53 protein-coding genes and 1 tRNA gene (2 of these 54 only partly in view) are annotated in these 56,811 nt (G+C 64.3%); 22 read left to right on the top strand and 32 right to left on the bottom strand.

Annotated features, from left to right (window positions below):
• The 7 genes from FJ424_RS17485 to FJ424_RS17455 all read right to left on the bottom strand — a co-directional run.
• Positions 1-495 carry the beginning of an aspartate aminotransferase family protein gene (locus FJ424_RS17485; RefSeq protein ID WP_181182031.1) on the bottom strand. 972 nt of this gene lie to the left of the window's left edge, so the window shows 495 of its 1,467 coding nt (coding positions 1-495); the start codon lies at positions 493-495; its stop codon lies beyond the left edge, outside the window.
• 33 nt (positions 496-528) lie between these two features.
• Positions 529-1,536 carry an NAD(P)-dependent oxidoreductase gene (locus tag FJ424_RS17480; protein ID WP_140653552.1) on the bottom strand — a complete coding sequence of 336 codons (1,008 nt, stop codon included), beginning with the start codon at positions 1,534-1,536 and terminating at the stop codon, positions 529-531.
• Entirely contained in the window at positions 1,533-1,967 is a 435-nt protein-coding gene (locus FJ424_RS17475) for an EamA family transporter (RefSeq protein ID WP_140653553.1), read from the bottom strand. The genes FJ424_RS17480 and FJ424_RS17475 overlap by 4 nt, the downstream gene beginning before the upstream one ends.
• Before the next feature lie 123 nt (positions 1,968-2,090).
• On the bottom strand, positions 2,091-3,443 hold the full coding sequence (locus FJ424_RS17470) for an FAD-binding oxidoreductase (RefSeq protein WP_140653555.1): 1,353 nt from the start codon (positions 3,441-3,443) through the stop codon (positions 2,091-2,093).
• Positions 3,443-4,876 (bottom strand): UbiA family prenyltransferase, encoded by a 1,434-nt coding sequence (locus FJ424_RS17465; protein WP_140653557.1) that lies wholly within the window; start codon positions 4,874-4,876, stop codon positions 3,443-3,445. Before FJ424_RS17465 ends, FJ424_RS17470 begins: the two co-directional genes overlap by 1 nt.
• A 246-nt stretch (positions 4,877-5,122) precedes the next feature.
• A complete protein-coding gene (locus FJ424_RS17460) occupies positions 5,123-5,386 on the bottom strand; it encodes a hypothetical protein (RefSeq protein ID WP_027167119.1) in 264 nt (87 codons plus the stop codon).
• A 186-nt stretch (positions 5,387-5,572) separates the two neighbouring features.
• Entirely contained in the window at positions 5,573-8,065 is a 2,493-nt protein-coding gene (locus FJ424_RS17455; RefSeq protein ID WP_140653559.1) for a mechanosensitive ion channel family protein, read from the bottom strand.
• 192 nt (positions 8,066-8,257) lie between these two features.
• On the opposite strand from FJ424_RS17455, the gene FJ424_RS17450 reads away from it, so the two are divergent.
• The 5 genes from FJ424_RS17450 (at position 8,258) to FJ424_RS17430 (ending at position 15,013) form a co-directional block, all read left to right on the top strand.
• Positions 8,258-9,517, top strand: a complete 1,260-nt coding sequence (locus tag FJ424_RS17450; protein WP_140646632.1) for a sarcosine oxidase subunit beta — start codon at positions 8,258-8,260, stop codon at positions 9,515-9,517.
• Positions 9,518-9,531: 14 nt separating this feature from the next.
• Positions 9,532-9,810, top strand: a complete 279-nt coding sequence (locus tag FJ424_RS17445) for a sarcosine oxidase subunit delta (RefSeq protein ID WP_140646633.1) — start codon at positions 9,532-9,534, stop codon at positions 9,808-9,810.
• The gene (locus FJ424_RS17440; protein ID WP_140653560.1) at positions 9,807-12,815 is read left to right on the top strand and encodes a sarcosine oxidase subunit alpha; all 3,009 of its coding nucleotides are present in this window, start codon (positions 9,807-9,809) and stop codon (positions 12,813-12,815) included. Before FJ424_RS17445 ends, FJ424_RS17440 begins: the two co-directional genes overlap by 4 nt.
• A 7-nt stretch (positions 12,816-12,822) precedes the next feature.
• A complete protein-coding gene (locus FJ424_RS17435; protein ID WP_140653658.1) occupies positions 12,823-13,410 on the top strand; it encodes a sarcosine oxidase subunit gamma in 588 nt (195 codons plus the stop codon).
• 160 nt (positions 13,411-13,570) lie between these two features.
• Positions 13,571-15,013 carry an MFS transporter gene (locus FJ424_RS17430; protein WP_140653562.1) on the top strand — a complete coding sequence of 481 codons (1,443 nt, stop codon included), beginning with the start codon at positions 13,571-13,573 and terminating at the stop codon, positions 15,011-15,013.
• Between the two features lie 22 nt (positions 15,014-15,035).
• Here the strand turns inward: FJ424_RS17430 and FJ424_RS17425 are convergent, their stop codons facing one another.
• Complete coding sequence (locus FJ424_RS17425) at positions 15,036-15,740, bottom strand: nitroreductase (protein WP_140653564.1); 705 nt, start codon at positions 15,738-15,740, stop codon at positions 15,036-15,038.
• A gap of 236 nt (positions 15,741-15,976) precedes the next feature.
• Between FJ424_RS17425 and FJ424_RS17420 the strand changes: the two genes are divergently transcribed.
• From FJ424_RS17420 to FJ424_RS17400, 5 genes are all read left to right on the top strand, one after another.
• Positions 15,977-16,564: an XRE family transcriptional regulator gene (locus FJ424_RS17420; RefSeq protein ID WP_246677274.1), complete on the top strand. Its 588-nt coding sequence runs from the start codon at positions 15,977-15,979 to the stop codon at positions 16,562-16,564.
• 101 nt (positions 16,565-16,665) lie between these two features.
• Positions 16,666-19,116 (top strand): FAD-dependent oxidoreductase, encoded by a 2,451-nt coding sequence (locus tag FJ424_RS17415; RefSeq protein ID WP_140653566.1) that lies wholly within the window; start codon positions 16,666-16,668, stop codon positions 19,114-19,116.
• Positions 19,113-20,012 carry a homocysteine S-methyltransferase family protein gene (locus FJ424_RS17410; RefSeq protein WP_140653568.1) on the top strand — a complete coding sequence of 300 codons (900 nt, stop codon included), beginning with the start codon at positions 19,113-19,115 and terminating at the stop codon, positions 20,010-20,012. Before FJ424_RS17415 ends, FJ424_RS17410 begins: the two co-directional genes overlap by 4 nt.
• Positions 20,012-21,193, top strand: a complete 1,182-nt coding sequence (locus FJ424_RS17405) for a pyridoxal phosphate-dependent aminotransferase (RefSeq protein WP_140653570.1) — start codon at positions 20,012-20,014, stop codon at positions 21,191-21,193. Before FJ424_RS17410 ends, FJ424_RS17405 begins: the two co-directional genes overlap by 1 nt.
• Entirely contained in the window at positions 21,190-23,637 is a 2,448-nt protein-coding gene (locus FJ424_RS17400) for an FAD-dependent oxidoreductase (protein ID WP_140653572.1), read from the top strand. Before FJ424_RS17405 ends, FJ424_RS17400 begins: the two co-directional genes overlap by 4 nt.
• Positions 23,638-23,782: 145 nt before the next feature.
• Here FJ424_RS17400 and FJ424_RS17395 read toward each other — a convergent pair whose 3' ends face one another.
• The 7 genes from FJ424_RS17395 to FJ424_RS17360 all read right to left on the bottom strand — a co-directional run bounded on the left by FJ424_RS17395 (position 23,783) and on the right by FJ424_RS17360 (position 30,568).
• Positions 23,783-24,370, bottom strand: coding sequence for an NAD(P)H-dependent oxidoreductase (locus tag FJ424_RS17395; RefSeq protein WP_140653574.1), 588 nt, complete (start codon positions 24,368-24,370; stop codon positions 23,783-23,785).
• The gene (locus FJ424_RS17390; protein ID WP_140653576.1) at positions 24,370-24,951 is read right to left on the bottom strand and encodes an NAD(P)H-dependent oxidoreductase; all 582 of its coding nucleotides are present in this window, start codon (positions 24,949-24,951) and stop codon (positions 24,370-24,372) included. The genes FJ424_RS17395 and FJ424_RS17390 overlap by 1 nt, the downstream gene beginning before the upstream one ends.
• A gap of 205 nt (positions 24,952-25,156) precedes the next feature.
• The gene (locus FJ424_RS17380) at positions 25,157-26,554 is read right to left on the bottom strand and encodes an FAD-binding oxidoreductase (protein WP_140653662.1); all 1,398 of its coding nucleotides are present in this window, start codon (positions 26,552-26,554) and stop codon (positions 25,157-25,159) included.
• Positions 26,554-27,855, bottom strand: a complete 1,302-nt coding sequence (locus tag FJ424_RS17375) for a cytosine deaminase (RefSeq protein ID WP_140653578.1) — start codon at positions 27,853-27,855, stop codon at positions 26,554-26,556. The genes FJ424_RS17380 and FJ424_RS17375 overlap by 1 nt, the downstream gene beginning before the upstream one ends.
• A gap of 33 nt (positions 27,856-27,888) precedes the next feature.
• Positions 27,889-28,740, bottom strand: a complete 852-nt coding sequence (locus FJ424_RS17370) for an ABC transporter permease (RefSeq protein ID WP_140653580.1) — start codon at positions 28,738-28,740, stop codon at positions 27,889-27,891.
• On the bottom strand, positions 28,727-29,548 hold the full coding sequence (locus FJ424_RS17365; RefSeq protein ID WP_140653582.1) for an ABC transporter ATP-binding protein: 822 nt from the start codon (positions 29,546-29,548) through the stop codon (positions 28,727-28,729). The genes FJ424_RS17370 and FJ424_RS17365 overlap by 14 nt, the downstream gene beginning before the upstream one ends.
• 15 nt (positions 29,549-29,563) lie before the next feature.
• Positions 29,564-30,568 (bottom strand): ABC transporter substrate-binding protein, encoded by a 1,005-nt coding sequence (locus FJ424_RS17360; protein ID WP_140653584.1) that lies wholly within the window; start codon positions 30,566-30,568, stop codon positions 29,564-29,566.
• 253 nt (positions 30,569-30,821) lie between these two features.
• On the opposite strand from FJ424_RS17360, the gene FJ424_RS17355 reads away from it, so the two are divergent.
• Both FJ424_RS17355 and FJ424_RS17350 read left to right on the top strand, forming a co-directional pair.
• Positions 30,822-31,205: a RidA family protein gene (locus FJ424_RS17355; RefSeq protein ID WP_140653585.1), complete on the top strand. Its 384-nt coding sequence runs from the start codon at positions 30,822-30,824 to the stop codon at positions 31,203-31,205.
• A gap of 61 nt (positions 31,206-31,266) precedes the next feature.
• Positions 31,267-32,064 (top strand): creatininase family protein, encoded by a 798-nt coding sequence (locus FJ424_RS17350; protein ID WP_140653587.1) that lies wholly within the window; start codon positions 31,267-31,269, stop codon positions 32,062-32,064.
• A gap of 13 nt (positions 32,065-32,077) precedes the next feature.
• Here FJ424_RS17350 and FJ424_RS17345 read toward each other — a convergent pair whose 3' ends face one another.
• Both FJ424_RS17345 and cobD read right to left on the bottom strand, forming a co-directional pair.
• Positions 32,078-32,587 carry a tyrosine phosphatase family protein gene (locus FJ424_RS17345; RefSeq protein ID WP_140653589.1) on the bottom strand — a complete coding sequence of 170 codons (510 nt, stop codon included), beginning with the start codon at positions 32,585-32,587 and terminating at the stop codon, positions 32,078-32,080.
• A complete protein-coding gene (gene cobD, locus FJ424_RS17340) occupies positions 32,584-33,639 on the bottom strand; it encodes a threonine-phosphate decarboxylase CobD (protein WP_140653591.1) in 1,056 nt (351 codons plus the stop codon). Before cobD ends, FJ424_RS17345 begins: the two co-directional genes overlap by 4 nt.
• Here cobD and cbiB point away from each other — a divergent pair.
• Positions 33,638-34,645, top strand: a complete 1,008-nt coding sequence (cbiB, locus tag FJ424_RS17335) for an adenosylcobinamide-phosphate synthase CbiB (RefSeq protein WP_140653592.1) — start codon at positions 33,638-33,640, stop codon at positions 34,643-34,645. The two genes, cobD and cbiB, sit on opposite strands and share 2 nt — an antisense overlap.
• On the opposite strand, the gene cobO is transcribed toward cbiB, so the two are convergent.
• The 3 genes from cobO to FJ424_RS17320 form a co-directional block, all read right to left on the bottom strand.
• Entirely contained in the window at positions 34,642-35,271 is a 630-nt protein-coding gene (cobO, locus tag FJ424_RS17330; RefSeq protein ID WP_140653594.1) for a cob(I)yrinic acid a,c-diamide adenosyltransferase, read from the bottom strand. The two genes, cbiB and cobO, sit on opposite strands and share 4 nt — an antisense overlap.
• Position 35,272: 1 nt before the next feature.
• Complete coding sequence (gene cobU / locus FJ424_RS17325) at positions 35,273-35,812, bottom strand: bifunctional adenosylcobinamide kinase/adenosylcobinamide-phosphate guanylyltransferase (protein ID WP_140653596.1); 540 nt, start codon at positions 35,810-35,812, stop codon at positions 35,273-35,275.
• Between the two features lie 131 nt (positions 35,813-35,943).
• The gene (locus FJ424_RS17320) at positions 35,944-36,714 is read right to left on the bottom strand and encodes a gamma-glutamylcyclotransferase (protein ID WP_246677273.1); all 771 of its coding nucleotides are present in this window, start codon (positions 36,712-36,714) and stop codon (positions 35,944-35,946) included.
• Positions 36,715-36,824: 110 nt separating this feature from the next.
• Between FJ424_RS17320 and FJ424_RS17315 the strand changes: the two genes are divergently transcribed.
• The gene (locus FJ424_RS17315; RefSeq protein ID WP_140653598.1) at positions 36,825-38,015 is read left to right on the top strand and encodes an aromatic ring-hydroxylating dioxygenase subunit alpha; all 1,191 of its coding nucleotides are present in this window, start codon (positions 36,825-36,827) and stop codon (positions 38,013-38,015) included.
• Here the strand turns inward: FJ424_RS17315 and FJ424_RS17310 are convergent.
• On the bottom strand, positions 37,984-39,183 hold the full coding sequence (locus FJ424_RS17310; RefSeq protein ID WP_140653599.1) for an MFS transporter: 1,200 nt from the start codon (positions 39,181-39,183) through the stop codon (positions 37,984-37,986). The two genes, FJ424_RS17315 and FJ424_RS17310, sit on opposite strands and share 32 nt — an antisense overlap.
• 26 nt (positions 39,184-39,209) lie before the next feature.
• Positions 39,210-39,413, bottom strand: a complete 204-nt coding sequence (locus FJ424_RS17305; RefSeq protein WP_140786367.1) for a hypothetical protein — start codon at positions 39,411-39,413, stop codon at positions 39,210-39,212.
• Here FJ424_RS17305 and FJ424_RS17300 point away from each other — a divergent pair.
• Both FJ424_RS17300 and FJ424_RS17295 read left to right on the top strand, forming a co-directional pair.
• The gene (locus FJ424_RS17300; protein WP_140653601.1) at positions 39,413-40,414 is read left to right on the top strand and encodes a DUF1624 domain-containing protein; all 1,002 of its coding nucleotides are present in this window, start codon (positions 39,413-39,415) and stop codon (positions 40,412-40,414) included. The two genes, FJ424_RS17305 and FJ424_RS17300, sit on opposite strands and share 1 nt — an antisense overlap.
• Positions 40,411-40,890, top strand: a complete 480-nt coding sequence (locus FJ424_RS17295) for an isoprenylcysteine carboxylmethyltransferase family protein (RefSeq protein WP_140646664.1) — start codon at positions 40,411-40,413, stop codon at positions 40,888-40,890. The genes FJ424_RS17300 and FJ424_RS17295 overlap by 4 nt, the downstream gene beginning before the upstream one ends.
• 326 nt (positions 40,891-41,216) lie before the next feature.
• On the opposite strand, the gene FJ424_RS17290 is transcribed toward FJ424_RS17295, so the two are convergent.
• Together FJ424_RS17290 and mgtE are read right to left on the bottom strand one after the other, a co-directional pair.
• Complete coding sequence (locus tag FJ424_RS17290) at positions 41,217-41,603, bottom strand: MerR family DNA-binding transcriptional regulator (protein WP_027168973.1); 387 nt, start codon at positions 41,601-41,603, stop codon at positions 41,217-41,219.
• Positions 41,604-41,746: 143 nt separating this feature from the next.
• The gene (gene mgtE, locus FJ424_RS17285; RefSeq protein ID WP_140646666.1) at positions 41,747-43,165 is read right to left on the bottom strand and encodes a magnesium transporter; all 1,419 of its coding nucleotides are present in this window, start codon (positions 43,163-43,165) and stop codon (positions 41,747-41,749) included.
• Positions 43,166-43,526: 361 nt separating this feature from the next.
• Between mgtE and FJ424_RS17280 the strand changes: the two genes are divergently transcribed.
• The 5 genes from FJ424_RS17280 (at position 43,527) to sucD (ending at position 48,619) form a co-directional block, all read left to right on the top strand.
• Positions 43,527-44,198, top strand: a complete 672-nt coding sequence (locus FJ424_RS17280; protein ID WP_281405437.1) for a response regulator transcription factor — start codon at positions 43,527-43,529, stop codon at positions 44,196-44,198.
• A gap of 135 nt (positions 44,199-44,333) precedes the next feature.
• Entirely contained in the window at positions 44,334-45,524 is a 1,191-nt protein-coding gene (locus tag FJ424_RS17275; RefSeq protein WP_140653603.1) for an aminotransferase class V-fold PLP-dependent enzyme, read from the top strand.
• A gap of 10 nt (positions 45,525-45,534) precedes the next feature.
• Positions 45,535-46,497, top strand: a complete 963-nt coding sequence (locus FJ424_RS17270; protein ID WP_140653605.1) for a CoA ester lyase — start codon at positions 45,535-45,537, stop codon at positions 46,495-46,497.
• A gap of 21 nt (positions 46,498-46,518) precedes the next feature.
• The gene (locus tag FJ424_RS17265; protein ID WP_140653607.1) at positions 46,519-47,706 is read left to right on the top strand and encodes a malate--CoA ligase subunit beta; all 1,188 of its coding nucleotides are present in this window, start codon (positions 46,519-46,521) and stop codon (positions 47,704-47,706) included.
• A 13-nt stretch (positions 47,707-47,719) separates the two neighbouring features.
• Positions 47,720-48,619 carry a succinate--CoA ligase subunit alpha gene (sucD, locus tag FJ424_RS17260; RefSeq protein ID WP_140653609.1) on the top strand — a complete coding sequence of 300 codons (900 nt, stop codon included), beginning with the start codon at positions 47,720-47,722 and terminating at the stop codon, positions 48,617-48,619.
• Positions 48,620-48,773: 154 nt separating this feature from the next.
• Here sucD and FJ424_RS17255 read toward each other — a convergent pair.
• Positions 48,774-48,858, bottom strand: a tRNA-Leu gene (locus FJ424_RS17255).
• Positions 48,859-49,085: 227 nt separating this feature from the next.
• On the opposite strand from FJ424_RS17255, the gene lipB reads away from it, so the two are divergent.
• Positions 49,086-49,829 carry a lipoyl(octanoyl) transferase LipB gene (gene lipB, locus FJ424_RS17250; RefSeq protein ID WP_140653611.1) on the top strand — a complete coding sequence of 248 codons (744 nt, stop codon included), beginning with the start codon at positions 49,086-49,088 and terminating at the stop codon, positions 49,827-49,829.
• A gap of 155 nt (positions 49,830-49,984) precedes the next feature.
• Here the strand turns inward: lipB and FJ424_RS17245 are convergent, their stop codons facing one another.
• From FJ424_RS17245 to FJ424_RS17215, 7 genes are all read right to left on the bottom strand, one after another.
• Complete coding sequence (locus FJ424_RS17245) at positions 49,985-51,235, bottom strand: SRPBCC family protein (RefSeq protein WP_140653612.1); 1,251 nt, start codon at positions 51,233-51,235, stop codon at positions 49,985-49,987.
• 558 nt (positions 51,236-51,793) lie between these two features.
• Positions 51,794-52,474, bottom strand: coding sequence for an ABC transporter ATP-binding protein (locus FJ424_RS17240; RefSeq protein ID WP_140646673.1), 681 nt, complete (start codon positions 52,472-52,474; stop codon positions 51,794-51,796).
• On the bottom strand, positions 52,474-53,760 hold the full coding sequence (locus FJ424_RS17235) for a lipoprotein-releasing ABC transporter permease subunit (RefSeq protein WP_140653614.1): 1,287 nt from the start codon (positions 53,758-53,760) through the stop codon (positions 52,474-52,476). Before FJ424_RS17235 ends, FJ424_RS17240 begins: the two co-directional genes overlap by 1 nt.
• Positions 53,757-55,085, bottom strand: coding sequence for a proline--tRNA ligase (gene proS, locus FJ424_RS17230; protein WP_140653616.1), 1,329 nt, complete (start codon positions 55,083-55,085; stop codon positions 53,757-53,759). Before proS ends, FJ424_RS17235 begins: the two co-directional genes overlap by 4 nt.
• Before the next feature lie 573 nt (positions 55,086-55,658).
• Entirely contained in the window at positions 55,659-55,943 is a 285-nt protein-coding gene (locus tag FJ424_RS17225; protein WP_140646676.1) for a DUF1467 family protein, read from the bottom strand.
• Positions 55,940-56,344 (bottom strand): methylmalonyl-CoA epimerase, encoded by a 405-nt coding sequence (gene mce / locus FJ424_RS17220; protein WP_140646677.1) that lies wholly within the window; start codon positions 56,342-56,344, stop codon positions 55,940-55,942. Before mce ends, FJ424_RS17225 begins: the two co-directional genes overlap by 4 nt.
• Before the next feature lie 105 nt (positions 56,345-56,449).
• A protein-coding gene (locus FJ424_RS17215; protein ID WP_140653618.1) for a ribonuclease J crosses the window boundary here: on the bottom strand, positions 56,450-56,811 show its 3' portion. Its footprint extends 1,309 nt past the window's final position; 362 of the gene's 1,671 nt are visible here — the last part of the coding sequence; the start codon falls outside the window, past its right edge — the gene reads right to left on this strand; it ends in the stop codon at positions 56,450-56,452.

Below are 56,811 nucleotides of genomic sequence, written 5' to 3'. Positions count from 1 at the left end.
GGCGCGCTCGGCGAGCTTCACCGCCGCCTCCATCGCTTCCGAGCCGGAGGAGCCAAGGAACACCATGTCGAGCTCGCCCGGCGAGCACTTGGCGATGTTGTGCGCCAGCGCCCCCGCATATTGCGACATGAAGGCGATGGCTATTTCCTGGCGCTTCTCCTCCTGGAACTTTTTCCGCGCTTCCAGAATGCGCGGATGGTTGTGGCCGAAGGCGAGCGAGCCGAAGCCGCCGAAGAAGTCGAGGATCTTGCGGCCGTTCTGGTCGATGTAGAACATGCCCTCGGCGCGCTCGATCTTGATCTTGTGGAAGCCGAGCAGCTTCATGAAATGCAGCTGTCCGGGATTGAGATGCGCCTTGAACAGGTCGGTGATGCGGGCGACATCCAGCGCCTTGGCCTGCTCGACGCTGATCAGGTCGGGCTTGGCGATGGTCGCTGGTGATAGCGCCGGCGCATCGACCAGCGTGCGCGTTCCGGTATGTTCCGGCTTGGCCATGACGGTCATCTGAAAAATCTCCCCTTCGTCGCCTTATTCGGCGGGAACGTGTCTGGTGGCGACGGCGTGGCCGTCCTTCTTGGCGCGATATTCGCCATAGGCGGCGATCAGCATGTCCTCGTCGCGATATTGCGGCACCCAGCCGAGCTGGCGCTCGGCCTTGGACACGTCGAGCACGCATTCCTCGTCGGCGATCAGATACTGTTCCGGATCCATGATCGGCATGTTCAATAGGTCGAGCAGGTCGAGCGTGCGCTTGACCGCCCAGCCCGGCGTCGGCAACAGGATCGACCTCGAGCCGGCATGGCGGATCAGGTCGCCGAGCAGTTTTTTGACTGGTGGCGGACTGAGCGAGCCGAGATTGTAGGCCTCGTTCGGCACGCCGGCCTCCCAGGCCGCGCGGGCGGCTTCCGCGCAGTCGAACACCGAGATGAACTGGTAAGGATTCCTGCCCGAGCCGATCATTGGCACAGGCAGGTTCCAGTCGATCAGCTTGAACAGCTTTTCCAGGATGCCGAGGCGTCCAGGGCCGATGATCAGGCGTGGCCTGAACAGCGAGATCGACATGCCGCGCTTGCGCCATTCGGCGGCGAGTTCCTCGGTCTTCAGCTTCGACAGCCCGTACTCGCCGAGCGGCGAGACCGGATGGTCCTCGGTCATCGGCAGTACCACCGTGTGGCCGTAGATCATGTCGGTCGTGTAGTGGACGAGCTTCGAGGCGCCGGCCTTGTCCATCGCCTGCATGATGTGCTCGGTGCCGTGGAAATTCACCGGGAAGAAGAAATCATGCCGCTTGGCGCGCACCTGGATCGGCGACAGCATCTTGGCCGACAGATTGTAGACCATGTCGTCGGCCTTGAGCCCAACCGCCGCGACCGAGGCCGGATCGGTGACGTCGCATGTGATGAAGCGCACCGAGCGATAGTGCGGCAGGTCGCTCTTGACGATGTCGGCGACGACGACGGTCTCCCCGTCCGCGACAAGCTTGGGGGCAAGGTGACGGCCGACGAAGCCGTCGCCGCCGAAAATCACATGTCTCATCGAACGATCTCGCTTGCTTGGGTTCTGTCAGGCGCGATGGAAGCTGTCTGGCCCTCATGGCCGCGGCCACTTTGCGCGATCAGGATCGTGCCGACGCAAATGCAGGCGATGCCGGCGATGCGCCAGCCGTTGAGGTCCTCGCGGAAGACGAAATAGGCAAAGATCGCCACAGCGACATAAGCGAGGCTGAGGAACGGATAGGCGAAGCTGAGCTCGACCTTGGACAGCACATAAAGATGCGATGCCATCGAGATGACGAAGGTGCAGAGGCCCAGGAACACCCAGGGGCTGAACACGATCTGCAGGAGCTTGACGAGCGGATTGGCGCCTTCGAAGGAGATCGGGCCCATCGACATCATGCCCTGCTTCAGCATCAGCTGCGCCGCGGCATTGGTCATGACCGTGAAGAGAATGAAGATTATGTATTTCATTGTTGCCACCCCGCCCCTTGGGCGGTCCTATTACAAACCTGCAAATATTTCGTGAAGCCACGATAGTGTTTTGAACAAACCATGGCGTAACGATTCGTTTACCATGTTTTATTCGACTTTTATCTATTCTGCGGCTTCAGCTCTCCCTTGTCCGATCTCCAATCTCTTGGCGGTACGCGCCCAGAAGCTTGATGTGAAAGCCGGATCGCGAAGTGCCTCCAGGCGTTGCCATTGCGGAAACGACGCGGCGAACGTCTCTGGACCCATCCGGGCGTCCTTGTAAGGGTTCACCGCCCCACCCGCCTCGACGGCGACGCGGTCGAGTTCGGCAAGCAGTCGCAACGTCCTTTCGCCCCGGTTGGGGAAATCGAGCGTCAGCGTGTAGCCCGGCCGCGCGAACGACAGCAGCGCCGGCGAGCGGACATCGCCAAAGCGCTTGAGCACGGTCAGGAACGATCCCTCGCTCGCCCGCCGTGCCGCCTCGAGCAACGCCGGGACGATGCGGCGCGCATTGGCCTCCGGCACCACGCTCTGGTGCTGGAAAAGCCCGCGCGGCCCGTAGAGCCGGTTCCAGTCGCGGATGCCGTCGAGCGGAAAGAAGAAACCCTGATAGCCCGCCTGGCGCGGAGCCGCGGACCTGCCCTTTTTCCAGCGGTAGGCCGCGTTGAAGACGGTGAGGAAAGGCCGGTTGAGGACATTGAAGGGCGGCTGCACCGGCACGGAAAGCCGGCTGCCGGCACGCGCGGCGGCGTGCGAGCCATGCTCGGCATGATTGCCGGTGAACAGGAGCCCGCGCCCGCGCCTTTTGCCCCCGGCAAGCTGATCGATCCAGGCGACGGCATATTCGTTGGCCTGGTCGGCAGCCTCGGCAAGATCGAAGAATTCGCCGAGATCGCGAAACCGCGTCGCCTTTTCCGTGATGTCGAGCGAGGGCACCCGCATCAGCTTGATCGATGCCGAAAGGATAAGCCCGGTCAGCCCCATGCCGCCGATCGTTGCCGCGAACAGACGGACATTGTCGGTTTGCGAACAGCGATAGGTTCGGCCGTCGGACCGAAGCAGTGTCAGGGCCTCGACGTGGCAGCCGAAGCTGCCGCGTCGATGGTGGTTCTTGCCGTGGACGTCATTGGCGATCGCGCCGCCCAGCGTGACGAACTGCGTGCCTGGAACCACGGCCGGAAAGAAGCCGTAGGGCGCGACGTGCACGATGATGTCGCAAAGCAGCGTACCGGCATCCGCTTCGAGCACGCCGGTCTCGGCGTTGAAGGAACGGATGCGGTTGAGCGGCCGCATGTCGACCACCATGCCGGCATCGTTTTGGCAACTGTCGCCATAAGAGCGGCCATTGCCGTAACCGAGCAGCGATCCGGCTTTCGCCTCGCCACGCTTCAGCAAGGCGATCGCCTCGTCCGTCGGGATCGCCTCGCGCGCCGGCGCCGTCGCCAGTCCGAAGCTGCCGAAGCGCTCGTTCCTCATCACCAGCCTCCGGCGACGAGGAAGACCGCGCCGATGGCGACGACGATCTGGCTGCGCCAGTCGCGGATGATGAAGACGACCGGATCGTCATGCATCTCGTCGCGCCGGGCGAGGATCCAGACGCGCATCGTGAGGTAGAGCACGATCGGCGCCAGCGGCCATATCAGCCAGGGATGCGGATAGAGCTCGCGCACCGCCGGGCTGTCCATATAGAGCGCCAGGACCAGCGCCGAGGAAAAGGCAGAGGCCATGCCGGCCTGGGCGACGATTTCCTGGTCCTCGGTGCGATAGCCGCGGCCGGCGATGCGCTCGCCGGGCGGGATGGCCGTGGTGCGCAATTCGACGAAACGCTTCACCAGCGCCAGCGACAGGAAGAAGAAGATCGAGAAGGCAAGCAGCCAGAAGGAGACGTCGACGCCGGTGGCGGCCGCGCCCGCCAGCACGCGGATCGTGTAGAGGCCCGCAAGCGTCAGCACGTCGACCAGAAGCATGCGCTTGAACGACAGCGAGTAGGCGGTGGTGACCGCCATATAGCCGGCAAGCACGCCAAGGAATTCGATCGGCAGGAACAATCCGACGGCGATGCCGATCGCGAGCAGCGCGACGATCGCGCCGAGACCGAACGGAATGGACAATGCACCGCTGGCGAAGGGCCGGTTGCGCTTTGTCGGATGCTTGCGGTCGAGCGCCAGGTCGAAGAAATCGTTGAGGATATAGATGGCGGACGCCACGGCGCTGAAGGAGACGAACGCCAGCAGGCACTGCCAGATCATGTTTGGGTTGAAATATTCGTGCGACAGCACCATCGGCACGGCGATCAGCGAGTTCTTCAGCCACTGATGCATGCGGAGCATCTTGACGTAGGTCCTCAGCGTCGGCTTCGGCGCCGGCATGGCCTCGGCGCTATGCGCGGCCTGCCAGCGCCGGGCGCTGCGGTCGGGCGCCACCACGAGCGCGTTGCGCGCGGCGTCGAACACTTTGAGGTCGTGACGGCTGTTGCCGGCATAGTCGAAGCCCGCGTCGCCATAGGCGGCGACAAGTGCCGCGCATTTCCTGCCTGACGTCATGTTGTGCGGGCCATCGGTCGCCAGCACCTGATCAAAGATGCCGAGATGCGCCGCGATCGCCTCCGCGAACTTGTGCGGCGTTCCCGTCGCCAGCACGATCACGCGGCCCTCCCGGTGCTCGGCGCGCAACCGGTCGAGCAGGTCCTGGCGGTAGGGCAGCGAGGCCGGATCGATGTCGACGCGCCTGGCGATCTCCTGCTTCAGCCGTGCGGAACCGCCGGTCAGCCAGAGCGGCACAAGAAAGAGATGGAGCGGGTTCTTCTTGAGCAGGATGAACAGCCCTTCCCACAGAAGGTCCGTCGCAATCAGCGTGCCGTCGAGATCGACCGCAAGCGGGATTGCGTTCCTGTCCGACCTCGCGTCCATTGTCCTGCCCCGATCGACCGCAAGATCCCGGAAAGGGACCACGCGCCAACTCAACCCACGCCGCGTGCCGGCGTCCTCGGGTCGGATATAGCGGGTGATGACGCAGCGAACGTTAAAACGCCCGGTTGCAGCGCATAGTCATACCGGTTTTCGGGCGTCATCGTTAAGCGACGGCTACCGAAAACGATAAAAGGCCGGACATCGGTCCGGCCTTTGCCAAATCTTGCTGCGGCAATCCGTGGCAGATTACTTGATGCGGGCCGCACCGCCCGAAATTTCGACCGTTTCCGAGCCGGTCAGGGCTTCGAGGTCGCCATTGGGCAGGGTGACGAAGCAGCCGTTCGAGCAGAATTCCACCGTCTCGCCGGCGGCAAGCGTCAGCTCGCTCTTGGCGCCGCCTTCGGTCACGACCAGGGTCCGCGTCTGAGCGTCCCTGTTGATCGCGCTGGCGGCGAAAGCCGAACCGCCCAGAGCCAGCAAAGCGATGGCGGCAACGACAGACTTCCACATTGCATTTCCGGTGTTTTGCACACCGCCTCTGTTCAAATTTGCAAGGCATTCTCGCCCTTTGCATCGGAGCTTATATGAGATGTTACCTGAACCGCAACTGAATGCCGCATTCATGCCACAATCGGTTTCGGCGTCGGATGAGCGCAGCTTGCGTTGTCTGCAGGCCCACCCGAATATCGGCGCAACTCAGCCCGGATCGGGCTTGCGGCCCTTGCGCTTCATCTTGGCCAGCCGCTCCCGCTCTGCCGCAGCTTCCGCCTCCAGCCTCTGGCGCTCGGCGAATTCGGCCTCGATCTTGTCGTCGTCGATCGGCCAGGCCTCGTGCTTCTTCGTTTCGACCACGGCGCGCGGCGTCGAGGGTATCTCGATCCGCTCCTCCTCGAAGATATCGAAGATGGCGAAGCGGATGTCGTTCTGCACGACGCTGCCGTTCATGATGTCGGCGACGAACACGCGGATTTCGAATTCGAGCGCGGCCGCCCCGAAATTGGCGAAGAGAACGAACGGCTCGGGATTCTTCAGCACCATCGGATGGGCGCGCGCAATGTCCATCAGGATGGCATGGACGCGCTTGACGTCGCTGCCATAGGCGACGCCGACCTTGATGTCGATGCGCCCGAGCTTGTTGCGATGCGTCCAGTTGCCGACCGCATTGTTGATCAGGTTCGAGTTGGGCAGGATCACCGCCTGGCGCTGGAAGGTCTCGATCTCGGTGGCGCGCACGCTGATCTTGCGTACCGTGCCGCTGACGTCGCCCGCGACGATCCAGTCGCCGACCTTGAACGGACGCTCGGCAAGCAGGATCAGGCCCGAAACGAAATTCGACACGACGTTCTGCAGGCCGAAGCCGATACCCAGCGAAAGCGCGCCGGCAACCAGCGCGAGATTGGAAAGATCGATGCCCGCGGCCGAGATGCCGACCAGGCCGGCAATCGCCACGCCGGCATAGCCGACGCCAAGCCGGATCGAATTGCGCACGCCGGCATCGACCTTGCCGCGCGCCATCACCGAGCCATCCAGCCAGCCCTGGAACCAGCGCGTCAGGAAATAGCCGATGACGAAGACCACGATACCGCTGAGGATGCCGAGGAAGGAGATGGTCACCGAACCGATCGAGACCCCTGTCGCCAGCTTGTAGGCCCAGGCCTCGATGTCGCCGGGCTGGAAGCCCCACATCAAAAGGATCAGCGGCAGGAACACCAGCACGATCATCAGGTTGATGGCGATGCTGACCACCAGGCCGAGCTGGTCGAGGGCGGTATCCTCGTAGCTGGAATTTTCCGAAAGCCATCGCCCGACCGAAGTGTCGGCGAAACCACCCTCCTCCCCGATCGCACGTGCCGACAGGAAGCCGATATAGGCCGTCACCAGAACGGTGCCCGTCACCACGACCTGGAACGAGACGAAAAGTGCCAGGCCGATATAGCCGAGCAGTGCCGCCGCGATGGTGAACAGGCCGAGTCCGATGGCGATGAAACGAAGCCAGGCCGGCCAGGGGCGCCATGAGCCGTCGGCGGCCCTGAAAGGCCGCAGCAACCCCATCAGGATGAGGATGACGCCGACGATGATGGTGGCGACAAAGCCCCTGGCGATCGTCAGCGAAAGCGGCGAACCCATCTTCTCGTTGACGACCGACAGGAAGTAATTGAACCCGAGCACCAGCGCCATGGCCGTCGTCAGCCCGACGAGCCAGCGCGCGGGACCGGTCGCGACTGGGATCAGCCGCCAGTTGGGCAGGCGCGGTTCGAGCGCGGCGTTGGTCAGCCGGTTGACGCAGAACACCATGCCGATCACCGTCAGCAAGGCATTGAGGAACGTGCCGATATCGCCCCGCAGCACATTGTAATAATTGAAGAAGAACACCGCCGAGGCGAAGAAGACGCCGAGCGCCAGGGTCGGCAGCAGCGTCGACCAGAAGGCCACCGACAGGCGGCTGAGATAGGACGGATCCTCGACGGTCGGGTCGGCCTCGAATATGCGGCCGAACAGGCGCCTGCCGCCGATCAACAGCACCGCCGCCAGCGCCAGGGCCATCAGCGTCGCCGCGAGGATCGCCTGGAACTTGAACCTGACGGCGAAGCTCAGCCACGACGACACCGACTTGTAGAGGCCCGAGAACTGGTCGTGCGCGTCGGAAAAGGCCTGCGGGCTCAGCGCCTCGGTCAGGTCATAGTGCTTGGTGATGACGCTGCGGAAAAGCTCGCTGCGCATGACGGCGATCTTGTCGACCAGCCCGTTGACGCGGATCGACAGGTTTTGCGCGCTGGCGACGACCGCGTTGATCTGAGCCTTTTCCGAGGAGAGCGCGCTGCGCTCGTTGTTGACGATCGCCGGCTCGGCAGGTTGCCCCTGTGCCGGTGGCAAGCCGAGCACCTCGACGCGGTTGTTGATGTCGGTGAGGCGCTGCCGGAATGCCAGCGCGCTGTTCAGCGCCGCCCGCGAAATATCCTCGAGCTGCAACCGGATGTCGACCAGCCCCGCATCGTCCTCATCGGGGTCGCCTAATTTCTTCTCCAGGCCGTCGGTCTTGGCCGTCAGGTCCTGGATGGCCTTGGTCTGGTCGGCGATGAGCTGCGACGAGCCATGGCCGATCGCCTGCGCCGACGCCTCCAGCGCCGGCTGCCCGAAGACAGCGACGATGACGACGACCAGGATCAGGCGCAGCAGGCGGAAGAACATGAGTTGTTGGCGACTCGCGGTCGAAAAATCCTCGAAATTTCCGCCCTTGATAAAGACCGACATATCGGGCGGCAAGCCGTCCCGACCGCATCGGCGGGAGTCGGCCTGTCGAAAAGCGATGGCGCAATCTTGGCTTTGCGCTTCCCGCCTGCTCTATAGTCTGCCGCTCGCATCATAAGGACGATAGGAAGAATGGCGGAATATTCAGCCTTCTCGCTGCTCAAGAACGCTCTGACCGGCAACAAGGATTGGAAGCCCGCCTGGCGCAAGCCGGACCCCAAGGCTTCCTATGACGTGATCGTCATCGGCGGCGGCGGCCACGGCCTCTCGACCGCCTATTATCTTGCCAAGGAACACGGCATCACCAATGTCGCGGTGCTGGAAAAGGGCTGGCTCGGCTCCGGCAATGTCGGCCGCAACACCACGGCGGTGCGTTCCAACTATCTCTTGCCGCAGAACACCCGCTTCTACGAACATTCGATGAAGCTGTGGGAGAACCTTTCGCACGACCTCAACTACAACGTCATGTTCTCGCAGCGCGGCTGCCTCAACCTCGCGCATACACCCGCCCAGCTCGACGATTATGCCAGGCGCGGCAACGCCATGCGGCATCTCGGCGTCGACGCCGAGCTGATGAGCGTCGACCGGATCAAGCGGCTTGTGCCGGCGCTGGACGTCTCGGGTTCGGCGCGCTTCCCGGTTCTTGGCGGGCTGATGCAGCCGCGCGCCGGCACCGCCCGGCACGACGCGGTCGCGTGGGGCTATGCGCGCGGCGCCGACCGGCGCGGCGTCGACATCATCGAAAATTGCGAGGTTACCGGCTTCCTGCGCGACGGCGGCCGCATCACCGGCGTTTCGACGACGCGCGGCGAAATCCGCGCCAAGAAGGTCGCGCTTGCGGTTGCCGGCAGCACCGGCCAGGTCATGCAGCTTGCCGGCATTTCGCACATGCCGATCGAAAGCCACGTGCTCCAGGCCTTCGTCTCGGAATCGCTGAAGCCCATCGTCGACACCGTTCTCACCTTCGGCATGGGCCATTTCTACATTTCGCAATCCGACAAGGGCGGCCTCGTTTATGGCGGCGACCTCGATGGCTACAACAGCTACGCCCAGCGCGGCAGCCTGCCGATTGTCGACGAGGTGATGAGCGAAATGCTGGCGCTGTTCCCCGGCCTGGCCCGCGTGCGCATGCTGCGCTCCTGGGGCGGGCTGTGCGACATGACGATGGACGGTTCGCCAATCATCACCACCGGTCCGCTGCCGGGCATGTATCTCAATTGCGGCTGGTGCTACGGCGGCTTCAAGGCGACGCCCGCGTCGGGCTGGTGCTTTGCCTACACGATTGCCAAGGACGAGCCGCACGAGTTCAACGCGTCCTTCACGCTCGACCGCTTCTATCGTGGCCTGATCATCGACGACAAAGGCCAGGGCGCGAACCCGCGGCTGCATTAGGGTTTTGAAAGAGAATGCTTATCACCTGTCCCTATTGCGGGCCGCGCGACGTCATCGAATTCACCTACCAGGGCGACGGTAACCGCGAGCGGCCGCAGCCGGCCTCGCAGAACCTCGACGCCTGGAACGCCTATGTCTACGACCGGCTGAACCCGGCCGGTGATCACAACGAGATCTGGCAGCATTCCGGCGGCTGCCGCGCGCATCTGAGGGTCGTGCGCAACACCATCACGCATGAGATCCTGAGCACCGCCTTCGCTCGTGGCGGCCACAAGGCGGGGGGCCGATCGTGAGCCCTCGCCGCACGGAGACCGGCGGCCGGATCGACCGGCTGCGCACCATCCGCTTCACCTTCGACGGCGCGCCTTACACCGGCCATGCCGGCGACACGCTGGCCTCGGCGCTGCTCGCCAACGGCGTGACGCTGTTCGGCCGCTCCTTCAAATATCACCGCCCGCGCGGTCTGCTTGCCGCCGGCGTCGAGGAGCCGAACGCGCTGGTGACGGTGCTGCGCGGCGAAGTGCGCGAGCCGAACATCCCGGCCACCATGGTCGAGATCTATGACGGTCTCGTCGCCGTCAGCCAGAACCGCACGCCTTCGCTTGCCTGGGATGTAAGCGCGATCAACCAACTCGGCGGCAAGATCCTTTCGGCCGGCTTCTACTACAAGACCTTCATGGGGCCAGTGATCGGCCCGCTGAAGGGCACGCGCTTCTGGATGTTCTGCGAGCATTTCATCCGTCGCGCCGCCGGCCTCGGCAAGGCCGGCACCGCGCCCGATCCGGCGCGCTACGAGCGCATGAACGCTTTTTGCGACGTGCTGGTCGTCGGCTCCGGTCCGGCCGGCCTGATGGCGGCAAAAGCCGCCGCCGACCAGGGCGCCCGCGTCATCCTCGCCGATCTCGAAGCCAACTTCGGCGGCTCCGCCAACTGGTCGGGCGAAACCATCGACGACATGCCTGCCGCCGACTGGGCCCAGCGCACCGTTGGCCAGCTCGAAGGTAACGACAATGTCCGCCTTTTGCCGCGCACGACGGTGTGGGGTTATTACGACGGCAACACGCTGGCCGCGCTCGAACGCGTGACCGATCACAAGGAAGTGGCCGCCAAGGGTGAGCCGCGCCAGCGCTACTGGGCGATCCGCGCAGGCACCGTGGTTCTCGCCACCGGCTCCTTCGAGCGGCCGCTGGTGTTCCCGGGCAACGACCGTCCCGGCGTCATGCTGGCGCATGCGGCGGAACGCTACGCAGTTGAATATGGCGTGCTGCCGGGACAGCGCATCGCGCTCTTCACCAACAACGACAGCGCCTACCGCTCGGCCCTCGCCTTGAAGAAGGCCGGCGCCGCGATCGTTGCCATCGTCGATGTCCGAAGCGACGTCTCGAACGACATGCGCCGGCTGGCGAGCGAAGCCGAGGCCGAGCTGCTGGACGGCCATGCCGTGGTTGCGACCGAGGGCGGCAAGGGCCTCACCGGCCTCAAGGTGCAGCGCTTCGACGCCACGAGCGGTGCGCTGAGCGGCGACGAACGCAGCATCCATGCCGACAGCCTTCTGATGTCCGGCGGCTGGTCGCCGACCATCCATCTTGCCAGCCAGGCCGGAGCGAAGGCCGAATGGAACCCGGCCCGGCAGGCTTTCCTGCCACCGAAGCCGACGCAGCGCTGGCCAAATCAGCAATGGATTGGCGCCGGCGCCTTCACCGGCAGTTTTTCGACTGCTGAAGCCATCGCCGAAGGCCGCGCGGCCGGCCTTCAGGCGGCTGGCGGTGCAGCGTCATCCGCTCCCCTGCCCGTCGTCGAGGCGGCCCCCGGCGATCCCGACCCGGCGCCGGTCTTCGAGATCAAGGCCAAGGGCAAGAGCTTTGTCGACTTCCAGCACGACGTAACCGCCGAGGACGTGCGGCTGGCGCATCGCGAAGGCTTCGTCTCGGTCGAGCATCTGAAGCGCTACACCACGCTCGGCATGGCGACCGACCAAGGCAAGAACTCCAATGTGCCTGGCCTTGCCATCATGGCCGAGGCGCTCGGCAAGCCGATCCCCGAAGTCGGCACGACGCGCTTCCGCCCGCCTTACACGGCGGTGTCGATCGGCTCCTTGGCCGCCGAGCGCTTCGGCGACCTCAAGCCCGAACGACTGACGCCGATGCATGACTGGCACCTTGCCAATGGCGCGAGGATGTATTCGGCCGGCCTCTGGTACCGCCCGATGATCTACGGCCTTGCCGGCGAGACGGTCGAGCAGGCCTATGTCCGCGAAGCGAAAGCGACACGCGAAAGCGCCGGCATCGTCGACGTCTCGACACTGGGCAAGATCGCCGTGCAAGGGCCCGACGCGGCCGAGTTCCTCGACCGCGTCTACACCAACATGTTTTCCACACTCGCGGTCGGCAAGGCCCGCTACGGCCTGATGCTGCGCGAGGACGGGCTTGCCTTCGACGACGGCACCACCTGGCGGCTTGGCGAGCAGGAATTCCTGATGACCACCACCACCGCCAATGCCGGCAAGGTGATGCAGCATCTGGAATATTTCCTCGACGTCATCTGGCCGGAGCTGAAGGTCACCGTCACCTCCGTCACCGACGAATGGGCGGGCGCGGCGATCGGCGGACCGAACGCGCGCGCCATCCTTGCCTCCTGCGTCACCGGCACCGCCGTCGACAACGCCAGCCTGCCCTTCATGGGCATCGTCCATGGCCGGATCGCCGGCGTTCCGGTGATGATCTGCCGGCTGTCCTTCTCCGGCGAAATGGCGTTCGAGGTCTATTCCGGCGCCGGCTACGGCACCCGCGTCTGGGAAGCCTTGATCGAGGCCGGCAAGCCTTTCGGCCTGGTCACCTACGGGCTCGAGGCGCTGGGCACGATGCGCATCGAGAAGGGCCATGTCACCGGCGCCGAGATCGACGGCCGCACCACCGCGCGCGATCTCCATCTCGACTGGATGCTGTCGAAGAAGAAGCCCTTCATCGGCTCGGCCATGATGGACCGTGAAGGCCTGATCGCGCCCGACCGGCTCGAACTGGTCGGCCTGATCGCCCTTGACAACCGGCCGCTCAACGGCGGCGGACACATCGTCGAGGAACTGGACGAGGCCAATCCGCACGACTCGCTCGGCCACATCACCGCCTGCTGCTATTCGCCGGCGCTGGGCAAATATGTCGCGCTGGCCCTGGTCAAGAGCGGCAAGGCGCGTCACGGGACCCGCGCGTTCGTCTCGGATCCGCTGCGCAACCGGTTCGGGCCGATCGAGATCGTCTCCAACCACTTCTACGATCCGGACGGGAGCCGCATGCATGGCTGAGCACCAGTTGCCCGAACGCCAATCGCCGCTCGAGCCGGACTATCATCCGGGCTCTCACGGCAATTTCGAACATGGCGTCGATGTCATCCTGTCCGAGACGCGGCCGGGCTCGATCCTGCAACTCGCCGCATGGCCGGGCGAAGAGAAGCGGCTGATCGAAATTGTCCGCAAGGTCACCGGGCTCGCGCTGCCCGACGGCGCCGGCGGTGGCGCGAGCAACAGTGCCCGCGCCGTTTTCGGCTTCGCACCGGGGAAATTCACCGTGGTGGACGAGGCCGAAGGCCTGGCTCAGGCCTTTGCCGGATCGATCACGCCGGCCATCGGCACACTGACGGACCTTTCGCACGGCCGCACCGCGATCCGCATCGCCGGCCCGAAGGCCGAATGGGTAATGGCGAAATTCTTCGCCATCGACTTCGCCTTGCCGGCCTTCCCGCTCGGCGCTGGACGTTCGACCAACCATCACGACGTCTTCGCGCAGATCCAGCGCACAGGCGCCGACCAGTTCGACATCTACGTCTTTCGCTCTTTCGCGCGCTCGTTCTGGAAGGCTTTGTGCCACGCCTCGGAGGAGGTCGGTTACGAAGTGCAATAGCCCGGCGCGGCAAGATCAGGAATGGTCCAGCCGGCATCTGGCACTACGGACGATTACAACTGCTGCTTGAGCGTTGGGCCAGCAGGGACGATAGATAGGAATCATCGGCGTTTGCTAGGGCAAATGTCCGCTCAGGCAACCAGTTCGACCATACTCTTCCATGACTGTTGAGACTTCGGCGACGGCCACGACCCGCTTTGCCCCGGCGGGCGGTCCGTCGATGCTGTTGCCGGCGACCGTCGCCTGCGGCGTGTTCATGACCAGCCTCGACCAGAATGTCGTGGTTACCGCGCTGCCCGGCATCGGCGAGAGCCTCGATCGCCCGCCAAGCCAGCTTGGCCTGCTGATCACGGTCTACGTCGCGAGCCTCATCGTCACCATGCCGCTCGGCGGCTGGTTGGCCGACCGCTTCGGCCTGCGCAACGTCTATTGCTTCGCGCTGCTCGTCTTTGCTGGCGCCTCGGCCCTGTGCGGCCTTTCGGAAAACATCTGGATGCTGGTCGGCTCGCGCGCCTTGCAAGGCTGCGGCGGCGCGTTGATGGGCACGCTTGGCCAGGTCGTGATCCTGTCGAGCTTCCCGCGCGACCGCACGCTGAAGATCAACATGTATATCTCGCTGGCCGGCCAATCCGGGCCGCTTGTCGGCCCGCTCGTCGGCGGCGCGCTCACCACTTACGTCTCCTGGCGCTGGATCTTCTACATCAACATCCCGATCGCGCTGACCGCCGCGATGCTGGCCGCCTCCATGTTTCCCACGACGACCAAGCCGGTCCGCACGCCGTTCGATTTTCCGGGCTTCCTGCTCGTCAGCAGCGGCATGGGGCTGCTGGTCTTCGGCATGGATTCGCTTGCCGCCAAGGATGCCGCAAGCAGTCTCATCGGCATCGAGCTTGGCCTAGCGATCGTCATCCTGGCGGTTGCCGCCTTCTATTGCCTGCGCGCCCGCAACCCGCTGCTCGATCTCAACCTGCTGCGCATCCGCACCTTCCGCATCTCCTTCCTCACCGGCGGCGCCCTCGACACGATCGGCCTGAGCTCGGTGGTTTTCCTGCTGCCGCTGATGTTCCAGCTCGGCTTCGGCATGAGCGCCGTGCAGGCCGGATCGCTGACCTTCGTCGCCGCGATCGGGTCGTTGATGATGCGCTTCTTCATGCCGCGCCTGTTGAACCGCTTCGGTTTCAGGCGCGTGCTGGTCACCAACACGCCGATCGTCGCTTTGCTGGTCGCGGGCTTTGCCCTGATGCAGGAGAGCCTGCCGGCCTGGATCGTCCTGGCCTACATCTTTGCCTTCGGCGTCTTCCGTTCCGTGCAATGGGCCTCGACCGGCAACCTTTCCTATTCCGACATCGCGCCGGAGCAACTCGCGCGCTTCAGCGCGCTCTATTACATCTTGTGGCAGCTTGCGGTGGCGATCAGCGTCGGCCTCGCCGCTGCGCTGCTGTCGCTGCTTGCCGGCGGCGGCAAGGCCAGCGTCAACGACTATCGCATCCTGTTCGTCATCGAAGGGCTGATCACGCTTTGCGCGCTGTCGGCTTATCTCAGGCTGACGCCGCAGGACGGCGCCCATGTCAGCGGGCACGGCGCGCATATGAGCACCGATTAGCCGACCGAGAAACTCGGCGCCATTATTCCGCGAAGCTTACCCAGTCCTCGAGCGGCGCGCGGTCGGTGCGGAACTCGTTTTCGGGCTTCGACGTGTCCTCATAGCCGAACGCCATGCCGCAGACGACAATCTCCTCGTCGGGAATACCGAGCACCGGCCTGATCTGGCGGTGATAGGGCGCGAAGGCCGCCTGCGGACAGGTATGCAGCCCCCTGCCCCGCGCCGCCACCATGATGTTCTGCAGGAACATGCCGTAGTCGATCCACGACCCCTGGTTCAATCTCCGGTCGATCGTGAAGATCATGCCGACCGGCGCGTCGAAGAAGATGAAGTTGCGGTCGTGCTGGGCGCGCATCCTGTCGACCTCGCGGCGGCCGATGCCCAGCACGCCATAGAGCCCGAAGCCGTTGGCGCGGCGGCGCGTGAGGTATGGTTCGAAGAACTGGTCGGGATAGTAGCGGTACTCGTCCCACTCCGCCTTTTCGGCGCGGATGCCGGAATTGAGGATGGCGTCGCTGATGCGCTGCTTGACCTCGCCCTTGGTCACATAGACGCGCCAGGGCTGCATGTTGGTGCCGGACGGCGCGCGCGCGGCGACGGCCAGGATCGCGCGGATCGTGTCGTCATCGACCATATCGGGCAGGAAGGCGCGCACCGACCGGCGCGACATGATCGCCTCATCGACGATCTCCGCATCCGACGCGATCCGGATGTTCTTCTCAAGCATGGGTCGTCCCTTTCGGCATGGCCAGAAACCCGCAACCCGGTTTCCTTAACGACCATCCGCAGACTATAAGCTAAAACTGGTCCCCGACCGGACGCCCCACTCGCCGCTCGTGCGCGAGCCTTTGCATCAACCGCCGAAAACGCGCAAGCAAATCTTGTGGCCTATGAAAATCTCCTTGATTTTTTCATGATTTTACCCTCTCATGAAATTTATCCAGATTTTTTCACGAGAAACCTTTGACCCCGACCGCGACCAAATCGGAGCAGGACAATGGTGACCGGCTGCTGGCCGGCGACATCCGTGCGCTCCGCAAGGCGCGCGGCCTCACGCTTGCTGAAATCGCGCTCAAGTTAGGCCGTTCGGTCGGTTGGGTCAGCCAGGTCGAGCGCGGCCTCTCGGTTCCTTCGCTCGGCGACCTCAGAGCATTCGCCAGCCTCTTCGATGTTCCGATCAGCCTGTTCTTCAGCCATGATGTCCCTGTCGAGCAGGAGCGCGGCGTGGTCGTGCGCGCCGGCAGCCGCCGTTCGCTTGGCACAAGTGAATCCGGCCTGGTGGAGGAGCTTCTGTCGCCCGACCTCGGCGGTAGCTTCGAGATGCTGCGCTCGGTCTTCGCGCCGGGCGCGGAGCTGAAGACCGAAGCGCGCCGCCCGACGGAAGAAGCAGGCTATGTCGCGTCGGGCACGTTCGAGATCGAGATCGACCGCGTCTGGCATCGTCTCGGCGAAGGCGATTCGTTCCGCTTCGAGGGCAAGCCGTTCCGCTGGCGCAATCCTGGCGTCGAGGCAGCGGTCGTCATTTGGGTGGTTTCACCGCCTGTCTATTGAACATTGCATGCCGCCCAAAAGTGCCCAGCGGTTTTGGGACATCGGCAAGCATCAACAGGAAGCAAAGCGCGACGTATCGCGCTTTGAGTTGGAGGAAGAACATGGCGGGTTTGCCGACCTCGGCACGCGTGGTGATCATCGGAGGCGGTGTCGTCGGCTGCTCATCGCTCTACCACCTTTGCAAGGCCGGCTGGACCGATTGCGTGCTTCTGGAAAAGAACGAGCTGACTTCCGGCTCGACCTGGCATGCCGCCGGCAACGTGCCGACCTTTTCCTCGTCGTGGTCGCTGATGAACATGCAGCGCTATTCGACCGAGCTTTACCGGGGTCTGGCCGAAGCGGTCGACTATCCGATGAACTACCATGTCACCGGCTCGCTCCGGCTTGCTCATAGCAATGAGCGCATGCAGGAATTCCAGCGCGCCAAGGGCATGGGCCGCTACCAAGGCATGGACATCGACGTCGTCGGCCTCGACGAGATCAAGCGCCGCTACCCCTTCATCGAGACGCATGAGCTGAAGGGTGCGCTCTACGATCCGAGCGACGGCGACATCGACCCGGCGCAGCTGACCCAGGCGCTCGCCAAGGGCGCGCGCGACATGGGCGCGAAAATCATCCGTTTCTGCCCGGTCACCGGCGTGCGCCGCGAGAATGGCGAATGGGTGGTTACCACCCCACAGGGCGAAATCCGCTGCGAGATCGTCATCAACGCGGCCGGCTACCGCGCCGCCGAGGTTGGAAAAATGTTCGGCCGCGAAGTGCCGATGATGGTGATGAGCCATCAGTACATATTGTTCGAGGAAATCCCCGAACTCGCCGCATGGTCGAAGGAACAGGGCAAGAAACTGCCGTTGCTGCGCGACGTCGACACCTCCTACTACCTGCGCCAGGAAAAGACCGGCATGAATCTCGGCCCCTATGAGCGCGATTGCCGCGCGCATTGGGCGGCCCACAACGATCCGATGCCGGAGGATTTTTCTTTCCAGCTTTTCCCCGACGATCTCGACCGCCTCGAGCACTACCTCGCCGATGCCGTGGCTCGCGTGCCGATCCTCGGCACCGCTGGCCTCTCCAAGGTGATCAACGGGCCGATCCCCTACGCGCCGGACGGCAACCCGCTGATCGGGCCGATGCCCGGCGTGCCGAATGCCTTCGAGGCCTGCGTCTTCACCTTCGGCATCGCGCAAGGCGGCGGCGCCGGCAAGGTGCTGGCCGAGTGGGTCACCGAGGGCCAGACCGAATGGGACATGTGGTCCTGCGATCCGCGCCGGTTCACGAGCTTTGCCTCGGCCCCCGACTATTGCGTCGCCAAGGGCATGGAAATCTATGGCAACGAATACGCCATCCAGTTCCCGCGTCATGCCTGGCCCGAAGGGCGCAACCGCAAGCTTTCGCTGCTGCATGAGCGCATCAAGGCGCTGGGCGGCCAGTTCGACGCCTATAATGGCTGGGAGCGCGCCACCTGGTATGCGAAGCCCGGCGACGACACATCGGAAGATGCCACCCTCACCTTCCGCCGCGAAGGTCCGTGGCACCGCGCGGTGCGCGAGGAATGCCTCGCCGTACGCGACGCCGCCGGCATCCTCGATCTGCCCGGCTTCTCGCGTTTCAACCTCGAAGGCCCCGGTGCGGCTGACTGGCTGGCAAGGCAGGTCACCGGCCTGGTGCCGAAGCCCGGCCGCATCGGCCTCGTCTATTTCGCCGACGACAAGGGCCGCATCGTCACCGAAATGTCGGTGGTACGCCATGGCGAGGACCAGATGACGTTGATCACCGCGGCGGTCGCGCAGTGGCACGATTTCGAATGGCTGAAGTCGCGCATGCCGGCCGCAGCCTTCACGCTGACCGATCGGACGGAGGAATACTCGACCCAGATCCTCGCCGGACCGAACTCGCGCAAGATCTTGGCCGACGTCTGCGACGCGGATCTCTCGCTGCCCTGGCTGACGCATCAGGAAACGACCATCGCCGGACGCCGGGCGAAACTGGTGCGCGTCTCCTTCGCCGGCGAGCTTGGCTGGGAGATCCACACCAAGGTCGCCGACACGACGGCCGTCTTCGACGCCGTCTGGACTGCAGGCCAGAAGCACGGGCTGAAACCCTTCGGCATGTATGCGCTGGATTCGCTGCGGCTGGAGAAAGGCTACCGCGCCTGGAAGGGCGATCTCTCGACCGACTATTCGATCCTGCAGGGCGGCCTGGAGCGCTTCGTCAAATGGGACAAGCCCGACTTCCGCGGCAAGGCGGCTTTGCTCAATGAAAAGCAGCAGGGCACGAAGAAGCGTTTCGTCACGCTGGTCGTCGAAAATCCCGGCGATTGCGACGCGCCCTATATGTCGACGCTGTGGCACGGCGGCAGCATCGTCGGCGAGACGACGTCGGGCGGCTGGGGCCACCGCGTCGGCAAGTCGATTGCGCTTGGCATGCTGCGCGCCGATCTCACGCAACCGGGCACGGCCATCGAAATCGAAATTTTTGGCGATCGCTTCAAAGCCATCGTCCAGAACGATGAACCGCTGTGGGATCCGAAGAACGAGAGGTTGCGGGCATGACCTCCGTCATCCTCACCGATGGCGGCATGGGCCAGGAACTGGTTCGGCGCAGCAGGTCCGAGCCGACGCCGTTGTGGTCGGCCAGGGTACTGATCGACGAACCGGACCTGGTGCGCGACCTGCACGCGGAATTCATCCGTGCCGGCGCACGTGTCATCACCATCAACACCTATTCGGCAACGCCGGAACGCCTGGCGCGCGAGGGCGCCGAAGATCTATTCAAACCGTTGCAGAAGCGCGGCATCGAACTGGCGAGGCAGGCCCGCGACGAAGCGGGCGACGCAGCCATCGCCGGCTGCCTGTCGCCTCTGTTCGGAAGCTACGCGCCGGCGCTGACCATCTCCTTCGAGGACACGCTCGATATCTATCGCCGCATCGTCGCCGAGCAGGCCGACAGCGTCGATCTGTTCCTGTGCGAGACGATGGCTTCCGCCGACGAGGCGCGGGCAGCGGTCACCGCGGCCTCGGAAAGCGGCAAGCCCGTATGGGTGTCCTGGACGCTCGCCGATCATGGCCCGCCGCGCCTGCGCAGCGGCGAAACCATTGCTGCCGCCGTCAACGCTCTCGACGACCTGCCGGTCGCGGCCCGGCTGCTCAACTGCTGCCGGCCCGAAGCCATCGCCGCCGCCTTGCCCGAACTCGTTGCCCTGGGGGGACAGGTGGGTGCCTATGCCAACGGCTTCACTTCGGTCGAGGCATTGAAGCATGGCGGGACGGTGGACGTGCTGCACGCCCGCCATGATCTCGATCCGCAAGCCTATGCCGACCAGGCCATCGGCTGGGTCGATGCCGGCGCCGGCATTGTCGGCGGCTGCTGCGAGGTCGGCCCCGCCCATATCGCCGCCCTGCGCGACAAGCTCACGCGGGCCGGCCACCAGATTTCGGGAGTTTCCTGATGCCAAAGCCGTCAAAGCGCATTACTGCCATCGTGCCTTCCGGCAAGGATGGTTGGGAGGTTCATTTCGCCGCCTGGAATCGGAAGCAGGCCGGCGAAGACATCATCGTGCTCTCGGTCGGCGACCATGATTTCGACACGCCGTCTGAAACGATCGAGGCTTGCGTGACCGCCGTGCGCGGCAGCAACCATCACTACACGCCGCTGCCCGGCCTGCCGCGCCTGCGTAAGGCGATGGCCGCCGCCGCGACCGCTTGCGCCGGCATCCTCACGGAACCCGACGAGGTCATCGCCACGCCTGGCGGCCAGGCAGCGCTTTACGCTGCCGTGCAGGGCGTGCTCGACCCTGGCGACCACGCCATCGTCGTCGCGCCCTATTACGCCACCTATCCCAACACCTTCAGCGCCGCGGGCGCCAGCTTCACCGTGGTCGAGACGCCCGCCGAAGATGGATTCCAACCCCGCGCGGAGATGATCCGCGCCGCGCTCAAGCCCAACACCCGCGCCATCCTGATCAACACGCCGAACAATCCGACGGGCGCCGTCTACTCGCGCGAACGGCTCGAGCAACTGGCTGAAATCTGCAAGGAGCATGATCTCTGGCTGCTGTCGGACGAGGTCTATTGGACGCTTGGCGGCGGCGAGCATATCTCGCCGCGTTCGCTGCCCGGCATGGCCGAGCGCACGCTGGTCATCAACTCCATGTCGAAAAGCCACGGCATGACCGGTTGGCGCATGGGCTGGCTGACTGGGCCGAAAGCGATGATCGCGCTGATGACCGACCTCAATCTGGTCACGACCTATGGCCTGCCGGCCTTCATTTCGATCGCCTGCGCCGAGGCGTTGGAGAACCACTATGGCGTGAAGGACATCGCCGAACGCTATGCCGCGCGACGCACCGTCTTCCTCGATGCCATACGCGGCGCCAACGAAGTCACCGTGCGCGGCTCCGAAGGCGGCATGTACATCATGCTCGATGTCTCTGCCGTCGAGCCCGACGACGAGAAATTCGCCTGGGCGCTGCTCGACAAGGAAAAGGTCGGCGTCATGCCCGGATCGAGCTTCGGCGAGGCCGCGGCCGGGCACATCCGCATCAGCCTCTGCCAGCCCGAACCCATCCTCAAGGAAGCAGCGCTTCGCGTGCGCCGCTTCGCCTCCAACTACCGCCGCGAGGCAGCATGACCAAGGCCATCCCCAGTAAGGCCCGCGCCGTCATCATCGGCGGCGGCGTCTCCGGCTGCTCGGTCGCCTATCACCTAGCCAAGCTCGGCTGGACCGACATTGTACTCTTGGAGCGCAAGCAGCTCACCAGCGGCACCACCTGGCATGCGGCCGGACTGATCGGCCAATTGCGCGGCTCGCAGAACATGACGCGGCTGGCGAAATACTCGGCCGACCTCTACGTCAAGCTCGAAGCCGAGACCGAGGTCGGCACCGGCATGCGCCAGGTCGGCTCGATCACCGTCGCGCTGACCGAAGAGCGCAAGCACGAGATATATCGGCAGGCATCGCTCGCCCGCGCCTTCGATGTCGACGTGCGCGAGATTTCGCCGAGCGAAGTCAAGGAGATGTACCCGCATCTCAATGTCTCGGACGTGGTCGGCGCGGTGCATTTGCCGCTCGACGGCCAGTGCGATCCGGCCAACATCGCCATGGCGCTGGCCAAGGGCGCGCGCCAGCGCGGCGCGACAATCATGGAGAACGTCAAGGTCACCAAGGTCCACACCAGGAACGGCCGCGTCTCCGGCATCTCCTGGGCGCAGGGCGAAGAGCAAGGCACGATCGAAACCGACATCGTCGTCAACTGCGCCGGCATGTGGGCGCGCGAGCTTGGCCGGCAGAACGGCGTCACCATCCCGCTGCATGCCTGCGAGCATTTCTATCTCGTCACCGAGCCGATCCCCGGCCTGTCCCGCCTGCCGGTGCTGCGTGTCCCGGACGAGTGCGCCTACTACAAGGAGGACGCCGGCAAGATGATGCTCGGCGCCTTCGAGCCGGTGGCGAAGCCCTGGGGCATGGACGGCATCCGCGAGGATTTCTGCTTCGATCAGTTGCCCGAGGACATGGATCATTTCGAGCCGATCCTCGAAATGGGCGTCAACCGCATGCCGATGCTGGGCACCGCCGGCATCCACACCTTCTTCAACGGTCCAGAGAGTTTTACCCCCGACGATCGCTACTATCTCGGCGAGGCGCCGGAACTTGCCGGCTACTGGATGGCGACCGGCTACAATTCGATCGGCATCGTCTCCTCGGGCGGCGCCGGCATGGCGCTGGCGCAATGGATCAACGACGGCGAGGCGCCCTTCGACCTTTGGGAAGTCGACATCCGCCGCGCCCAGCCCTTCCAGAAGAACCGCCGCTATCTCAAGGAGCGCGTGTCGGAAACGCTCGGCCTGCTCTACGCCGACCATTTCCCCTATCGCCAGATGGCGACCTCGCGCGGTGTGCGCCGCTCGCCTTTGCATGAACATTTGAAGGCGCGCGGCGCCGTCTTCGGCGAGGTGGCGGGCTGGGAGCGCGCCAACTGGTTCGCGCGTGACGGCCAGGAGCGCGAATACCGCTATTCCTGGAAGCGGCAGAACTGGTTCGACAACCAGCGCGACGAGCATCAGGCCGTGCGCAACGGCGTCGGCCTGTTCGACATGACCTCCTTCGGCAAGATCCGCGTCGAGGGCCGCGATGCCTGTACCTCCCTGCAACGGCTCTGCGCCAACGACTTGGACGTGGCTCCGGGCAAGATCGTCTACACGCAGATGCTCAATGCCAAGGGCGGCATCGAGAGCGACCTCACCGTGACGCGACTTTCCGAAACAGCTTATTTCCTCGTCGTGCCGGGCGCCACCTTGCAGCGCGACCTTGCCTGGCTGCGCAAGCATGTCGCCGACGAATTCGTCGTCATCACCGACGTGACCGCCGCCGAAGCCGTCATCTGCCTGATGGGACCGGAAGCGCGAAACCTGATCCGGAAGGTCAGCCCGAACGATTTTTCCAACGAAGCCAATCCGTTTGGCACTTTCCAGGAGATCGAGATCGGCATGGGCCTCGCCCGGGCGCATCGCGTCACCTATGTCGGCGAGCTCGGCTGGGAACTCTACGTCTCGACGGAGCAGGCCGCCCATGTCTTCGAGGCGATCGCTGAAGCCGGCGCCGATGTCGGCCTGAAGCTTTGCGGCTTGCATACGCTCGATTCCTGTCGCATCGAAAAGGCCTTCCGCCATTTCGGCCACGACATCACCGACGAGGACAATGTGCTGGAGGCCGGCCTGGGCTTTGCCGTCAAGACGAGCAAAGCCGGCTTTATCGGCCGCGACGCGGTGCTCAGGAAGAAGGAAGCCGGCCTGTCACGCCGGCTGGTGCAGTTCCGCCTGAAAGACCCCGAGCCCCTGCTCTTCCACAACGAAGCGATCCTGCGCGACGGCAAGATCGTCGGCCCGATCACCTCCGGCAATTACGGCCACCATCTCGGCGGCGCGATCGGCCTGGGTTACGTGCCGTGCGAGGGCGAAAGCGAGGCGGACGTGCTTGCCTCATCCTACGAGGTCGAGATCGCCGGCGAGCGCTTCGCGGCGGAGGCATCGCTGAAGCCGATGTATGATCCAAAGGCGGAGCGGGTAAGGATGTAGCGCCACCTTCCCTTCGCCCCGTTTACGGGGAGAAGGTGCCCGAAGGGCGGATGAGGGGTAAGCGCCAAGTTCTGCAAGTGAAGCGCCGCTCCTCATCTGCCTGCCGGCATCTTCTCCCCGTTGAACGGGGAGAAGGACGCTAATCTTAAAACCGCTCCAGCCTCGCCCTCACTTTGCCCAAAAACGCCGCCCGGCTCTTCGGCGTCGAGGCGTCCATCAGATAATGCGCCAGGAAAAACGTCCTGCAGCGCGTGGCGCAGAGCGCCCGCATGCCGCGCAGGATGGTCTTGCGGCCGGGCTGGCCAACGACCACGCTCCACCAGGTCGGCGCGCCGCAAGTGGTGATGACGCCGACCTTGGTGACATGCGTCATCAGCGACTTGATGCGGCCCTTTCCGGCCGGCAGCTGGAAGGCGATGTCGGTCGCCCAGACCCGGTCGAACCAGCCCTTCAGCATCGCCGGCAGGCCGTACCACCAGGTCGGATAGATGAAGAGGATCGCCTGCGCCCATTTCAGATGCTCGAAATGCGGCTTGAGCGCCGGGTCTTCCGGCGCCCGGTCGTTGTAGAAGCGCCGCTCCTCGCAGCTCATCACCGGGTCGAAATTCTCGGCATAAAGATCGAGCAATCTTACATCGCAACCCTTTGCCTTCAGCACCTCGACGGCAGTATCGCGGATCGCCGCGCAATAGCTCTCCGGCACCGGATGGCAATAGACCACCAGCACGCGCATCAGAAAGCGTCCATCGTCGCCGAGACCTTCGTCATGAAGGCGTCGCGCGTCTCGTCGGTGGAGAGGTTCATCGAATAATGCGCGAGATAGGAGACGGAAGCGCCGGGCTTGATCGTGGCCCGCAGCATGCGCTTGACGATCTTGCGCGGCGGGTCGCCCATCAGCATGGCGCGAAAACGGCTGCCGCCATAGGTGGTGATGGCCGCCATTTTACGGATATTGTGCAGCGTCGGCCGCACCTTGCCGTCGACCAGCTTGAACGACACGCCGGGCAGGAAGACCCGGTCGAAAAAGCCCTTCAGGATCGCCGGATAACCGTAATTCCAGACCGGGAAAGACAGCACCAGCGCTTCTGCATTCCGCAGCCTTTCGACATAGGGGGCGACCGCGTCGTCCGGCCCGCGCGGGTCGTGGTAGCCGAGCCGCTCGGCGCGCGTCAGCCGCGGATCGAAATCCTCTGCGTAGAGGTCGCAATCGTCGACAGCATGACCCGCCGCGGCGAGCCGCTCGACGATCGTCCGGTGCAGGCCGGCGTTGAAGCTGGTCTCCACCGGATGCGCGAAGAGCACGAGGATCTTCACGGGACAACGTCCCGAACGTCAGCGCGAGGCACCCCCCTCTGCCCTGCCGGGCATCTCCCCCGCAAGGGGGGAGATCGGACTGCCGCATCGCTTTCGCCAATTATCAGCGTGGCAGGTTGGCCGCAGCGCTCAAGCTGCCAATCTCCCCCCTTGCGGGGGAGATTTCCGGTAGGACAGAGGGGGGTGTTCAAGCGCAAACCTCTCCTCACCCGGCTCCCTGCAGCCCCTTGAACAGGAACGGCTTGCCGGAGCGGTAGTCGTAGCCGGGATTCTCCCAGGCGATCATCTTGCCCGGGTTGAGGAGGCCTTGCGGATCGGTATCGCGCTTGAAGGCAAGCTGCACGTCATCGGTCCGCTTCATGCCGCCTTCCTCCAGCGTGTAGCGGTGCGGGTTAAAAATCCAGCAGCCATTGTCCTCATGGATGCGAATGATCTCGTCGAGCCTTTCTTCTGTGGTGTAGCGCACCAGCGGCAGGCCTGCGACGCCGATGGCGCCGTCGAAGCGGATGAATTCCAAATGCGCCGGCACCTCGTCGCCGAAACGGTCGACCATCGCCTTGACATGGGCGAGATGGTCCGGCGACGGATAGCGCGTCTGCAGATAGGTGATCGTCGGATCGACCCGGATCGCCCGCAGCGTCGTGTGGTTCCAGGTCAGCTCATAGGCCGGCGGCAGCCCCTTGATATCGGCCCCCTGGTCGGCCCGGAACACGATCTCGCCTTTGCCGCTGCGCACGAATGCGACAAAGGCGTCCATCGCGTGCGGCGCGATCATGCATATCACGATGCTCTGCTCGCGCCGGAAGAATTTCTGGTGCCGTTTGAAATAGTCGTAAGGGATGGGCGCGGCGATCGGTGTGATCAGCTTGGCCAAAATGCCGTCCTGAACGGCGAGATCGTTTCCGAAACCGGCCGCATCCATGAAATCGTCGAAGCCGACGATGACATCGATCCAATCGTAAGAGGCCGTCAGCGGCATCTCGACCTCGGTGATGATGCCGTTGGTACCATAGGCGTGCATGACCTTGAGCACGTCCTCGCCGGTCAGTTCCATGACGCGCGGCTCGGCCTCCATTGTCACGGTCCGCAGGCGAATGACGTTGCCGAGGTCGCGCAAGCCGCCCCAGCGGATCGAGCCGACGCCGCCCGAACCGCCGGCGACGAAGCCGCCGATCGAAGCCGTGTTGTAGGTGGAAGGCGACATGCGCAGCTCCTGCCCGGAATGCGCCCGCGTCGCCTTGTCGATGTCGGCGAGCACGGCGCCAGGCCCAGTCACCACGCGCCCCGGCGCGATCGTCTTGATCTCGTTCATCTCGGCAAGGTTGAGCACCACGCCGCCCGACAGCGGCATCGCCTGCCCGTAATTGCCGGTGCCGCTGCCGCGCGGCGTCACCGGGACGCCGTGCTTGTGGCACGCGGCAAGCACGCGAATGACTTCGTCCTCGTTCTTCGGCGTGACGATCAGGTCGCCGGTGACATGGTCGAGCTGCGCCTTCAGCACCGGGCTGTACCAGTAGAAGTCGCGGCTCTTCTGCTGGACGATGGCCGGATGGTCGTCGACCTTGAACCCGTCGAGATCGCGCTTCAGCACTGCGATATCCATCATCCCACCATCAGTTCGTCGAGTTCGGCATAGTCGGGCAGTTGGCGTTCGATCGCCCTGCCCTCGCGTACCACGATGCGATCCGATTCGGGCCGCGACAGCAATTCGGTCCAGCTGCGGCCCTTGAAGACGATGAAGTCGGCGCTGCCTCCGGCAGCGAGCACGCCGGCGCCGTCGAGCCGCATCACCTCGGCCGGCGTCGCCGCCACCGCCCTAGGCCAGTCGCCGACCGGATGATCGAAATGCAGGATGCGAGTCGCCATGCGGTAGACTTCCAGCATGTCGAGATCGCCGTAAGCGTAGAACGGGTCGCGTGTGTTATCGGATGCGACCGCCGCCTTGATGCCGCGCGCCTTCATCTCGTGCAGCAGCGTCACGCCGCGCCAGCGCGGCGTCGTTTCGTTGTTGCGGCGATCCTGCAGATAGAGGTTGCACATTGGCAGCGACACAACGGCGAGCCCTGCCTTGGCAACCTTATCCAGCGTGTCGAGCACCTCAAGGTCAGGCTGGCGTGCCAGCGAACAGCAATGGCCGACCAGGATGTTGCCCTCAAAACCGTTCCACAGCGAAGCCTCGGCGATCTTCTTCAAAGAGATCGCCGCGACATCGTCGGTTTCGTCGGCATGGAAATCGAGATCGAGCCCATGCTTGATCGCCTGGGCGAAAACCTGGTCGAGCAGTTCCTCGAGATCGGGCACCATATAGGTGACGACGCCAAGCACCCCCTTGGCCGCGGCGACGCGTTTCGCCAATTTCTCGAACCATTTCTTGTCGCGCACGCCTTCGATGCCGAGCAGGCAGGCCGCCTGCAGATCGATCCTGCCGCGCCATCTCTCCCGCATCGTTTCGAATACCGGCCAGGAGATCTCCTCTTGCGGCGGCACGCTGTCGAGATGCGTGCGCACGGCCTTGGTGCCATGCGCATAGGCTGAGCGCAGCGAGAAATCCATGCGGCGCGCGACGTCCTCGGCGCTCCAGCGCGCGGCGCGATCGGCGCCGGTGGCATTGAGCGCGCCCATGAAGGTGCCGTCGGGATTGGGCTTTCGCGGCCAGATATGGCCCTTGTCGATATGGGTGTGGCAGTCGACGAAGCAGGGCAGCACGATCCGGCCGGCGAGGTCGATCGCGTCGGCCGGGAGCTTCGATTTGCCATGCGAGCCAATGCTGGAGATCTTGCCGTCGGCGACAGATATCTCGGCAAGCGCGAAGCCGTCGCTGTCGAAGGCTGCGGCGAGGCCGGGCGTCAGCGATGCATGCAGCCGGACATTGGCAAGCCGGTATGACGCTTTGTCCGGAATCAACTGCAGCTCCCTTGGGTGACGAGACGAACCACCCTAGCGCTCCTGCTTCAGCGCGCTCTCGTGCCAGCGGCGCAGGATGAGATGCGACACCAGCGACAGCACCAGGAAGATCAATATGCCGGTCAGCGAGATCAGGATCAGCGCCGCGAACAGGCGCGGCGCGTTGAGCCGGTAGCCGGCCTCGATGATGCGCGATGCAAGCCCGGACGACTGCCCCTGCGCGCCGGCGACGAATTCGGCCACCACCGCGCCGATCAGCGACAGGCCCCCGGCGATCTTCAGCCCGCCGAGGAAATAGGGCATCGCCGCCGGCAGGCGCAGATAGCGCAATTGCTGCCAGCGCGTCGCGCCGTTGAGCTCGAACAGGTCGCGCAGGTTCCGGTCGACCGAATTCAGGCCGAGCGTGGTGTTCGACAGGATCGGGAAGAAAGCGACGATCCAGGCGCAGAGCAGCAGTTTGACGGTCTGGTTGTTCACATAGATGTTGATCAGCGGGAAGATGGCGACGATCGGCGTCACCTGCAGCACGATGGCGAAGGGGAAGAACGACATCTCCACCCATTTCGATTGCGCGAACAGCACCGCCAGCCCGACGCCGCCGATCACGGCGAGAGCCAAGCTGAGGAAGGTGATCCTGAGCGTCACCAAGAGCGACGAGAACAACAGGCCCGCATCATTGTGCAGCGTCTGCAGCACCACTCCCGGCCGCGGCAGGATATATTGCGGGATCTCGTTCCAGACGCAGATGCGATCCCACAGCACGATCGCCAACACCATAATCGCCAGCGGCAGCACCCATCTGCCGATGCGCTCCAGCCGCTCCTGGCGGGCGCGGCGCGCCTCTTCCGGATCGAGCTTCAGCGTAGCGTCTTCAATGGCCGTCATGGCGCGGTCCGGCGGTTGAGTTGATGGCGTTCACCAGCACGTCCGAGGCCTGCCGGCAAAGCGCGGCATAGTCCGGCGAGGTCCGGAACGCTTCGTCACGCGGATAAGGCGCATCGACGGCGAGTTCGCCGAAGACGCGGCCCGGACGCGCGGCCATGACGACGACGCGGCTGGACAGGAACACGCTTTCGAACACGCTGTGGGTGACGAAGACGACGGTGAAGCGCTCGTCCTGCCAAAGCTCCAAGAGATCATTGTTGAGCTTGAAGCGGGTGATCTCGTCGAGCGCGGCGAAGGGCTCGTCCATCAGAAGGATGCGCGGCTTGGTCACCATGGCCCGCGCGATCGAGACGCGCATCTTCATGCCGCCCGAAAGCTCGCGCGGCACGGCGTTCTCGAAGCCGGTGAGATGGACGCGCGACAGCATCTCCATCACGGCCGGCTCCGCCTTGGCGCGCGACACGCCCTTCAGCCTGAGCGGCAGCCAGACATTGTCGAAGACGCTGGCCCAGGGCAACAGCGTCGGCTCCTGGAAGACGAAGCCGGTGTTCGAGCGGTCGATCGAGCCGCGCCAGTCGAGCTGGCCGGAGGTCGGCGTCGACAGGCCGGCGATCAGCCTGAGCGCCGTCGACTTGCCGCAGCCGGAGGGGCCGAGCAGGCTTAGGAAATCACCCTCGCGGATCGTAAGGTCGACCTTGCTCAGCGCCGTCACGCCGTTGGAAAAGACCTTGCCGACATTGCGCAGGGCAAGCAGCATCGGGGTCTCTCCCGATGCCGCCGGCGTCTCAGCCACTTTCTCCTGGATCATCTCAGGCAGGCCGCCTTACTTCTTCAGCTCCAGCCCGATACCCTTGTTGATGAAGGCCAGCGTATAGGCCTTCTTGATGTCGATGCCCGGCTGCGCGACTTTGGCCTTGACCATCTTGTCGTAGAAGCTTTGGATGCGGGCTTCGTTCATCGTGCCGATGCCGAGCTTTTCGGAATCGCCCGAATCGACGACGCCGAACTTCTTCATCTGCTCGATCGAGAAGGCGATCTGCTCATCCGTCATGTCCGGATTGTCCTTCTTGATCATATCGTTGGCGGCCTTGTTGTCACCGTAGAGATACTTGTACCACCCCTTGGCCGAGCCATCGACGAAGCACTGCACAACCTCCGGCCGCTTGTCGATCGTATCCTGCATCACCTCGATGGTGGTCGAATACGTATCCCAGCCATAGTCGGCGAGCAGGAACTGGTTCGGCACGAAGCCGCCCGCCTTCTGCACCGCGAACGGCTCGGACGTCACATAGCCCTGCTGGATCGACTTCTTGTTGGCGATGAAGGGCGCCGGATTGAACGTATAGGGCACGCGCTTGGCGGCATCGAAGCCGAGATCTGTGACCATCCACTGGAAGAAGGTCTGCGCACCCTCGTCGCCCATGATGTACTGGTCGGCGCTCTTCAGGTCCTCCCACTTGTCGAGCCCCTGCCCCGGCTGGGACATGATGACCTGCGGATCCTTCTGGAAGTCGGACGCGACGACACGCATCGGAATGCCCTGCTGCACCGCGTCGAAGGCCGAAAGCAGATTGCCGCCCATATAGAAATCGATCTTGCCGGCAAGCAGCATCGGCCGGCCGCTGACCTGCGGGCCGCCCTGCATGATGGTGACGTCGAGGCCGCAGGCGGCATAGGTGCCGTCGGCAACGGCTTGGTAGTAGCCGCCATGCTCCGGCTCGGCCAGCCAGTTGGTGCCGAACGTCACCTTCTCGTTCGCGGCCGCGCTCAGTGTGCCCGCCACCAGCAAGGCGATCGAGCCCGCCAGGACCTTCCCATTTCCGATCATAAAACTCACCCTCTCTTGGCTCCGGCGCGCAACGCGCTGGGCTCGATACCATTGGTTCAAGAAGCAAGACACATGCCACCGCCCGGGCCGCCCGCTTGCGCGGCAGTCATTGCCGAGACCGGAAGGGTCATGCTGTACGCGAGGCATCGTGCCTATTTTTTGGACGGCTGTCCATAATCGCTCTGGCGGCATGCACCGCATCTTGAAGGTTTCATGAATCGAGCCTTAGTCTGCGGGCGCACAGGAGAATGCCATGCTGAAATACCTCGCCCCCAAGACGATCAAGCCGCCCTTCGCCCGCTACAGCCACGGCGTTGAGATACCCGCTGGAAAACGGCTGGTGCTGTGCTCCGGACAGCTGGGCATCGGGGCTGACGACCATGTTCCCGAGGACGCCGGCGCCCAGGCCGAGCTCTGCTTCAAGAACATCGCCGCGATTCTGAGCGAAGCCGGGCTGACCTTGAACGACACCGTTCGCATCAACGCCTTCGTCACCGACCGCGCATATCTGCAGGCCTATATGGATGTCCGCAACCGCTTGTTTTCGGACCCGGCGCCGGCCTCGACGCTGATGATCGTTTCCGGCTTTGCGCGTCCGGAATTCAAGGTCGAGGTCGAAGTTCTGGCAGCAGGCTAGCTGTTGCCGGGGATAGTCTTTAGACCTCAGGCCGGACAGCAGACCAATCGGGAGACGAAAAGTGACGACAAGACGTGTGTGGTGGGGCGACTACCGGACGACCGAATATGCCTCGATCGACGCCGAAGCGACTATCGCCGTGCTGCCGGTGGCGGCGATCGAGCAGCACGGCCCGCATCTGCCGGTCTCGACCGACACCTCGATCATGGTCGGCATGCTGGAGACGGTGATCACGCGCCTGCCCGACGATCTCGACATCCGCATCCTGCCGGTGCAGGCGGTCGGCAAGTCGAACGAGCACTTGCACGCGCCGGGAACGCTCACCCTGCCGGCCACCACCTTGGTCGATGCCTGGACCGAGCTTGGCCTGTCCGTCGCCCGCGCCGGGGTCCGGAAACTGATCATCGTCAATTCGCATGGCGGCAATGAAGAGATCATGGGCATCGTTTCGCGCGAATTGCGCGTGCGCGCCAAAATGCTGTCGGTGAAGACGAGCTGGCAGCGTTTCGGCCGCGCGGCCGGCATGTACACCGAGCTCGAGGACCGTCACGGCATCCATGGCGGCGATGTCGAGACCTCGTTGATGCTGCACTTCCGCCCTGATCTCGTCGACATGACCAAGGCGGATGACTTCGTCTCCAATGTCGCCCGCGCCGAAAAGGAATTCGCCCTGCTGCGCCACACCGGAACGCACGCCTTCGCCTGGATCGCCAGCGACCTCAACCCGAACGGCGTGGTCGGCGATGCCTCGATCGCCACGGCCGAGAAGGGTCGGCTGACGGCGGAAATGCAGGCCGACGGCTTTATCAACCTGGTCAGGGATGTTCGTAAGGCAAAGCTTGCCGAGTGGCTGTCGTAGCGTCCGCTCTGATCTAAGCTTCGATCCCCAATTCGAAGGGTATCCCCTCGAACGCGTCGGCGCCGCGCCCGATCGCCTCGATCGCCGCGATCATGCGGCCGTCGCGCTGAAGCAGCATGTCGGCAACCGCGATCAGCCGTGGATTGGGCGTCGCCGTCGGCGAGAGGAAACGCAGCGTCCGGGCGAGTTCCATCTCGTCGCGCTTGGGCGAAAGCGCCGCCGCGATGATATAGGCCGACGCGGTCGAGCGGCTGACGCCGGCATAGCAATGCACCACCAGCGGCTTTGCCCGGTCCCAGCGATAGGCGAAATCGAGCAAGGCCCGCACATGCTCCTCGCCGGGCACGGTCATGCCTTCCTGCGCGACGGCGATGTCGTGCATGACGAGATGCAGGTGGTTTTCCGCCGGGATCGAGGCCGGGCGGAGCACTTCGGTGCCGGCGGCGAGCAGCGACAACAACCGCTGCGCACCGGTCCTTGCCACGGTCTCGTCGACCTTCGACAGCGAACAGACGTGGATCATTGCCCGAACTCCTTCGGTGCATCCTTGCGCCGCGCGGCCCACGTGGCAAGGGCGCCTTCGAGGCGCTGCCATTCCGCCTCGCTGCCCGGCAGTCCGATGCGCAGAACGTGAAGCCGCTCAGCGAAGTGACGGACCAGCACGCCACGCTCGCCGAGCGCCGAAAACAGGCTTGGAGAATCGTTGAAAGACACATAGCGGAACAGTGATGTGCCGCCGGAGATTGGCACACCGCACTTTCCAAGCAGCGCGTCGAGTCGTTTGGCATCGGAGGCGAGACGTACCCGCATGTCCTCCTGCCATCCCGCATCCGACAGCGCGCGGATGCCATATTCGAGCGCCGGACCGGCCACCGCCCAGGGCCCCAGCTGCGCATCCAGCCGCTCGGCCGTCAGCTGATCCGTCAGCGCGAAGCCGAGCCTCACGCCGGCGAGGCCGAAGAACTTGCCGAACGAGCGCAGCACGACGATACCGCCCGCCCCGACATCGCCGGCCAGGCTTTGCTCGATCGGGCCGACATCCATGAAAGCTTCGTCGACGACGAGCAGCCCGCCCTTGGCGCGAAGCCGCGCGGCAAGGTCGAGCAGGCGGGCCTTTTCGATCACCCGCCCGTCAGGATTGTTGGGATTGACCAGCACCGCCAGGTCGGCCTCGCCCAGCGCGTCGAAATCGCTGACCTCCGCAACCGCATGGCCGGCGATGGCCGCGGCCCGGGCGTGTTCGGCATAGGTCGGGCCGAGCACCAGCGCCTTGCCGGGTCGCACCAGCGAAGCGACGCGCGGCAGCAAAATCTGCGTGCCGGGCGCCGCCGTCACATGTGCCGCTGACGGCGCGCCATAGGCCGAAGCCGCAATTTCGGCCAATTCACGCAGTTGTCCTGCCTCCGGCAATCGGGACAGGGCGGTGGCGGGCAGGTCGAAAAGCGGATAGGAGTGCGGATTGATACCTGTCGAGAGGTCCACGAAAGGTTTGGGCGCATGAGGAAAGAGCGCGCTTGCGCGGCCAAGGCTGCCGCCATGATCAACCGCTGCAATCGCTCCGCTTAGAAGCTTCATGTCAATCCTGATCGCTTTCCTGTCACTCGCCGTCGAACGTACCCTCGGCTACCCGGACTGGCTGTTCAACGCCATCGGCCACCCGGTAACCTGGATCGGCAGGCTGATATCCTTTCTCGATCGCCGGCTCAACCGCGCGACGGATTCCGACGAATTGCGTCGCCGCCGCGGCGTCCAGGCCTTGCTCGTCATTCTGCTGGTGCCCGGCCTGATCGGCCTGGGGCTGCATGTCCTGCTCTGGATGATGTTCCCCACGGGCCTCGTCATTGCCGCGATCCTCGGCTCCTCGCTGCTGTCGCAGAAAAGCCTCGCCGAGCATGTCGAGAAGGTCGCCGACGCGCTGGAGACCGGCGGCCTGACGCTCGGCCGCATCGCCGTCTCGCGCATCGTCGGCCGCGATCCCGAAAAGCTCGACAAAGCGGGCGTCGCGCGCGCCGCGATCGAAAGCCTGGCCGAGAATTTCTCCGATGGCATCGTCGCACCTGCCTTCTGGACCGGCATCGGCGGCCTTGGCGGCGGCGCGGCCTACAAGGCCGCCAACACCGCCGATTCGATGATCGGCCACCGCACGCCGCAATATGAGGCCTTCGGCCGGGCCGCCGCCCGCTTCGACGATCTGGTCAACCTGCCCGCATCGCGGCTCACCGGCCTGCTCATCGTCTTGGCGGCCTTTCTTGTCCCAGGCGCCGATCCGCGCGGCGCCTGGCAGGTCATGCGACGCGATGCCAGGAAACACCGCTCGCCCAATGCCGGCTGGCCGGAGGCGGCGATGGCCGGCGCGCTCGGGCTGTCCCTCGCCGGACCGCGCAGCTATGACGGCGAGGTCGTGGAGGACGCCTTCATGGGCGAAGGCGGCCGCCGCGAGGCCGAAAGCACCGACATCCGCCAGGCGCTGAAGCTCTATCGCGTGGCCGACTGGCTGCTGCTCGGGCTGTTCGCGACCCTGTCGGCGGTTGTGATCTATCTGACCATCCAGATCAGCGGTCAGGGCGCCAGCGCACTTTAGAACTCAATTCCCTGCTGGGCTTTCACGCCCGCCGAGAAATGATGCTTCGTCAGCCCCATTTCAGTGACGAGATCGGCCGCCTCGACGAGCAGCGGCTTGGCGTTGCGGCCGGTAACGATGACATGCAGATCGTCCCGGCGCGCCTTCAGCGCCGCGACCACTTTTTCCAGGTCGAGATAGTCGTAGCGCAGCGCGATGTTGAGCTCGTCGAGCACCACGAGGCTGATCGACGGATCGGCCATCAGTTCCAGCGCCTTGGCCCAGGCGGCTTCGGCGGCGGCGATGTCGCGCTTGAGGTCCTGGGTCTCCCATGTGAAGCCCTCGCCCATCGCGTGCCAGACGACGCGGTTTCCGAACGCGGCGAAAGCGTCCTTCTCGCCGGTGTGCCATTTTCCCTTGATGAATTGGACAACGCCGACGCGCTTGCCATACCCAAGCATCCTCAGCGCCAGACCGAAGGCGGCCGTGGTCTTGCCCTTGCCCGGGCCTGTATTGACGATCAGCAGCCCTTTCTCGATCGTCTTGCCGGCCACTTCGGCATCCTGCACCGCCTTGCGCTTCGCCATCTTGGCGCGGTGGCGCTCGGCGTCCCTGTCGTCAATGGTCTTGTCTTCGATTTCGGCCATGTCATTTCACCTTGAGCGGCAGCCCCGCCACCATCATGAGAACGCTGTCGGCTACCGCCGCGACCTGCTGGTTGAGCCGGCCGGCGGCATCGCGGAACCGGCGCGCCAGCGCATTGTCGGGCACGATGCCCAGTCCGACTTCGTTCGAGACCACGAACCACGGCCCGCGCGGCCGCGACAGCATATCCGCCAGCCGCTGGCATTCGGCCTCGACATCATGTTCGGCCAGCATGTGATTGGTGAGCCACAGCGTCAGGCAATCGATCAGCACCGGCTGGTGGTCCGGCAAGGCTTCAATTGCGGCGACCAGTTCGAGCGGCGCGTCGACGGTGACCCAGCCTTCGCCGCGCCGCGACCGATGCAGCGCGATGCGCTCGCGCATCTCGTCGTCATAAGCCTGTGCCGTGGCTATGTAAGCCCAGGGTGACGAAAAGGCCGTCGTCAGACTTTCGGCATGCGAACTCTTCCCCGAGCGCGCGCCGCCGAGGACGAAAGTCAGTTTCCGATTGGAAGCTGCGCTCGCGGTTGTCGCGCCGGTCATTCCCTGCCTTCACCGTTGGATGAATATTGTCGCGGCCATCAGGCCGACGGCGCGACTTTAGGCACAAGCCCTCCGGCCGGCAAACCAAATTCCGCCACCGCCCGGCGCGATTGCGGCACAGGTCACGGGTGCTACGCGGCGGCGATCCGCGCCGCGACGAGCTGCTGCAATCGCCACAGATGCGCATCGTGGATGCCGCGCTGCTCGAGATTCTTCACCGTGTTGTAGAGATAGTCGGCGCCCGAGCCCCAATGGCCGCAGGAGGTCGCCAGCCTTTCGACAACCGCCTCCTCGCTTAACGGGCCGGCATAGGTGGTGCCCTGGCGGTTGATGACGAAGGCCAGCGCCCGCAGCGCGCCGCCATCGCTCGTCATATTGAGCAGGCGCGGATGGTAGCTGGTCGGCTTCAGCGTCACCTCGCGCCGCAGGATCTTGTCGAGTTGCTCTCGCCTGTCGCCGTCGCCGAGCCGAAAGGCGACGCCCTTGCACTGCCCGCCGCGGTCCAGCGCCATCATCAGGCCCGGACTTGCCTTGGTCCCCCGCCAGCGCGTCATGTTCATGCAAAAGGATCTATGCCAGCCGCGCAGCAGGGCCACCCGCTCCTCGACATGCTCGATCTCGGGCTTCCAGATCAGCGAGCCATAGCCAAACAGCCAGAGCGGTTCGGTGGCTGGAAGCTGAGCCTCCAGCATGCGCGCCATTGCGTCATAGTCGGCGTCATCCAGATGCGCGGCATCGGGATCCGGTCCCGCATCCTCGACCGTGCGAAAGCAACGGGCGACCAGTTCCTCGGTAAGCGACATGGTTCTTGGCAGCATGCCTTCGACCTTAAGGTCCTCCCGTGGCCGCCACAATGCGCGGCCGGCAATTGACAACAGCTTTGCCCGGGTGTCGGCTGGCATCAGAGCAATTCAGGAAAAGTGCATAACCGTCCGGAATTGCGTAAAAACAAAGAGCTAGAGCAGGTCAGCGATCGCATTGAGCGCTGGACTGCTCTGGCGGGGAGAAGCCGATGCAGCCCAATCCGAGCGAGCGCGACCCTTACAACGGCCTGACCAGCCTGCAGCCGACCTTGCCGTCGGCGGCCTATTGGGACGCCGACGCCTACCGGCGCGATCTGGGCGGCATCTGGTACCGGAGCTGGCTGATGGTCTGCCGCGAGGCCGATCTGGCGGAGCCCCTCGCCTTCCGAACCTTCGGTATCGGCAGCCAGGAGATCGTCGTGCTGCGCGACGAGACCGGCGTCTTGCGCGCCTTCCACAACACCTGCCGGCATCGCGGCTCGCAGCTTTGCCAGGAAAGCGCCGGGCGGCTGAAGGCCAGGCTGCTGACATGCCCTTACCACGCATGGTCCTATTCGCTGCGCGGCGATCTCGTGCGCGTGCCGTCGAAATCTTTGCCCGACGGCTTCGACAAGACCGATTATCCGCTCTACCGCGTGGCGCTCTCGCTCTGGCGCGGCTTCGTCTTCATCAACCTCGCCGAGGACCCCGAGGGCTCGGCGGAAACCTCTTTCGATCGCGCCTCCGGCAATCTTTCCAGCTGGCCGCTGGAAACGCTCGTCACCGGCCATCGGCTGACCAAGGTGATGAACTGCAACTGGAAGATCTTCTGGGAAAATTTCAACGAATGCCTGCACTGCCCGGGCGTCCATAAGGACCTGTCGCGGCTGGTGCCGATCTATGGCCGCGGCCTGATGGCAAGGCATGACGATCCCGAATGGTCGCGCCATGCCGACAATGACGATCCGGAATTCTCCGGCCGACTGCGCGCCGGCGCCGAAACCTGGTCTAAGGACGGCCATGTGCACGGCCCGGTCTTTTCCGGCCTGACCCCGGCCGAGCGCGCCGCCGGCCAGACCTACGCCACCTCGCTGCCCTCGATGTTCATCGTCGGCCATGTCGACTACATGCGCACCGTGCGGCTCTCCCCGCTCGGTCCCGAGCAGACCGAGCTCACCGCCGAATGGCTGTTCGCGCCGGATGCGCTGGCAGAGACCGACATCGAAAACATCGTCGCCTTCGGCACCCAGGTGCTGGAGGAAGACGCCGCGATCTGCGAGATCAACCAGAAAGGCCTGCGCTCGATGCGCCATCGGGCCGGCGTGCTGATGCCGGAAGAATATGACCTGCACCGCTTCCACGATTGGGTGCGCGGCTGTCACGCGGCGTTCAAAATGCCTTCGGCAGATAGCGCCAGGTGACGAAGCCGCAGAAGGCGGCCAAGATGCCGAGCGTGACGAACACCGAGCCGAGGCCGAAGAAGGCGAGCACCACCGAATAGACCAGCGGCGGGGTCAGTTCGGAGAAGTCGAGATAGGTGCGGTAGACCGCCGCCATCTGCGCTCTTTCATAGGTGCGCACCGAGCGCATGAAGGCGGTCGAGCCGAGCGCGTCGAGCGCGATGGTGAAGAGCGCGCCAGCCAGCAGCAGCGCGGCCGTGAGCAGCGGTGCGGCCTCGCCGACGCCGCCTGCCGCAAACAGCATGGCGGCCATGGCGAAATAGGCGAAGGTCATGACCCGCCTTCCGCCGAAGCGCTTGCCGGCCCTGCCCCAGAAGATCGCCACGAACAGAAGCGCGTTGCCGGCCGAAACCAGCAGTCCGCCGGCGAGCTCGCCCTGGCCGGTGATCACCATGAACAGCGGACCGTAGACGAAAAACGTCGTCCAGAAGCAGGAGCGGCCGAAGGCGATCAGCCAGGCGAGCCTGAGCCTCGGCTGCTTCACGAAGCGGCCGATATTGGCAAGCGGATTGGCAGGGCGCGACTTGCCGGGCCGGATCGATTGGTTGTCGGTCAACCGGTAGAACCAGAACAGGCAAAGCAGCGCGAACGCGAACACCACGACCGCGCCATGCGCGGCATAGATGCCGAAATGCGTGTAGAGGAAGATGCCGAGCGTCGGGCCGCCCGTCCAGGCGAACATCGACCAGGCCATGCGCAGCGATTCCGCCTGCATGAAGTCGGTCTTGCGGATGTGGTCCATGATGTAGAGGTTGAGCGTGATCGACAGCGCGCTCGCCCCCATGACGCGGCAGAGCATGCCGGCGATCTGTCCGGGCAGCGTATGAGTGACGAAGAAGGCGGAGCCGATCGCCAGCAGCACGCAGCCGGCCGTGTAGACCCAGCGCCGCGCGAAGCGGCGTATCAGCATCGGCATGAACAGCGTGACCGAAAGGCCCATCAACGACACGATGGTGTAGAGCATCGAGACGGTCCGCTCATTGTGCAGGATCTCGTAGGCCTGGATCGGGATCACGCTGGAGACGGTGGCGCGGGCGAAGGATTCCACCGCATAGAGCGAGGCGAAGGTGCGCGCATCCGCCGGCCGCAAGGCCGGAAGCCAGATCGGATGGCGCACATGGGTGGACATCGGCCCTCCGGGACGTGAATCACCCCTCAAATCTGGCCGGGCCAGTTGCTGGCCTGTAGCAGGAAACCGACCCCCGGAGGCCGAAAAGCGAAGCCTGCCAAAGGCTTTCCGGCGCTGGCATAAAGCGAAATTTCATGGCTGCCATGAAACGCATTGATGGCCGCCTGCTTCTGTCGTCGGCTTGAACCGTGATAGTCGTTCGGCAGGACTGAATCGGATTGCGAGATCAATGAGCGTTCAAACGACCGGCGAACCCGTTCAGGATCCCCCCAAGCGCGGCCGCATCCAGGCCATCGACATCCTGCGCGGCATCGCACTGATCGCGATGGCGAGCTACCACTTCACCTGGGACCTCGAAAATTTCGGCTACACCGCGCCAGCCCTCACCGCCTTCGGCTGGTGGAAGTTCTATGCGCGCTGCATTGCCTCGACCTTCCTGTTCCTGGTCGGCGTCAGCCTCTTCCTCGCCCAAGGCCGTCAGATCCGCTGGCCAGGCTTCTGGAAGCGTTTTGCCATGGTCGCCGTGGCGGCGATCGCCATTTCGACGGTCACTTATTTCGTCACCCCGGACGGCTTCATCTTCTTCGGCATCCTGCACGAGATCGCGCTGGCGAGCCTGCTCGGCCTCGCCTTTCTCAGGCTGCCCTGGCTGCTGACGGCAATCATCGCCGCGGCCGTCATTGCGGCACCCTACTATCTGCGGTCGGAGTTGTTCGACCATCCGGCGCTGTGGTGGGTGGGCCTTTCCGCCAGCAACCCGCGTTCCAACGACTATGTGCCGCTTTTCCCATGGTTTGGCGCGGTGCTTGCGGGCGTGGCCACGGTGAAGCTCGCTTCGGCGTCGGGCCTGCTCGCCCGCTTGGGAACATGGGCGCCCGACCGCTGGTCGAACCCGCTGACCTTCATCGGCCGGCACAGCCTTGCCTTCTACCTCATCCACCAACCGCTTCTGTTCGGCTCGGTATGGTTGTTCTCGCAGATCATGCCGGCAGCCCCTCAGGATAGGGAAGCCGGCTTCCTGCCGGCTTGCCAGGCGCAGTGCGAACAGCAGCGGGACAGCAAGTTCTGTACGAGCTATTGTGGCTGCATGCTGGACACGCTGAAGGGCGAAGGGTCTCTCGACAAGCTCTACGCCAACGACCAGTCCAGCGTCTGGAAATCGCATCTGGCCGACCTGGCGGAAACCTGCACCGCCGCGACGGAGGACCAGATGGAGGGAGGGCAGCAATGACGGGCATCGTAAAGTCCAGACACGGGATCATTCCCTGGCCGCCGGTGATCTATGTCGTGGCGATCGCGCTCAGCGTCGCCCTCGGCATGCTCTACCCGCTGCCTTGGATCGGCGACATCTTCGGCGATCTCCTGTTCGGCGTCGGCTGGGTGGCGCTGTTCGGCGTCGCCATGCTGTGGATCACGGCCATCCGCGTCATGATGCGGGCGAAAACAACATTCGATCCGAACGCCGAGCCCGATCATCTGGTGACGTCGGGCCCCTTCGGCATCACCCGCAACCCGATGTATCTTGCCAACACGCTGCTGTTGATCGGCGTCGCCTTCATCACCGGCATCGCCTGGTTCCTGCTCTTTGCCTTCCTCGCCGCTTTCGCGACGCAAAAGCTGGCGATCGAGAAGGAAGAAAAGATCCTGGCGGCGAAGTTCGGCAAGAAATACCGCGACTACGCCAAGCGGGTCCGACGCTGGATTTGAGGGCTGCCTCGCTTGGATCGGTGCGGGGTCATGCTTCTTTAGCGGCTAAGGTTGGGTGCTTCGCCTTTAGGCGCAACGTCTCTCCCGTCGTCATTCTATGGCGGAGCAAGGAGCGAAGCGACGCTCGCAGACCATAGAATCCATTCCGTGACATCAAGGCGTTGCAACGGTGCAGACTTCTGCTCTGCTGCGCTCTTCGATCAAGGTCACGGAATGGATCCTCGGGTCTCCGCGTCCGCTTCGCCCGTGGATGACGAAGCTGAGAGGCACCGGCTAATCTCGAACGTTTGCGATAGTGGCCCTGCAAAACTCCTGCTCACCGCGCTTCACGTATTCACACCCAGCTCAGCCAGCCGCTCCACGCAGGACTCTTCAGCCTGGTCCAGCTCGGCCAGCGTCTCCTCCAGGTCGCGCCGCTTCTGGCGCAGGTCCTCGCGTTTCTCCTCGATGCGCTTGATCATCAGCTTGAGTTGGCCGACCTCGCCGGGCGGCTCCTTGTACATCTGGATGATCTCGCGGATCTCGTTGATCGAGAAGCCGAGCCTTTTTCCGCGCATGATCTGGCGGATCAGGTGCCGGTCGGACGGCCGGAACAGCCGCGTGCGGCCGCGCCTTACAGGCTGCACCAGCCCTTCGTCCTCGTAAAAACGCAACGTCCGCGTCGACACGTCGAACTCGCGTGTCAGCTCGGTGATCGTATAATATTCCCGCATTCCTGCTCCCAAGCCCGGGCATCGCCGCTGGAGCGTCGCCCTTCCCTCCGATCAGACCCATCCCGCGCCGGAATCGGCGCGTGACCCAAGGGCAACCTCGCACGGCATTTACGTAAAAGTCAATTAACGCCGGGCATGTTGGTTTAGGGCACTCTAAACCACCACGTCGCCAGCCCCAGGAACGCGAAAAAACCGACACAGTCGGTGACGGTGGTGACGAAGACCGCGGAGGCCACCGCCGGATCGATCTTGAAGCGGTCGAGCACCAGCGGGATGAGTATCCCGGCCAGCGCGGCGGCGAACATGTTGATGATCATCGCCGCCGCGATGATGCCGCCCAGATTGGGGTCGCGGAACCAGAAACCGGCGACCATGCCGATAAGCACCGCGAACACCATGCCGTTGATGAAACCGACGCCGACCTCGCGGCGGATGATGCGCGCCGCGTTGTAGATATCGAGATCCCTGGTTGCCAGCGCGCGCACGGTGACGGTCATAGTCTGCGAACCGGCATTGCCGCCCATGCCGGCGACGATCGGCATCAACACCGCCAGCGCCACGATATGCTCGATCGTGCGGTCGAACAGGCCGATCACCGAAGCGGCGAGGAAGGCGGTCACAAGGTTGACCAGCAGCCAGGGCACGCGCGAGCGCGAGGTGGCGAGCACCGTGTCGGACAGTTCTTCGTCGCCGACGCCGCCCATGCGCAGAAGGTCCTCTTCCGCCTCCTCCTGGATGACGTCGACCACGTCGTCGATGGTCAGCACGCCGACCAGCCGCACGTTCTCGTCGACCACGGCGGCGGAAAGCAGGTTGTATTGTTCGAACTCCCGTGCCGCCTCTTCCTGGTCCATCGTGGCCGGGATCGCGTGCAGGGTCTCATGCATGACCTCCTCGACCTTGATTGCGCGCTTGGTGCGCAGGATCTGGTCGAGGTCGATGGCGCCGAGCAGCTTGAAACTCGGGTCGATGACGAAGATCTGGCTGAAGCGCTCGGGCAGGTTCTTGTCCTCGCGCATGTAGTCGATGGTCTGGCCGATCGTCCAGAACGGCGGCACGGCGACAAACTCGGTCTGCATGCGCCGGCCGGCGGTCTCCTCCGGATAGTCGAGCGAGCGCCTGAGCCTGATGCGCTCGGTGAAAGGCAGCTGCGACAGGATCTCGTCCTGGTCTTCCTTCTCGAGGTCCTCGAGGATGTAGACGGCGTCGTCGGAATCGAGCTCCTGCACCGCCTGGGCGATCTGCGCGTTGGGCAGGTTGTCGACGATGTCGAGGCGGATCGCCTCGTCGACCTCGGTCAGCGCGGAGAAGTCGAAATCGGAGCCGAGCAGTTCGACCAGTGCGCGGCGCTGTTCGGGGTGAAGCGCCTCCAGCACGTCGCCGAGTTCCGACTGGTGCAGGTCGTCGACTTCGCGCTTGAGGGTGATCGTATCGCGGTCGGCGATGGCCGCGCCGATCTGGGCAAGGAAGGAGGCGCGAACGGCGCCGTCCTCGCCATAGATGTCGGCATGGTGTTCCTCGGCGGGCGCGGCGCCGGTCGTCTGTCTGTCCTGGCCTTCCACCAGCGCCTCCCGCAATGAGGAATCCCGAAATGAGGTCTAGTGCATGATCCCGAAAAGTGGAAACCGCTTTTCGGGAAATCCAAACCCTGTGCGGCAGATAGCGCGGCAATAGGATTCGTCTTGGAAAGATGTCGCTCTAGCGCACGGAATAGCCAAGGAAATGTGGCGGTTGTCTTCGACTCGCACCCCCACAAGAGCAGCATACGGCGCCCGCGTCGCAGGCGTGACAATCGCTTCAGCCGACGCGACAGCGCATGTCGCTGGGGAAAGAGCACCCCTTCCCCATTGAGGCAGAATTGTCATGATGCATGATCCAGCAGGATCAGCGCATCGCCAAATGCTCCGAGGACAAACGCTGCCCTTGAACATCAAGTCCGCAAAGACGAACCAAGGAAATACCGAGCGGCGCATTCGCGTGGTCGTCGCCGAGCGCAATCCTTTCGTTGTTTCGGCGCTGCGCGAAATGCTGGAATGCGACGGGCGTTTCGATCTGCTCGATGCCGTGCACAGCGGCGCGCAATTTCTGGAACTGGCCGCCGCCACGAAATTCGACGTCGCCGTCGTCGGCTGGAAGCTCGCCGATATGGATGGCGCCGATGTGCTTACGGAAGTTCAGAGCCGCGAGCTCGGTGTGCGCATCACGATCTTTTCCAACGACCACGATATCGGCATTCTGAAGCAATGCGTACGTCTTGGCGCGCAGGGCTACTGCTTCCAGTTCGACGATCCGCCGGTGATCTTCGAGACCATCCTGGCGGTCGCGCATGGCCGCATCTGCATTCCCTATATCGACATCAACAAAGTCAACGACACCCCATTGTCCCGGCTCACCGTGCGCGAGCGCGAATTGCTGGCGGTGCTTTCCGACGGCTGGACCAACCTGCAGATCGCAACGCGGACCGGGATTTCCGAGAACACGGTGAAGTATCACCTGAAGAATCTCTACGACAAGCTGGACGTGCGCAACCGCGCCATGGCCGTCGCGCTCTATTCCAGCGAGAAACGCCGCACGTCCAAACCGCCTTTCGGTTAGGCCGCCCGGGTAGGCCAATCGGGTAGGACCAACCCACCCGCAAGGGCCAACAACTTACCCGGCAAGGTGTTGTTGCAAGGCCTCATCGAAACGAAACTGCCTCCACAATCCCAAACGATCGGAGGAGTTTCGCGCATGGCTGGGTTCACGCATCTTTTCATCCCGGGGCCCACCAACATTCCCGAACAAGTCCGGCAGGCCATGAACCTGCCGATGGAGGATATGCGCGCCGCCTCCTTCCCCGACCTGACCTTGCCGCTCTTCGAGGACATCAAAAGAGTCTTCAAGAACGAGAGCGGCCGCGTCTTCATCTATCCCTCCTCCGGCACCGGCGCCTGGGAAGCCGCGATGACCAACGTGCTCAGCCCCGGCGACAAGGTGCTGATGTCGCGCTTCGGCCAGTTCTCGCATTTGTGGGTCGACATGGCCGAGCGCCTCGGCTTCGAGGTTGACCTCATCGACTGCGAATGGGGCACCGGCGTTCCGCTCGAAATCTATGCGGAGCGGCTTAAGGCCGACAAGGCGCATCTTATCAAGGCGGTCTTCTGCACGCAGAACGAGACCGCGACGGGCGTCACCAGCGACGTCGCCGGCTGCCGCGCCGCGCTCTATGCGGCGAACCACCCGGCGCTCCTCTTCGTCGACGGCGTCTCCTCGATCGGCTCGATCGACTTCCGCCAGGAGGAATGGGGCGTCGACTGCGCCGTCAGCGGCTCGCAGAAAGGTTTCATGCTGCCGGCCGGCCTCGGTTTCCTGTCGGTCAGCAAGAAGGCGCTGGCCGCCTCGCGGGTTTCGACGCACCGGCGCTGCTTCTTCTCCTTCGAGGACATGATCCGCGCCAACGATGCCGGCTATTTCCCCTACACGCCGGCGACTCAGCTGCTGCGCGGCCTGCGCGCCTCGCTCGACCTGATCGAGGAGGAAGGGCTCGACAACATCTTCGCCCGCCACCATCGCCTTGCCGAAGGCGTGCGCAAGGCGGTCGACGCATGGGGCCTGAAGCTCTGCGCCAAGGCGCCGAAATGGCATTCCGACACGGTCAGCGCCATTATGGTGCCGGAAGGCATCGATAGCGGCGATGTCGTCAAGCGCGCCTACCAGGCCTACCAGACGTCGCTCGGCGGCGGCTTGAACAAGGTGTTCGGAAAAGTTTTCCGCATCGGCCATCTCGGCTGGCTGAACGAGGTGATGGTCTGCGCCTCGCTGTCGGCGGCCGAAATGGCGCTGCTCGATTGTGGCGTGCGCCTCGCGCCCGGCTCGGGCGTAGCCGCGGCGATCGAGCACTTCCGCCGCACGGCCGGCGTGCCGATCGCCAAGGCGGCGTGAGGAGCGGACCGTGAGCCACACCATCAACCATCTGAAGAAGCTGAGACTCCAGCGCAGCGAGCTCGCCGTCCCGGGTTCTAGCCCGGAGATGATCGACAAGGCGGCGAACAGCGCCGCCGACTTCGTCTTCCTCGACATCGAGGATGCGGTCGCGCCGCCCGACAAGGAGCGCGCCCGCAAGAACATCATCCAGGCGCTCAACGACATCGACTGGCGCGCCAAGGGCAAGGCCGTCTCGGTGCGCATCAACGGCCTCGACACGCATTACATGTACCGCGACGTCGTCGACGTCATGGAGCAGGCCGGCGACCGGCTGGATACGATCCTGGTGCCGAAGGTCGGCGTGCCGGCCGACCTCTATATGGTCGAGGCCATGGTCAACCAGATCGAGATGGCCAAGGGCTTCAAGACCCGCGTCGGCCTCGAAGCGCTGATCGAGACGGCGCTCGGCATGGCCAATGTCGAGGCGATCGCCGCCACACCCGGCCGGCTGGAAGCGATGCATTTCGGTGTCGCCGACTATGCCGCCTCAAACAAGGCGCGCACCGTGAACATCGGCGGCCTCAACCCCGACTATCCCGGCGACCAGTGGCATTTCGCGCTGTCGCGCATGACGGTCGCCTGCCGCGCCTATGGCCTGCGCGCCATCGACGGGCCGTTCGGCGATTTCTCCGACCCCGAAGGCTACAAGGCCGCCGCCCGGCGCGCCGCGGCACTCGGCATCGAGGGCAAATGGGCGATCCATCCCTCGCAGATCGCCCTGGCCAACGACGTGTTCTCGCCGCCGGAAAAGGAAGTCACGCGTGCCCGCCGCATCCTCGAAGTGCTGAAGGAAGCGGAAGCGCTCGGCAAGGGTGCCGCCGCCCTCGACGGCAAGATGATCGACGCGGCGTCGGAGCGCATGGCGCGCAACGTGCTGGTGGTGAACGAGGCGATCGAGCGCGCCGGTCAGCAGCACGCTGCCGCGCAATAGAAAAAATACCGGGAGGACAAGATGGACATCCACGAATACCAGGCCAAGGAACTGCTTGCCCGCCACGGCGTGCATGTGCCGCGCGGCGGCCTCGCTTACAGCCCCGAACAGGCGACCTACCGTGCCAGGGAGATCGGCGGCGCGAAATGGGTGCTGAAGGCGCAGGTCCATTCCGGCGCGCGTGGCAAGGCCGGCGGCATCAAGCTATGCTCGAACGACGAGGAGATCTCCAACGCGGCCGAAGCCATGCTCGGGCGCAAGCTGGTGACCCAGCAGACCGGCCCGCGCGGGAAGCTGATCTCGCGCCTCTATCTCGAGGAAGCCGTCGACATCGCGCAGGAGCTCTATCTCGGCTTCGTGCTCGACCGCAAGGAAGAGCGCGTCATGATCGTGGCGTCGGCCGCCGGCGGCATGGAGATCGAGGAGATCGCCGAGACGGCGCCGGATTCGATCATCCGCGCCACTGTCGATCCTGGCGTCGGCATGCAGCGCTTCCAGGCGCGCGAGATCGCCTTCGGGCTCGGGCTCGAGGACAATCTGATCGGTAAGGCGACCGAAACCATCCTCGGCTGCTACCGGGTGTTCCGCGACTATGACGCCACGATGCTGGAGATCAATCCGCTGGTGGTGACGCGCGAAGGCAACCTCGTCGCGCTCGACGCCAAGATGTCCTTCGATGAGAACGCGCTGTTTCGCCGCCCGGAAATCTCTGAATTGCGCGACAAGAGCCAGGAAGACCCGCGCGAGACGTTCGCCAGCGACCGCGGCCTCTCCTATGTGGGCTTGGACGGCAATATCGGCTGCATCATCAACGGCGCTGGGCTCGCCATGGCGACGATGGACATGATCAAGATCGCCGGGGGCGAGCCGGCCAACTTCCTCGACATCGGCGGCGGCGCCTCGCCGGAGCGGGTGGCGAAATCCTTCCGCGCGGTGCTCGGCGACAAGAATGTCGAGACCATCCTGGTCAACATCTTCGCCGGTATCAACCGCTGCGACTGGGTGGCCGAAGGCGTCATCAAGGCGATCCGCGAGGTCGGCGTCGATGTGCCGCTGGTGGTGCGCCTTTCCGGCACCAAGGTCGAGGAAGGGCGCAAGATCCTGGCCGATTCCGGCGAGGCGGTGATCGTCGCCGACACACTGGCCGAAGCCGCCGAAAAGGCCGTCGCCGCCTGGCGCGAAGCCACCAAGAACAAAAAAGCAGCCTGAGGGAGGTCGAGAAATGGCAATCCTGCTCAACCGCAGCACGCGCGTGATCGTGCAAGGGTTCACCGGTAAGATCGGCAGCTTCCATGCCGACGACATGAAGCGCTACGGCACCAAGCTGGTCGGCGGCGTCACTCCCGGCAAGGGCGGCCAGACGCATCTCGGCCTGCCCGTCTTCAACACCGTCAAGGGCGCGGTGCGCGAGACCCGCGCCGAGGCGAGCATCGTCTTCGTGCCGCCGCCCTTCGCCGCCGATTCGATCATGGAGGCGGCGGACGCCGGGATAAAACTCTGCGTCTGCATCACCGACGGCATCCCCTCGCAGGACATGATGCGGGTCAAGCGCTACATGCGCCGCTACCGCTTCGAGGATCGCATGCGGCTGGTCGGCCCGAACTGCGCCGGCGTCATCACCCCCGGACAGGCGCTGATGGGCATCATGCCGGGCAGCATCTATCTGCCGGGGCGCGTCGGCATCGTCGGCCGCTCCGGCACGCTGGGTTACGAGGCGGCCTCGCAGATGAAGGCCCTTGGCATCGGCGTGTCGACCAGCGTCGGCATCGGCGGCGACCCCATCAACGGCTCGTCCTTCAAGGACGTCCTGCAGCTCTTCGAGCGGGACGACGACACCGACGCCGTGGTGATGATCGGCGAGATCGGCGGCCCGCAGGAAGCCGAAGCCGCGATCTGGGCGCGCGACAATATGCGCAAGCCCCTGATCGCCTACATCGCCGGGCTTTCCGCACCGAAGGGAAGGCGCATGGGCCATGCCGGCGCGATCATCTCCGCCTTCGGCGAGTCGGCGCAGGAAAAGGTCGAGATCCTGAAGGAAGCCGGCGTCGTCATCGTGCCTACCCCCGCCTCCTTCGGCGAAGTGGTGGCCGATACGCTGGCGCGGACGAAGAAGGCTGCTTGATCGGTCTAGCCTGACGGCTTTGGATTGGTTGGGAATTCCAGGCGGTGGCGGTCTTCATGACCCGCCGCCGCTTTCGTTTTGGCGAGCAAGACGCACGCAGCCGTGGCGACAGTCGCCTGCCGTCGCCGGATTCATTGGCTTTTTGCGGAGATTTTGGTGCGGTCGAGAAGACTCGAACTTCCACGGGTTGCCCCACAGCGACCTCAACGCTGCGCGTCTACCAATTCCGCCACGACCGCACGTGGTAGGAGCCGGAACCGTCCGGCTCGGGGCCTGTAGCAAATCGTTTCCGGCGAAACAAGTGCGCTGAGCGGAATATTCGCGAATGCGTATCACCGACAGGTGCGCAGAGGTTTTGGGCGGACGAGGTGTTGCCTCCACAAGCCTCCGCAGCCCGCCTTCACGTTGCCGGAACTGGACGTTTTGGCCGATTGCCGCCATATGGGAGGAGCATCGAGAAAGTTCCATGACAGAACGCAGCCAGATCGCCACGTCGTTCCTGCCCCTGCCCGGCTCGGCGCCGGTTGAATGGGTGATCGAGCCAGGCCTTACCGCCTATCCGGATGCCCTTGCCTTCATGGAGGCTCGCGCCGAAGCGATCCGCAGCGGCGCGGCAGGCGAAATGGTCTGGCTGGTCGAGCATCCGCCGCTCTACACCGCCGGCACCAGCGCCCGCATCGAGGACCTTATCGACCCCGACCGGTTCCCGGTCTTTGCCGCGGGCCGCGGCGGCGAATACACCTATCACGGCCCCGGCCAGCGCGTGGCCTATGTCATGCTCGATCTGAAGCGCCGGCGCGAGGACGTGCGCGCCTTCGTCGCGGCGCTCGAGCAATGGATCATCTCCACGCTTGCCGCCTTCAATGTGCGCGGCGAGCGGCGCGAGGACCGCGTCGGCGTCTGGGTGGTGCGGCCGGATCGTCCTGCCCTGCCGGACGGCTCACCCGCCGAGGACAAGATCGCGGCAATAGGCATCCGGCTGCGGCGCTGGGTGAGCTTTCATGGCATCGCCATCAATGTCGAGCCGGATCTCGGCCATTTCAGCGGCATCGTGCCCTGCGGCGTCCAGGACCACGGCGTGACCAGCCTTGTCGATCTCGGGCTGCCGGTCACCATGGCCGACCTCGATCTGGCGCTGAAATCCGCTTTCGAGGATGTGTTCGGGCCTTCCGCCGTTCCGGCTGCAGAGCCTGCTCGCAAGGCCGGCTGAACGTCGCTCCGCCTGGAGTGTGTTGAGATTCAGGTCAGGCCGAGCCGAAAACGGTGGGTTCCGAGAACCGGAGCGGAGCGTACTTAAGTACGTGAGCACCGGAAGCGCAGGAAGCTGCCGTTTGCAGGCCGGATTCATCTGAATATCAACATACTCTACATCAGCTGCGCGGATGCCCACAGCATCCCGTAGCCGTGGATGGCAAAGACGGCGAGCAGCGCGCCGGCCATGGCCAGCCGGTCGAAGGTCTTGATCGGCTTCAGCTCGTGACGCGGCTTCACGCCGCTGCCCATGGTGATCAGGCTGAGGATCGCGAACACCGCGCCGGCGATCAGCAGGAAGCTCGGCGAAAAACCGGCCCGCCAGCCGAGCGCCAGAAGCGCCGAGAGCAGCAGGAAGGACGCCAGCGCGAGTGCTGCCGGACCCGGGCAGATCTGACGCAGCACCTGGCCGCCGTCGAATTTCCACACCGGCACCAGATTGGCGATGTTGAACAGGGATGCGCAGCCGGCGAGCGTTGCCAGGAGCATGGCGACAAGCCGATGTCCCTCGCCGTTGGCGAAGCCGCTGGCGGCGATCAGCACCGGCACCAGGAAAGCGGAGAAGCCTGCGCCCATAAGCGCCACGAAAGCGACCTCGAAGCGGCTGTCATAGGGCCTTCCACCGATGGCAATGCCGCCAAGCAGCGGAATGAAGATCATCCGTGCCCGGCGATGCCCCGTCAGCCGGAAGGCCGCCATATGGCCGAGCTCGTGCAGGGCGACCACCGAGGTCAGGATCGCGGCTAGGGCCAGGCCGCCGATATTGAGGCCGAAGAACGGCCACAGGATCAGGGCCGAAAGCACGGCAAAGCCGATCTGGCTCAGCGGATGCTCGAACCAGCCGCCCTTGCGATACGTGCCGGTAGCCGCCCAGACGTCCAGCTTGCTGAGCTCGCGGCGCATGGCGAAGAAACGGAAGACCAGGAACGCGACGCCGCGGTAGCGATCGGTTTGAGTAAGCGTGACCCGCGTCGCATCACCCTCGGGTACGAGTTCGGCGGTCTCGTGATAGTTTGCCCAGAACGACGGATCGAGCGCAGTGTCCTCGATAACCCGCATCGAAAAGCGGCTGCCTTCCCTCACATCCTCGAACCGCGCCTTGCGTTCGATCGGCCGGCCGTCGCGCCCTTCCCAGGACAGCTTGATCAGCGCCGTCCCCTCGCCGTCCAGCGGCTCGGCGGAAAGGATCTCGCCGGACCATCCGGCGTCGCCGCCGAACGGCCACAGCGCCTGCCAGAGGCGATCGCGGTCGGCCTTGATCACGCGGCTGACCGTCACCGTGCGCAGTCCGAGCGGCACGGTCATCAAAAGAAAGATCAGTCCGAGATTGCCGGCCACGAGGGTGACCGTGACGATGACCGACACCAAATTCGCTCCCTGTCTGGTGGGAACAACCTAGCGTCGGCGCGGCCAAGAAAGACTTAACAACGGGCGGCCCTTGCCTATCCCAGGGCGGGCTCTTGCCCGCCCGAACAACGGTCGGGCATTTGCCCGTCCCGGCAGCGGCTAGGCCGCCCGATCACATGGCGCCGATCCAGATCGCCATGGAAACGAGGAAGGTGCTCATGCAAACCAGCGAGACGACATCCTGAACCAGATCAGACATAACTCTCTCCGTTGTTAGTATGTTCGTAGTTTGTTCTAATTTTGTTCGAATGTCAACGGCCGCCACACACCGCGCCGAACGAATCCGGGCGGTCCATTTCTGCAGGGTTAAGGAAAGGTTAGCGCACGATTGGGGGTATTTGCGCAGAGCCATGCCAAGCCGAGATTCGGATCGGGCTGAGTCGAGGATGGCGGGTTCCGAGAACCGGCCTACGCCGGCCGTAGCCTTCATAGAGCGGAGACACTTATGAGGGCTTCTGCCGGCGAAGGCCGGAAGCTGCCGTCCGCAGGCCAGCCTCATCCGAATATCGGGTTGGCCTAAAGCGGCACGACCTTACCCTCGGCCAGCGTCACGCGCCGATCCATGCGCGAGGCCAGCTCATGGTTGTGGGTGGCGATCAGCGCCGCGAGGCCCGACTGCCTGACCAGCGCCTCCAGCGCATCGAACACATAGGAGGCGGTGACCGGATCGAGATTGCCGGTCGGCTCGTCGGCCAGCAGCACCAGCGGCGCATTGGCGACCGCGCGGGCAATGGCGACGCGTTGCTGCTCGCCGCCGGAAAGCTCGGCCGGCCGGTGCTGCGCGCGCTTGCCGATCTGCATGTAGTCGAGAAGCTGGGCTGCCCGCTCCGAAGCGTCCTTGGAGGAAAGCCCCTTGATCAGTTGCGGCATCATGATGTTCTCGAGCGCCGAGAACTCCGGCAGCAAATGATGGAACTGGTAGACAAAGCCGACATCGTTGCGGCGGATCGCGGTGCGCTCCTCGTCCGACAGCCGGCCGCAGGCACGGCCGGCGAGGATTACGTCGCCCGCATCGGGCCGCTCCAGCAGACCGGCCGTATGCAGCAATGTGGACTTGCCGGTGCCCGACGGCGCCACCAGCGCCACCATCTCGCCGCGCCGGAGCGAAAAGTCGGCGCCGTTCAGGATGGTGAGCTTGCGCGGCCCCTGGACATAGTGCCGCTCGACGCCCTTCAATTCGATAATGGCCTCGGCCATCATTCGTACCTCAAGGCTTCGACCGGATCGAGCCGGGCGGCCCGCCAGGCCGGAAACACCGTCGCGAGGAACGACAGGGCCAGCGCCATGATGACGACGTAGGTCGTCTCGCGCGGATCCATCTTCGCCGGCAGTTGGCTGAGGAAATAGAGCTCGGGGTTGAACAGAATCCTGCCGGTCATCCAGGAGAAGAACTGGCGGATTGATTCGATGTTGAGGCAGATGACGACGCCGAGCAGCACGCCGGCGATGGTCCCGGTGACGCCGATCGCCGCCCCCGTCATCAGGAAGATGCGCAAGATCGCGCCGCGCGAGGCGCCCATCGTGCGCAGGATGGCGATGTCGTGGCCTTTGTCCTTCACCAGCATGATGAGGCCGGAAATGATGTTGAGCGCCGCCACCAGCACGATCAGTGTGAGAATCATGAACATGACGTTGCGCTCGACCTGCAGCGCCGAGAAGAAGGTCTCGTTGCGCTGGCGCCAGTCGACGAGATCGACCGGCCGCTGCGCCGCCTGCTCGACCAGCGGCTTCAGCGCGTCGACATTGTCGGGATTGTCGACATAGATCTCGATGGTCTGCGCGCGACCGTCCATGTTGAAATAGAGCTGCGCTTCGGAGAACGGCATATAGACGATCGAGCTGTCATATTCCGACATGCCGACCTCGAAGATCGCCGCCACCTTGTAGCCTTTCATGCGCGGCGTGGTGCCGAGCGGCGTCACGTCGCCGTCCGGCGAGATCAGCGTGATCGTGTCGCCGAGCACCAGCCCGAGGCTTTCCGCCATACGCTTGCCGATCGCCACGCCGTCGCCGGTGTCGAAACCGTCGAGCGTGCCCTGCTTGATGTTGCTGGCGACGATCGAAATCTTGCCGAGATCCTCGCCGCGGATGCCGCGCACCAGCGCGCCCGTGCCGCCGCCGACATTGCCTTGCGCCAGCACCTGGCCGTCGATCAGCGGAATGGCGTATTTGACGCCCGCGACACCGTTGATGCGGCTCGCCACCTGGGCGTAATCCTCCAGCGGCGAATCGAGCGGCTGCACGATGAGGTGGCCGTTGACGCCGAGGATCCGGGTGAGCAATTCGGCGCGAAAACCGTTCATCACGGCCATGACGACGATCAGCGTCGCGACGCCCAGCATGATGCCGAGGAAGGAGATCGAGGCGATGACCGAGATCACCGTTTCCTTGCGGCGCGAGCGCAGATAGCGCCAGGCCACCATGCGCTCGAAGCCGGAGAAAGCGCCCGCCGCTGACCTGGCCGCTGCCGCCGGCTCGCTCATGCGGCGACACCCAAGCGCTTCTTGGCTTCCGTGATCGGCAGTGTGGCGCGCTCGCCCGACTTGCGGTTCTTGATCTCGACCTCGCCGGCGGCCACGCCGCGCGGTCCGACGACTACCTGCCACGGCAGGCCGATCAGGTCGGCGGTGGCGAACTTCCCGCCCGGTCGCTGGTCGGTGTCGTCATAGAGCACGTCCTTGCCGGCCGAAGTGAGCGCCGCATAAAGCTCGTCGCAGACGCGGTCGCATTCGGCGTCGCCGACCTTCATGTTGATCAGGCCGATATCGAAGGGCGCCACCGCCTCCGGCCAGATGATGCCGTTCTCGTCATGGCTGGCCTCGATGATCGCCGCGACCAGCCGAGACGGACCGATGCCATAGGAGCCGCCGGAGGCGTAGTGGTCCTTGCCGTCGGGTCCGGTCACCTTGGCGCCCATGGGCTTGGAGTATTTCTCGCCGAAGTGGAAGATGTGGCCGACTTCGATGCCGCGCGCCGAGACCTGCTCGCTTGGCGGAACGTTCGCCCAGGCCGCCTCGTCATGCATCTCGTCGGTGGCGGCATAAGGCGTCGTCCACTTCTTCACGATGTCGCCGATCTCGGCATCGTTGGAGAAGTTGGTGCCGGCGCCCGGCACGTCGAGCGACAGATAGGCGCGGTCGCAGAACACCTGGCTCTCGCCGGTGTCGGCCAGGATGATGAACTCATGGCTGAGATCGCCGCCGATCGGGCCGGTGTCGGCGCGCATCGGAATGGCCTGCAGCCCCATGCGTGTGAACGTCCTGAGATAGGAGACGAACATGCGGTTGTAGGCGGCCCTGGCGCCCTCGAAATCGAGGTCGAAGGAGTAAGCATCCTTCATCAGGAACTCCCTGCTGCGCATGACGCCGAAGCGCGGGCGCACCTCGTCGCGGAACTTCCACTGGATGTGGTAGAGGTTGAGCGGCAGGTCCTTGTAGGACTTCACATAGGCGCGGAAAATCTCGGTGACCATCTCTTCATTGGTCGGCCCGTAGAGCATGTCGCGGTCCTGGCGGTCCTTGATGCGCAGCATCTCCTTGCCATAGTCGTTGTAACGGCCGCTTTCTCGCCACAGATCCGCCGACTGGATGGTCGGCATCAGGATTTCCAGCGCGCCGGCGCGGTTCTGTTCCTCGCGGATGATCCGGCAGACCTTGTCCAGCACGCGCTTGCCCAGCGGCAGCCACGAAAAGCTGCCCTGCCCCTGCTGCCGGATCATGCCGGCGCGCAGCATCAGCCGGTGCGAGACGATTTCGGCCTCGCGGGGATTTTCTTTGAGAATGGGCAGGAAATAGCGCGACAAACGCATGGACTGGTCCGTGAGTGAAAATGGCGGCGCGGGAATCGGCGCAACCGAGGCTGCTTGCCCGGGCTTCATAGCCATTTCATGGCCGAATGGAAACCCGAGTGCCCCAAAGTATCGGGGCCTTCTGCACCTTACCAAAAAGGCGATTTTGGCTGCAAAGTGCCGCAAATGGCTTTTTGATCGATTCACAAGCAAGCCCTGCCGCACTATTGTGCAGTGCAGCACGATATTGCCTGTTTCGAGGCAAAATTCTTCGTGACATTTTCACCTGCCTTGGTCTAGTGTGCGCCGATAACCGAGAGGGCGGAGAAAAATCTGCTCTCCTACGCGGTCAAAGTCTTGGGAGGATGCGATCTAGGCGCGGTAACTCGCTGCCGCCGGACACCGGAAACAGATCGGACGCGTTTAAATTGCAAGGCCTTGTGCCTTGCATTTTTTTTGTGCAATCACCTGCTTAGCACAACCATCTGCCAAACAGCATCAGGCGTGATTAGCCGTTGAATCGGAAGCCGGCTTCCGACCTCAACCTTGGCGCGCGTATGCTGCTCAATACTTGCGGAAACTGCGTTGTCGCCTTCAGTGACTGACGTCCGGCGTGAAGTCCGGCATGATCCGCATGACGTCGTCGAAGCTGTACCCCAGGCCCATCGTCAAGCCGTAGAGAATGCCCATCACGACCACCGTCACGATCGTCGCGCGGACGAAGGCGCGCAGCATATGCGGGCCCCGCGGCGCGCTGGAAACGGTGCCAAGCGTGACATCCTGGTCGTCGTCCTGGGTGCGCAAGCTGAACGGAAGAACAACAAACAGCACCATCCACCAGATGACGAAGAACAGCGCGGCGAACAGTATCCAGTTCATATCTGCTCCAGTTCGACCAGCGTGCCGAAGAAATCCTTGGGATGCAGGAACAGCACCGGCTTGCCATGCGCGCCGATCTTCGGATTGCCGTCGCCCAGCACGCGCGCGCCGCTTTGCTTCAAATGATCGCGAGCGGCCAGGATGTCGTCGACCTCATAGCAGACGTGATGCATGCCGCCGGATGGATTCTTCTCGAGGAACGCGGCGATGGGTGAAGTCTCGCCCAGCGGCTCCAGCAACTCGATCTTGGTGTTGCCGACATCGACGAACACGACGCTCACGCCATGCTCGGGCAGCGCCTGCGGCGCGCTCAACCGCGCGCCCAGCGTATCGCGATAGGCGGCCATTGCCGCGGCCAGATCCGGCACGGCAAGCGCGACATGGTTCAGGCGTCCAAGCATTGGCGGTTTCCTTAGGCAGTAGGCAGTAGGCAGTAGGCAGTAGAGAAGAAGCAAATTTGGCGAGCTAAAAAGCAATCGCTTTCCTATTGCCTACTGCCTACTCCTTCATCTCGTCACAAACACAGTCACCAGCGGCTTCTTGCCCCAGGCTTCGTTGGCGGCGCCGCGCACGGCACGGCGCACCGCTTCCTGCACCAGGTCGAGGTCTTTTCGGCGCTGGCGCGGAATGGAGTCCACCGCGCCGATTGCCGCATCGAGCATCAGGTCCTCCAGCGTCTCGCCGCTGGCATCGGCCTCGGCGACGCCGATCGCCACCAGGTCGGGGTCGCCGGCAAGCTCATATTTGTCGTCGAGCACGACGTTGACGGCGACATGGCCGGCGAAGGAAAGCTTGCGGCGGTCGCGTATGCCCATCGCCTGGTCGGTGCCGATCAGCGAGCCATCCTTGTAGAGCCGCCCGAACGGCA

This window comes from Mesorhizobium sp. B3-1-8 (assembly GCF_006439495.1).
Classification (GTDB): domain Bacteria; phylum Pseudomonadota; class Alphaproteobacteria; order Rhizobiales; family Rhizobiaceae; genus Mesorhizobium.
The sequence above is the reverse complement of the archived record's forward strand: the minus strand, read 5'-3'. Positions and strand labels throughout refer to the sequence as shown.

What these genes read in the sequence shown, in the direction of transcription:
- FJ424_RS17320 (WP_246677273.1), bottom strand. Translation starts at nt 36,714, where the DNA reads ATGCCAGCCGACACCCGGGCAAAGCTGTTGTCAATTGCCGGCCGCGCA.
- FJ424_RS17345 (WP_140653589.1), bottom strand. Translation starts at nt 32,587, where the DNA reads ATGATCCACGTCTGTTCGCTGTCGAAGGTCGACGAGACCGTGGCAAGG.
- FJ424_RS17225 (WP_140646676.1), bottom strand. Translation starts at nt 55,943, where the DNA reads ATGAACTGGATACTGTTCGCCGCGCTGTTCTTCGTCATCTGGTGGATG.
- FJ424_RS17315 (WP_140653598.1), top strand. Translation starts at nt 36,825, where the DNA reads ATGCAGCCCAATCCGAGCGAGCGCGACCCTTACAACGGCCTGACCAGC.
- FJ424_RS17265 (WP_140653607.1), top strand. Translation starts at nt 46,519, where the DNA reads ATGGACATCCACGAATACCAGGCCAAGGAACTGCTTGCCCGCCACGGC.
- FJ424_RS17480 (WP_140653552.1), bottom strand. Translation starts at nt 1,536, where the DNA reads ATGAGACATGTGATTTTCGGCGGCGACGGCTTCGTCGGCCGTCACCTT.
- cbiB (WP_140653592.1), top strand. Translation starts at nt 33,638, where the DNA reads ATGTCAATCCTGATCGCTTTCCTGTCACTCGCCGTCGAACGTACCCTC.
- cobO (WP_140653594.1), bottom strand. Translation starts at nt 35,271, where the DNA reads ATGGCCGAAATCGAAGACAAGACCATTGACGACAGGGACGCCGAGCGC.
- cobD (WP_140653591.1), bottom strand. Translation starts at nt 33,639, where the DNA reads ATGAAGCTTCTAAGCGGAGCGATTGCAGCGGTTGATCATGGCGGCAGC.
- FJ424_RS17405 (WP_140653570.1), top strand. Translation starts at nt 20,012, where the DNA reads ATGCCAAAGCCGTCAAAGCGCATTACTGCCATCGTGCCTTCCGGCAAG.
- FJ424_RS17400 (WP_140653572.1), top strand. Translation starts at nt 21,190, where the DNA reads ATGACCAAGGCCATCCCCAGTAAGGCCCGCGCCGTCATCATCGGCGGC.
- FJ424_RS17300 (WP_140653601.1), top strand. Translation starts at nt 39,413, where the DNA reads ATGAGCGTTCAAACGACCGGCGAACCCGTTCAGGATCCCCCCAAGCGC.
- FJ424_RS17310 (WP_140653599.1), bottom strand. Translation starts at nt 39,183, where the DNA reads ATGTCCACCCATGTGCGCCATCCGATCTGGCTTCCGGCCTTGCGGCCG.
- FJ424_RS17465 (WP_140653557.1), bottom strand. Translation starts at nt 4,876, where the DNA reads ATGGACGCGAGGTCGGACAGGAACGCAATCCCGCTTGCGGTCGATCTC.
- FJ424_RS17380 (WP_140653662.1), bottom strand. Translation starts at nt 26,554, where the DNA reads ATGGATATCGCAGTGCTGAAGCGCGATCTCGACGGGTTCAAGGTCGAC.
- FJ424_RS17295 (WP_140646664.1), top strand. Translation starts at nt 40,411, where the DNA reads ATGACGGGCATCGTAAAGTCCAGACACGGGATCATTCCCTGGCCGCCG.
- FJ424_RS17360 (WP_140653584.1), bottom strand. Translation starts at nt 30,568, where the DNA reads ATGATCGGAAATGGGAAGGTCCTGGCGGGCTCGATCGCCTTGCTGGTG.
- FJ424_RS17455 (WP_140653559.1), bottom strand. Translation starts at nt 8,065, where the DNA reads ATGTTCTTCCGCCTGCTGCGCCTGATCCTGGTCGTCGTCATCGTCGCT.
- FJ424_RS17290 (WP_027168973.1), bottom strand. Translation starts at nt 41,603, where the DNA reads ATGCGGGAATATTATACGATCACCGAGCTGACACGCGAGTTCGACGTG.
- FJ424_RS17370 (WP_140653580.1), bottom strand. Translation starts at nt 28,740, where the DNA reads ATGACGGCCATTGAAGACGCTACGCTGAAGCTCGATCCGGAAGAGGCG.
- FJ424_RS17415 (WP_140653566.1), top strand. Translation starts at nt 16,666, where the DNA reads ATGGCGGGTTTGCCGACCTCGGCACGCGTGGTGATCATCGGAGGCGGT.
- FJ424_RS17240 (WP_140646673.1), bottom strand. Translation starts at nt 52,474, where the DNA reads ATGGCCGAGGCCATTATCGAATTGAAGGGCGTCGAGCGGCACTATGTC.
- FJ424_RS17395 (WP_140653574.1), bottom strand. Translation starts at nt 24,370, where the DNA reads ATGCGCGTGCTGGTGGTCTATTGCCATCCGGTGCCGGAGAGCTATTGC.
- FJ424_RS17460 (WP_027167119.1), bottom strand. Translation starts at nt 5,386, where the DNA reads ATGTGGAAGTCTGTCGTTGCCGCCATCGCTTTGCTGGCTCTGGGCGGT.
- sucD (WP_140653609.1), top strand. Translation starts at nt 47,720, where the DNA reads ATGGCAATCCTGCTCAACCGCAGCACGCGCGTGATCGTGCAAGGGTTC.
- FJ424_RS17430 (WP_140653562.1), top strand. Translation starts at nt 13,571, where the DNA reads ATGACTGTTGAGACTTCGGCGACGGCCACGACCCGCTTTGCCCCGGCG.
- FJ424_RS17475 (WP_140653553.1), bottom strand. Translation starts at nt 1,967, where the DNA reads ATGAAATACATAATCTTCATTCTCTTCACGGTCATGACCAATGCCGCG.
- FJ424_RS17365 (WP_140653582.1), bottom strand. Translation starts at nt 29,548, where the DNA reads ATGATCCAGGAGAAAGTGGCTGAGACGCCGGCGGCATCGGGAGAGACC.
- FJ424_RS17445 (WP_140646633.1), top strand. Translation starts at nt 9,532, where the DNA reads ATGCTTATCACCTGTCCCTATTGCGGGCCGCGCGACGTCATCGAATTC.
- FJ424_RS17275 (WP_140653603.1), top strand. Translation starts at nt 44,334, where the DNA reads ATGGCTGGGTTCACGCATCTTTTCATCCCGGGGCCCACCAACATTCCC.
- FJ424_RS17410 (WP_140653568.1), top strand. Translation starts at nt 19,113, where the DNA reads ATGACCTCCGTCATCCTCACCGATGGCGGCATGGGCCAGGAACTGGTT.
- FJ424_RS17355 (WP_140653585.1), top strand. Translation starts at nt 30,822, where the DNA reads ATGCTGAAATACCTCGCCCCCAAGACGATCAAGCCGCCCTTCGCCCGC.
- cobU (WP_140653596.1), bottom strand. Translation starts at nt 35,812, where the DNA reads ATGACCGGCGCGACAACCGCGAGCGCAGCTTCCAATCGGAAACTGACT.
- mce (WP_140646677.1), bottom strand. Translation starts at nt 56,344, where the DNA reads ATGCTTGGACGCCTGAACCATGTCGCGCTTGCCGTGCCGGATCTGGCC.
- FJ424_RS17235 (WP_140653614.1), bottom strand. Translation starts at nt 53,760, where the DNA reads ATGAGCGAGCCGGCGGCAGCGGCCAGGTCAGCGGCGGGCGCTTTCTCC.
- FJ424_RS17425 (WP_140653564.1), bottom strand. Translation starts at nt 15,740, where the DNA reads ATGCTTGAGAAGAACATCCGGATCGCGTCGGATGCGGAGATCGTCGAT.
- proS (WP_140653616.1), bottom strand. Translation starts at nt 55,085, where the DNA reads ATGCGTTTGTCGCGCTATTTCCTGCCCATTCTCAAAGAAAATCCCCGC.
- lipB (WP_140653611.1), top strand. Translation starts at nt 49,086, where the DNA reads ATGACAGAACGCAGCCAGATCGCCACGTCGTTCCTGCCCCTGCCCGGC.
- FJ424_RS17470 (WP_140653555.1), bottom strand. Translation starts at nt 3,443, where the DNA reads ATGAGGAACGAGCGCTTCGGCAGCTTCGGACTGGCGACGGCGCCGGCG.
- FJ424_RS17450 (WP_140646632.1), top strand. Translation starts at nt 8,258, where the DNA reads ATGGCGGAATATTCAGCCTTCTCGCTGCTCAAGAACGCTCTGACCGGC.